The sequence below is a fragment of the Dactylosporangium sucinum genome, from assembly GCF_014647515.1.
Lineage (GTDB): Bacteria > Actinomycetota > Actinomycetes > Mycobacteriales > Micromonosporaceae > Dactylosporangium > Dactylosporangium sucinum.
The window spans coordinates 21582-62065 of the sequence record NZ_BMPI01000053.1 but is presented as its reverse complement, the minus strand read 5'-3'; the positions used below and the strand labels follow the sequence as shown (position 1 = coordinate 62065).

At 71.8% G+C, this 40484-nt stretch carries 43 protein-coding genes; 25 read left to right on the top strand and 18 right to left on the bottom strand.

What is annotated here, in order from left to right; genetic code table 11:
• The 4 genes from qcrB to ctaE all read right to left on the bottom strand — a co-directional run.
• A partial coding sequence (qcrB, locus tag IEZ31_RS57205; RefSeq protein WP_229836343.1) for a cytochrome bc1 complex cytochrome b subunit occupies positions 1 to 968 on the bottom strand: 968 nt, incomplete at its 3' end.
• Positions 965 to 2062 carry a cytochrome bc1 complex Rieske iron-sulfur subunit gene (gene qcrA / locus IEZ31_RS39735; RefSeq protein WP_190255271.1) on the bottom strand — a complete coding sequence of 366 codons (1098 nt, stop codon included), beginning with the start codon at positions 2060 to 2062 and terminating at the stop codon, positions 965 to 967. The genes qcrA and qcrB, both read right to left, overlap by 4 nt.
• Positions 2059 to 2925, bottom strand: a complete 867-nt coding sequence (gene qcrC / locus IEZ31_RS39730; protein ID WP_190255270.1) for a cytochrome bc1 complex diheme cytochrome c subunit — start codon at positions 2923 to 2925, stop codon at positions 2059 to 2061. The genes qcrA and qcrC overlap by 4 nt, the downstream gene beginning before the upstream one ends.
• Before the next feature lie 76 nt (positions 2926 to 3001).
• Entirely contained in the window at positions 3002 to 3601 is a 600-nt protein-coding gene (gene ctaE, locus IEZ31_RS39725; protein WP_190255269.1) for an aa3-type cytochrome oxidase subunit III, read from the bottom strand.
• A gap of 128 nt (positions 3602 to 3729) precedes the next feature.
• Here ctaE and IEZ31_RS39720 point away from each other — a divergent pair, with 128 nt between their 5' ends.
• The 6 genes from IEZ31_RS39720 (at position 3730) to IEZ31_RS39695 (ending at position 8151) form a co-directional block, all read left to right on the top strand.
• Positions 3730 to 4656 (top strand): cytochrome c oxidase assembly protein, encoded by a 927-nt coding sequence (locus IEZ31_RS39720; protein ID WP_373294758.1) that lies wholly within the window; start codon positions 3730 to 3732, stop codon positions 4654 to 4656.
• Positions 4653 to 5048 carry a response regulator gene (locus IEZ31_RS39715; protein WP_190255267.1) on the top strand — a complete coding sequence of 132 codons (396 nt, stop codon included), beginning with the start codon at positions 4653 to 4655 and terminating at the stop codon, positions 5046 to 5048. The genes IEZ31_RS39720 and IEZ31_RS39715 overlap by 4 nt, the downstream gene beginning before the upstream one ends.
• An 18-nt stretch (positions 5049 to 5066) precedes the next feature.
• On the top strand, positions 5067 to 6116 hold the full coding sequence (gene trpD, locus IEZ31_RS39710; protein ID WP_190255266.1) for an anthranilate phosphoribosyltransferase: 1050 nt from the start codon (positions 5067 to 5069) through the stop codon (positions 6114 to 6116).
• Between the two features lie 404 nt (positions 6117 to 6520).
• Entirely contained in the window at positions 6521 to 7267 is a 747-nt protein-coding gene (locus tag IEZ31_RS39705; RefSeq protein WP_190255265.1) for a hypothetical protein, read from the top strand.
• 57 nt (positions 7268 to 7324) lie between these two features.
• Positions 7325 to 7507 (top strand): hypothetical protein, encoded by a 183-nt coding sequence (locus tag IEZ31_RS39700; protein WP_190255264.1) that lies wholly within the window; start codon positions 7325 to 7327, stop codon positions 7505 to 7507.
• A 110-nt stretch (positions 7508 to 7617) separates the two neighbouring features.
• The gene (locus IEZ31_RS39695) at positions 7618 to 8151 is read left to right on the top strand and encodes a phospholipase (RefSeq protein WP_190255263.1); all 534 of its coding nucleotides are present in this window, start codon (positions 7618 to 7620) and stop codon (positions 8149 to 8151) included.
• A 164-nt stretch (positions 8152 to 8315) separates the two neighbouring features.
• Here the strand turns inward: IEZ31_RS39695 and IEZ31_RS39690 are convergent, their stop codons facing one another.
• Together IEZ31_RS39690 and ctaC are read right to left on the bottom strand one after the other, a co-directional pair.
• Positions 8316 to 8759: a cytochrome c oxidase subunit 4 gene (locus IEZ31_RS39690; RefSeq protein ID WP_190255262.1), complete on the bottom strand. Its 444-nt coding sequence runs from the start codon at positions 8757 to 8759 to the stop codon at positions 8316 to 8318.
• 16 nt (positions 8760 to 8775) lie between these two features.
• The gene (gene ctaC, locus IEZ31_RS39685) at positions 8776 to 9648 is read right to left on the bottom strand and encodes an aa3-type cytochrome oxidase subunit II (protein WP_373294756.1); all 873 of its coding nucleotides are present in this window, start codon (positions 9646 to 9648) and stop codon (positions 8776 to 8778) included.
• Between the two features lie 68 nt (positions 9649 to 9716).
• Between ctaC and IEZ31_RS39680 the strand changes: the two genes are divergently transcribed.
• Positions 9717 to 10862 (top strand): cysteine desulfurase family protein, encoded by a 1146-nt coding sequence (locus IEZ31_RS39680; RefSeq protein ID WP_190255261.1) that lies wholly within the window; start codon positions 9717 to 9719, stop codon positions 10860 to 10862.
• On the top strand, positions 10859 to 11071 hold the full coding sequence (locus IEZ31_RS39675; RefSeq protein WP_268241732.1) for a sulfurtransferase TusA family protein: 213 nt from the start codon (positions 10859 to 10861) through the stop codon (positions 11069 to 11071). The genes IEZ31_RS39680 and IEZ31_RS39675 overlap by 4 nt, the downstream gene beginning before the upstream one ends.
• Here the strand turns inward: IEZ31_RS39675 and IEZ31_RS39670 are convergent.
• From IEZ31_RS39670 to IEZ31_RS39650, 5 genes are all read right to left on the bottom strand, one after another.
• Entirely contained in the window at positions 11068 to 11478 is a 411-nt protein-coding gene (locus IEZ31_RS39670; RefSeq protein WP_190255260.1) for a DUF4395 domain-containing protein, read from the bottom strand. The genes IEZ31_RS39675 and IEZ31_RS39670 overlap by 4 nt on opposite strands.
• Positions 11475 to 11873: a TlpA family protein disulfide reductase gene (locus tag IEZ31_RS39665; protein WP_229836340.1), complete on the bottom strand. Its 399-nt coding sequence runs from the start codon at positions 11871 to 11873 to the stop codon at positions 11475 to 11477. The genes IEZ31_RS39670 and IEZ31_RS39665 overlap by 4 nt, the downstream gene beginning before the upstream one ends.
• Before the next feature lie 43 nt (positions 11874 to 11916).
• On the bottom strand, positions 11917 to 12897 hold the full coding sequence (locus tag IEZ31_RS39660; protein WP_190255259.1) for a carbohydrate kinase family protein: 981 nt from the start codon (positions 12895 to 12897) through the stop codon (positions 11917 to 11919).
• Between the two features lie 117 nt (positions 12898 to 13014).
• The gene (locus tag IEZ31_RS39655) at positions 13015 to 13383 is read right to left on the bottom strand and encodes a HesB/IscA family protein (protein ID WP_190255258.1); all 369 of its coding nucleotides are present in this window, start codon (positions 13381 to 13383) and stop codon (positions 13015 to 13017) included.
• A gap of 94 nt (positions 13384 to 13477) precedes the next feature.
• Positions 13478 to 14596 (bottom strand): glycerate kinase family protein, encoded by a 1119-nt coding sequence (locus IEZ31_RS39650; RefSeq protein ID WP_190255257.1) that lies wholly within the window; start codon positions 14594 to 14596, stop codon positions 13478 to 13480.
• Positions 14597 to 14652: 56 nt separating this feature from the next.
• Here IEZ31_RS39650 and nadA point away from each other — a divergent pair, with 56 nt between their 5' ends.
• The 5 genes from nadA (at position 14653) to IEZ31_RS39625 (ending at position 21894) form a co-directional block, all read left to right on the top strand.
• The gene (gene nadA, locus IEZ31_RS39645; RefSeq protein WP_190255256.1) at positions 14653 to 15816 is read left to right on the top strand and encodes a quinolinate synthase NadA; all 1164 of its coding nucleotides are present in this window, start codon (positions 14653 to 14655) and stop codon (positions 15814 to 15816) included.
• A gap of 90 nt (positions 15817 to 15906) precedes the next feature.
• Positions 15907 to 17349, top strand: a complete 1443-nt coding sequence (gene murA, locus IEZ31_RS39640; RefSeq protein ID WP_190255287.1) for a UDP-N-acetylglucosamine 1-carboxyvinyltransferase — start codon at positions 15907 to 15909, stop codon at positions 17347 to 17349.
• An 86-nt stretch (positions 17350 to 17435) separates the two neighbouring features.
• Positions 17436 to 18062 (top strand): DUF3043 domain-containing protein, encoded by a 627-nt coding sequence (locus tag IEZ31_RS39635; protein ID WP_190255255.1) that lies wholly within the window; start codon positions 17436 to 17438, stop codon positions 18060 to 18062.
• Between the two features lie 264 nt (positions 18063 to 18326).
• On the top strand, positions 18327 to 20846 hold the full coding sequence (locus IEZ31_RS39630; RefSeq protein ID WP_229836339.1) for a WG repeat-containing protein: 2520 nt from the start codon (positions 18327 to 18329) through the stop codon (positions 20844 to 20846).
• Positions 20847 to 20895: 49 nt separating this feature from the next.
• On the top strand, positions 20896 to 21894 hold the full coding sequence (locus IEZ31_RS39625; protein ID WP_190255254.1) for an aldo/keto reductase family protein: 999 nt from the start codon (positions 20896 to 20898) through the stop codon (positions 21892 to 21894).
• Positions 21895 to 21946: 52 nt separating this feature from the next.
• Here the strand turns inward: IEZ31_RS39625 and IEZ31_RS39620 are convergent, their stop codons facing one another.
• On the bottom strand, positions 21947 to 22738 hold the full coding sequence (locus IEZ31_RS39620) for a site-2 protease family protein (protein WP_190255253.1): 792 nt from the start codon (positions 22736 to 22738) through the stop codon (positions 21947 to 21949).
• A 3-nt stretch (positions 22739 to 22741) separates the two neighbouring features.
• On the bottom strand, positions 22742 to 22942 hold the full coding sequence (locus IEZ31_RS39615) for a hypothetical protein (protein ID WP_190255252.1): 201 nt from the start codon (positions 22940 to 22942) through the stop codon (positions 22742 to 22744).
• 105 nt (positions 22943 to 23047) lie between these two features.
• Between IEZ31_RS39615 and IEZ31_RS39610 the strand changes: the two genes are divergently transcribed.
• Both IEZ31_RS39610 and cobS read left to right on the top strand, forming a co-directional pair.
• A complete protein-coding gene (locus IEZ31_RS39610; protein ID WP_190255251.1) occupies positions 23048 to 24811 on the top strand; it encodes a bifunctional adenosylcobinamide kinase/adenosylcobinamide-phosphate guanylyltransferase in 1764 nt (587 codons plus the stop codon).
• Entirely contained in the window at positions 24799 to 25545 is a 747-nt protein-coding gene (gene cobS, locus IEZ31_RS39605) for an adenosylcobinamide-GDP ribazoletransferase (RefSeq protein ID WP_190255250.1), read from the top strand. The genes IEZ31_RS39610 and cobS overlap by 13 nt, the downstream gene beginning before the upstream one ends.
• A gap of 34 nt (positions 25546 to 25579) precedes the next feature.
• Here the strand turns inward: cobS and gcvT are convergent, their stop codons facing one another.
• Positions 25580 to 26671, bottom strand: a complete 1092-nt coding sequence (gcvT, locus tag IEZ31_RS39600) for a glycine cleavage system aminomethyltransferase GcvT (RefSeq protein WP_190255249.1) — start codon at positions 26669 to 26671, stop codon at positions 25580 to 25582.
• A gap of 106 nt (positions 26672 to 26777) precedes the next feature.
• On the opposite strand from gcvT, the gene IEZ31_RS39595 reads away from it, so the two are divergent.
• Entirely contained in the window at positions 26778 to 28337 is a 1560-nt protein-coding gene (locus IEZ31_RS39595) for a leucyl aminopeptidase (protein WP_190255248.1), read from the top strand.
• A 42-nt stretch (positions 28338 to 28379) separates the two neighbouring features.
• On the opposite strand, the gene IEZ31_RS39590 is transcribed toward IEZ31_RS39595, so the two are convergent.
• Positions 28380 to 28691, bottom strand: coding sequence for a hypothetical protein (locus IEZ31_RS39590; RefSeq protein WP_190255247.1), 312 nt, complete (start codon positions 28689 to 28691; stop codon positions 28380 to 28382).
• A 203-nt stretch (positions 28692 to 28894) separates the two neighbouring features.
• Between IEZ31_RS39590 and lpdA the strand changes: the two genes are divergently transcribed.
• The 3 genes from lpdA to IEZ31_RS39575 all read left to right on the top strand — a co-directional run bounded on the left by lpdA (position 28895) and on the right by IEZ31_RS39575 (position 33023).
• The gene (lpdA, locus tag IEZ31_RS39585; RefSeq protein WP_190255246.1) at positions 28895 to 30277 is read left to right on the top strand and encodes a dihydrolipoyl dehydrogenase; all 1383 of its coding nucleotides are present in this window, start codon (positions 28895 to 28897) and stop codon (positions 30275 to 30277) included.
• Positions 30278 to 30298: 21 nt separating this feature from the next.
• On the top strand, positions 30299 to 32056 hold the full coding sequence (gene sucB / locus IEZ31_RS39580; protein WP_190255245.1) for a 2-oxoglutarate dehydrogenase, E2 component, dihydrolipoamide succinyltransferase: 1758 nt from the start codon (positions 30299 to 30301) through the stop codon (positions 32054 to 32056).
• A gap of 76 nt (positions 32057 to 32132) precedes the next feature.
• Positions 32133 to 33023: a TIGR01777 family oxidoreductase gene (locus tag IEZ31_RS39575; protein WP_190255244.1), complete on the top strand. Its 891-nt coding sequence runs from the start codon at positions 32133 to 32135 to the stop codon at positions 33021 to 33023.
• A 93-nt stretch (positions 33024 to 33116) separates the two neighbouring features.
• Here IEZ31_RS39575 and IEZ31_RS39570 read toward each other — a convergent pair whose 3' ends face one another.
• A complete protein-coding gene (locus IEZ31_RS39570; RefSeq protein ID WP_190255243.1) occupies positions 33117 to 34337 on the bottom strand; it encodes an extracellular catalytic domain type 1 short-chain-length polyhydroxyalkanoate depolymerase in 1221 nt (406 codons plus the stop codon).
• Positions 34338 to 34472: 135 nt separating this feature from the next.
• Between IEZ31_RS39570 and lipB the strand changes: the two genes are divergently transcribed.
• Complete coding sequence (lipB, locus tag IEZ31_RS39565) at positions 34473 to 35105, top strand: lipoyl(octanoyl) transferase LipB (RefSeq protein ID WP_190255242.1); 633 nt, start codon at positions 34473 to 34475, stop codon at positions 35103 to 35105.
• On the opposite strand, the gene IEZ31_RS39560 is transcribed toward lipB, so the two are convergent.
• Positions 35089 to 35661, bottom strand: coding sequence for a DUF6928 family protein (locus tag IEZ31_RS39560; protein WP_190255241.1), 573 nt, complete (start codon positions 35659 to 35661; stop codon positions 35089 to 35091). The genes lipB and IEZ31_RS39560 overlap by 17 nt on opposite strands.
• Before the next feature lie 101 nt (positions 35662 to 35762).
• Between IEZ31_RS39560 and lipA the strand changes: the two genes are divergently transcribed.
• Both lipA and IEZ31_RS39550 read left to right on the top strand, forming a co-directional pair.
• Positions 35763 to 36698, top strand: a complete 936-nt coding sequence (lipA, locus tag IEZ31_RS39555; RefSeq protein ID WP_190255240.1) for a lipoyl synthase — start codon at positions 35763 to 35765, stop codon at positions 36696 to 36698.
• Positions 36699 to 36722: 24 nt separating this feature from the next.
• A complete protein-coding gene (locus tag IEZ31_RS39550) occupies positions 36723 to 37424 on the top strand; it encodes a DUF4191 domain-containing protein (protein ID WP_190255239.1) in 702 nt (233 codons plus the stop codon).
• Here IEZ31_RS39550 and IEZ31_RS39545 read toward each other — a convergent pair.
• Positions 37421 to 37771 carry an RDD family protein gene (locus IEZ31_RS39545; protein ID WP_190255238.1) on the bottom strand — a complete coding sequence of 117 codons (351 nt, stop codon included), beginning with the start codon at positions 37769 to 37771 and terminating at the stop codon, positions 37421 to 37423. The genes IEZ31_RS39550 and IEZ31_RS39545 overlap by 4 nt on opposite strands.
• A 190-nt stretch (positions 37772 to 37961) precedes the next feature.
• On the opposite strand from IEZ31_RS39545, the gene glnA reads away from it, so the two are divergent.
• The 3 genes from glnA to IEZ31_RS59535 form a co-directional block, all read left to right on the top strand.
• A complete protein-coding gene (glnA, locus tag IEZ31_RS39540) occupies positions 37962 to 39386 on the top strand; it encodes a type I glutamate--ammonia ligase (protein ID WP_190255237.1) in 1425 nt (474 codons plus the stop codon).
• A gap of 167 nt (positions 39387 to 39553) precedes the next feature.
• Positions 39554 to 40240, top strand: a complete 687-nt coding sequence (locus tag IEZ31_RS39535) for a DUF433 domain-containing protein (protein WP_190255236.1) — start codon at positions 39554 to 39556, stop codon at positions 40238 to 40240.
• On the top strand, positions 40158 to 40484 hold a 327-nt coding region (locus IEZ31_RS59535), incomplete at its 3' end, for a PIN-like domain-containing protein (protein WP_373294757.1). The genes IEZ31_RS39535 and IEZ31_RS59535, both read left to right, overlap by 83 nt.

Here is a 40484-nt window from a genome sequence, read left to right as displayed (position 1 = left end):
CGGATCTCCCAGGCCGGGAAGAGGCGGGTCGAGCCGTCGAGGAACATGACATACCAGTCGGGCTGGCTCGCCGCCGACACGACCGCGGCCTTGTAGGGGCCGAACAGCCAGATCGGGTTGATCTGGAAGAGGCCCGCGAGGGCGGCGATCATGGCGAACACGATCATGAAGAAGCCGCCGGCCTTGGCTGCGAAGCCCGGGAACATGCGCACGCCGACCACGTTGGTGTTGGTCCGGCCGGGGCCGGGCCACTGCGTGTGCTTCTGCTTCACCAGCAGGCCCATGTGGATGCTGATGAGCGCGAGCAGCGCACCGGGGACGAGCAGCACGTGCACGATGTACAGCCGGTCGAGGATGACCTCACCCGGGAACTCGCCACCGAACAGCGAGGTGGTCACCCAGGTGCCGACGATCGGGATCGACAGCATGATGGCGCTGGCGATGCGCAGGCCGGTGCCGGACAGCGCGTCGTCGGGCAGCGAGTAGCCGCCGAAGCCCTCGAGGAAGCCCATCCAGAAGAGCAGGACGCCGACGATCCAGTTGGCCTCACGCGGCTTGCGGAACGCGCCGGTGAAGAAGACCCGGAACATGTGCACCACGATCGCGGCCATGAACAGCAGCGCCGCCCAGTGGTGCATCTGCCGCATGAACAGGCCGCCGCGCACGTCGAAGGACAGCTGCAGCGCCGTGTTGTAGGCGTTGGACATCTCCACGCCACGCAGCGGCGTGTAGCTGCCCTGATACACCGTCTCCTTGAGCGACGGGTCGAAGAACAGCGCCAGGAAGATACCGCTCAGCAGCAGGACGACGAACGAGTAGAGCGCGATCTCGCCCAGCAGGAACGACCAGTGGTCGGGGAAGACCTTGTTGAAGAGGCGGCGCAGCGGCGTGGCCGCCTGGAACCGCTCGTCGAGGGCCTTGGCCGAGTTCGCCGGCAGTGCCCTGACATCGATCTTGCGCCGTTTCATGGCCGCTCCCAAAATGCCGGTCCGACGGCAACCTTGTAGTCCGACGTCGCCACGAAGTAGCCCTCATCGTCCACCGTGATGGGCAGCTGCGGCAACGCCCGGCTCGCCGGGCCGAAGATCGGCCGCGCGTTGTCGGTGATCTGGAACTGCGACTGGTGACAGGGGCACAGCAGGCGGTTGGTCTGCTGCTCGTAGAGGCTGGCGGGGCAGCCGGCGTGGGTGCAGATCTTCGAGTAGGCCACGTAGTTCTGCCACTGCGAACCCTTGTTGATCTCCTTGACGTTCTTCAACGTCTCGGTGGCGTCCCCCTCGCGGAGGTGGATCAGCAGGGTCGGCGAGTCGGCCCACTTGTTGGTGGCGCCGCCCGGGATGCCGGGGAAGACGGTGATCTGGCCGCCGACGCTGACGTCGGCCGGGCGGATCGGGGTGCCGTCCTCGTGGGTCAGCCGCACCGGCTTGCCGTCGTTGTGCTTCGGGTCCCAGCCGGTGGTGAAGAAGATGTTCTCACCGTTCTGCGTCGGCGCCTTGATCAGCGAGCCGACCAGCACCGCGCCGGCGACCGCGCCCAGCGGGGCGGCGCCCGCCAGGAACGCCATGCCGACGAACTTGCGCCGCTTGAGGCCCAGCTCGTCGCCCATGTTGAGGATCGTCGCCGAGGTGAGCCGCTGCTCGACCGAGTCGGACGGCCCGTCGTGGCGCTCCTGGACCGAGACCTCCTCGGGGAGGAGCTTCTTCGACCAGGTGATGATGCCCACGCCGAGGGTCAGTAGGGCCAGGCCGAGCGTGGCGCCCAGCACGGGGTTGTAGTACGGGTACAGCGCCCGGTAGGTCGAGTCGCCGTGGCCGTACTTCCACGGCCAGGCGATGTAGGCGACCACGAACGCGGTGCCCATCAGGCCGGTGAGGAAGAACAGGAAGGCCAGCGTCCGCTCGATGCGCTTCTCGGCCCGGGTGCCCGGCACCGGGAACCGCGGCGCGTAGTGGGCGATCTCCACGCCGTCCCGGCGCGCGCCCTCGCGGACGAGGTCGAACCGGGTCAGCTCCGGGTCGGCGGCGTCGAACTCTTCTTCGACGGTCGAGTGGTGGGTGGTCATGACTTCCCTGCAATCCACAGCGTGGCGAACACGAGCGCCGCGATACCGACGAGGAAGATGACGAGTCCCTCGGGGACCGGGCCGTAGCGGCCGAGGTTCCAGCCGCCGGGGTCGGTCGACGCGTTCTTGTTCAGGTCCTGGATGTACGCGATGATCGCGGCCTTGTCGTCCGGGCTCAGCTGGTTGTTGCCGAACACCGGCATGTTCTGCGGACCGGTCAGCATCGCCGCGTAGATGTCACGGTTGGTCGAGTGCTCCAGCGACGGGGCGAACTTGCCCGACGAGAGCGCGCCGCCGCCCGTGGAGAAGGCGTGGCAGGACGAGCAGTTGACCCGGTAGAGCTCGCCGCCGTGGGCGAGCGTCTTGCTGTCCGCGGTGGCCTTGCGGACCTCCTCGTCCAGGCTCTCCGCCGACGGCAGCTGCGGTCCGCCGCCCAGCTCCTGGATGTAGGCGCCGAGGTCGGCCGCCTGCTGCTCGGTCAGCTGCGGCTGCTTGCGCTCGGCCTGCGCCTCCTGGCGGGCCAGCGGCATGCGGCCGGTGTTGACCTGGAACTCGACCGCGGCGGAGCCGACGCCGATCAGGCTCGGCCCGCGGTCCTCGACACCCTGCGCGTTGCGGCCGTGGCAGGTGATGCAGCTCTGCTCGTAGATCGCCTTGCCACGCTGGGCCGCGGCCGAGAGGGTGGGGGTCTCCTCGGCCCGGCCGACGCCGGGTGCGTATGCGCTGTAGAGGCCGCCGACCAGCGTGAGGGCCGCGACCAGGCGCACCGCTGCCGACAGCCGCCGGCGAAGCTTGCTGCGCGCCGCGCGCTTCCCGCCCGGCACCAGCCGGGCAAGCGGCCGCCTGCTCTGCTCAGAAGTCATGGCCTCACCTTTGTCGTCATCACCTATGTCGTCTCAGAAGTGGTGGTCCCGGAAGCGTGACGCGCGGCCGGAGCGGCTACTGCAGGAAGTAGATCATCGCGAACAGCGCGATCCAGACCACGTCGACGAAGTGCCAGTAGTACGACACGACGATCGCCGCGGTCGCCTGGGCGGGGGTAAAGCGGCCCATGGTCGTGCGGATGAGGTAGATGATGAAGGCGATCAGACCGCCCGTGACGTGCAGGCCGTGGAAGCCGGTCGTCAGGTAGAACATCGAACCGTACCCATCGCCGTTGATCTTCACGCCCTCGTGCACCAGGGTCCGGTACTCGTTGACCTGGCCGAGGACGAAGATCAGGCCCATGACGAAGGTCAGGGCGAACCAGCGCCGCAGGCCGTGGACGTCACCGCGCTCGGCGCGGAACACGCCGATCTGGCAGGTGATCGAGGACGCCACGAGGACCAGCGTGAACGTCAGGGCGTAGGGGATGTTCAGCACCTCGGTGTGCTTCTCCCACAGCTCCGGCGCGGCGGCGCGGATGGAGAAGTACATCGCGAAGAGTGCCGCGAAGAACATCAGTTCGCTGGAGAGCCACACGATCGTCCCGACACTGACCATGTTGGGCCTGGTCAGTGAGTGGATCTGGCTCTTGGCAATCGCTGGGGCCGCAGTCACGGGGTCATTATTGCCCCCGATCATCACCGGCTTTTCACGGGGTCCACCAGACACGGACGATTCGTGCGTCGGCATAGTCTGGGGACGTGCTCCACGCTGCTGATCCAGGTCCTCCGTCGGCCGCGACGATCCTCGGGTCGTTCCACGTCTCGTGGCTGACGCTGCTGCTGCTGGCCGCCGCCGGCCTGTACCTCGCCGGCGTCGTCAAGCTGCGCAAACGTGGTGACAGCTGGCCGATCGCGCGCACCGCGCTGTTCCTCGTGCCGGGGCTGGGCTCGATCGCCGCGGTCACCATGACCGGGGTCGAGGCCTACGACACGGCACTGCTGTCCGTCCACATGGTGCAGCACATGATGCTGTCCATGATCGCGCCGATCTTCCTGGCCCTCGGCGCGCCGGTGACGCTCGCGCTGCGCACCCTGCCGGCCGGCGGGCGGCGGATCCTGCTGGCGGTCGTGCACTCGCGGGCCGCCCGCATCCTGGCATTCCCGCTGGTGGCGTTCGGCTTCTTCGTCGTGACGCCGTTCGTGCTCTATTTCACGCAGCTGTACGAGCTGACGATGCGCCACGCGTGGGTCCACGAGCTCACGCACGCGCACTTCATCGCCGTGGGCTGCCTGTTCTTCTGGCCGCTGCTGGGCCTCGATCCGCTGCCCGGCCGCTGGCCCTACCCGGCCCGGGCCCTGCTGATGTTCCTGTCCACGCCGTTCCACACGGTGCTCGGGCTGACCATCATGCAGAGCAAGGACCTGCTCGGCGGCGACTGGTACCCGTCGCTGCACCTCCCCTGGGCCGACCCCGCCGGCGACCAGGTCGTGGCCGGCGGCATCCTCTGGGCCGGCGGCGAGATCGTCTCGGTGACCATGCTCGCCGTCCTGGTCGTGCAGTGGATGCGGCAGTCCGACCGCGAGGCGAAGCGGGTCGACCGGCAGCTCGACCGCGAGGAGCAGCAGCGGCGCGAGGAGGCGGAGTGGTCCGCCCGCACCGGCATCGCGATTACGGCGGACGGTACGATCCCGGAGGCACCCGCCACACGAGGAGCAGCACGCACATGAGCGAGCACACCGTCCTGCTGTACAGCGACGACCCCGAGGTCCGCGACCGCATGCGGCTGGCCATCGGCAACCGCCCCGCGGCCGACCTGCAGGTGCGCTTCGTCGACGCCTCGACCTACGCCGAGGTGGTGAAGCTCGTCGACGACACCGACGTCGACCTGCTGGTCCTCGACGGCGAAGCCACCCCCGGCGGCGGCCTGGGCATCGCCCGCCAGCTCAAGGACGAGGTCGTCGACGCGCCGCCGGTCGTGCTGGCGATCGCCCGCGCCGCGGACCGCTGGCTGGCGTCCTACGCCCGCGTCGAGGGCACGATCATGTATCCGCTGGACCCCGTGACCACCGGCGAGACCGTCGCCGGCCTGCTCCGCGCATACCCCGCCATCCGCCAGTAACCCCTCCTGGAGGCCGCCATGGGCGACCGCACCTGGCCACAGCTGCTCAGCTCGCTGCTCCGCGGCGAGGACCTCTCCACCGAGGACACCCGGTGGGCGATGGGCGAGATCATGGCCGGTGAGGCCACCCCCGTGCAGACGGCCGCGTTCGTGATCGCGCTGCGGGCCAAGGGCGAGACCCCCGCCGAGGTGGCCGGCTGCGCCGAGCTGATGCTGGCCACCGCGCCGAAAGTGCCGATCACCGACGAGCTGCGCAACGCCGCCGTCGACATCGTCGGCACCGGCGGCGACCGGGCCAACACGGTCAACATCTCGACAATGGCCGCCGTGGTGACCGCCGCCGCCGGCGTGCCGGTCGTCAAGCACGGCAACCGCGCCGCGTCGTCCTCGGCCGGCGCCGCCGACGTGCTCGAGGCCCTCGGGGTCACCATCGACCTGGGCCCGGAGGACGTCGCCCGGTGCGTCACCGAGGTCGGCATCGGCTTCTGCTTCGCCGCCCGCTTCCACCCGGGCATGCGCCACGCCGGCGTCCCGCGCCGCGAGATGGGCGTGCCGACGGTGTTCAACTTCCTGGGCCCGCTGACCAACCCGGCGCAGCCCACGGCGGCCACGATCGGCTGCTTCGACCAGCGGATGGCCCCGGTGGTGGCCGGCGTGCTGGCCGGCCGCGGCTTCTCGGTGCTCCTGGTGCGCGGCGAGGACGGCCTCGACGAGTTCACGACGGCCGCTCCCAGCCGCGTCTGGGTGGTCAGCGGCGGCACCGTGACGGAGACGCTGGTGGACTCGGTGGAGCTGGGCCTCGCCCGGTCCGCGCCGGGCGACCTGCGCGGCGGCGACGCGGCCCACAACGCCGACGCCGCCCGGCGGATGTTCGCCGGCGAGCCGGGCCCGGTCCGCGACGCCGTGCTGCTCAACGCGGCCGCGGCGCTCGCCGCCCGGGCCGGCGGGCTGACCGTCGACACGCTGCCGACGCAGCTCAAGGCCGGTCTCGACCGCGCGGCCGCCGCCGTCGACTCGGGCGCGGCGACGGCGCTGGTCGAGCGCTGGGCGTCCTTCAAGGCCTCCTGACCACCCGCACCACCCGCCCGCGCTGCCGAACCGCACCGCCTGCACCGCGCCGCCCACCCGCGCTGCCGCACCGCACCGCCTGCACCGCGCCGCCCGCGCTGCCCGCACCACACCGCACCGTCCGCACAGCTCTGCCCGCACGGCACACGCGCAGTGCCGCGATCTTGGAGTTGCGATCCCGTCTTTATCGCGCTATTTCCGACAAATCCGGGACCACAACTCCAAGATCGGCGGGCGAGCGGTCGGCGAGCGACCGGCAAGGCGCCGCCAAACGACCGGCGAGCGGCCGGCGAGGCCTGCCCAGCGGCCGGCGAGCGGCCGCCACGGCGACCGCGCAGCAACCGCGCGAACCGTGCGGCACCACCCCGCGCAACCCCGAGCCGCGCCGGACCGTTGGGTGGTACGTGTCCGAACTGCCGCGCAACAACCCGAAGAAGGCGCTGCTGGCCGCGATCGTCGCCGGCACGGTGACGCTCGGCTTCGCCGGCATGATGGCGCGCTCGTGCCAGGCGCCGCCCCAGCAGCAGTCCGAGCAGGCGAAGCAGGCGGCGGCCGCCGGCGCGGCGATCGAGCTCGTCGACTCGCTCGCCGCCCGGCTCGTGCTCGGCCTGGAGTCGGACGCCACACTGCAGTACGCGACCGCCTCCGGCGCCGTCGTCGTGGTGTCACAGTCGAACCCGCGCCGGGCGTACCGGGGCGGTAGCGTGACGTTCATCTCGACGCCCGACGGCACGTACCTCTGCCGCGCCCAGCCCGCCCCCTCCCCCAGCAAGGGCAGGAAGGCCGCCCAGCCCGCCGTGAGCTGCGCGGAAGGGCCGGGGGCGGACGCGATGTCGGCCGGCCAGGCCAAGGCGATCAGCGAGGCGTTCGGGGGCGACTTCCTGCCTCCCGAGGCGGCGCTGGGCCGGCTGGCGGCGATCGCCAAGGGCGACGGCGTTCGGACCGGTGTGTCGAAGCGCGGCGACGCGCAGTGCGTGTCGGTCACGGCCACCGGGATCCGCACCGAGACGGCCTGCGTGAACCCGGCCGGGCAACTCGCCTACTTCGAGGGCACCACCGACGCGGGAACGCCGGCCACGCTGACCCTGCAGTACGCCACCCCGAGCGTCTCCGGCGCGGCCTTCAAGCCCCCGGTCAGCACCAAACCGTGACCCGACACGCCGCCGGCAATGCGCGGCGCCGGCGCGCGGCGATGGCACGGTGGCGGCATGGAGCTCCACTGCGACACCTGTGCCAGGCTGCGGGTCTTCGAGAAGCCGGCGTGCACCGACCACCCCCGGTCGAGCTGCCCCGACTGGGCCTGCACCGCGTGCGGCGCCGCGATCGTGGTGGCCCCGGTGATCCTGCTGATGGACCGCCGCCCGCGCGTCCTGCTGCGCCGAGCGGCCTGAGCGTCCGTTCAGCTCCCGGCAAGTACCGCTTGGCGCAGCACCCGCCACCCGGCCATATCGACCCGGAACAATCTGTTGCACCCCGTTCCCGCACGAACAGAGGTGTGCAGATGAAGCTCCGGCGCCTCACCGTCACGCTGACGGCCGCGCTCCTGGGCCTGGGCCTGGCCGCCGGTCCGGCCGCAGCGGCCACGCCCGCCGAGAAGCTCGCCGTCATGTCAACCTGGTCACAGCCCACGCAGGGCAGCTACGACGCCTGGAACGCCGCCCGCCAGAACCAGGGCGCGTGGGCGAGCTACGGCTTCGACTGGTCGACCGACTACTGCTCGACCAGCCCCGACCAGCCGCTGGGATTCGACTTCCGGCTGTCGTGCCAGCGGCACGACTTCGGCTACCGCAACTACAAGGCGATGGGCCAGTTCCCGGCGAACAAGAGCCGCATCGACGACAGTTTCTACCGCGACCTCAAGGCCAAGTGCGCGACCTACAACAGCTTCGTCCGCCCGGCCTGCACCAGCCTGGCCTGGACGTACTACCAGGCCGTCGTCGCCTTCGGCAACGTCGTCCTGAGCGACGCCGCCCTCGAGCGCGCCGCCGACCTCAAGGAACGCGGCGAGCTCGCCCAGGCCAGGTCGCAACGCTGATACTCGAGTCCGCGCAACTGACGCCCGCCGCCCAGTTTGACCTTGGTGGTTTTCCGCCGCCCCGGCGACCGTGATCCACCAAGGTCAACTGCGCGAAATGGCGGACGCCGGACAACGCAGAAGGGCCCCGCCGACCGGCGGGGCCCTTCTGTGCGTCGCTGTCGTCAGTGCTCGGCGCCGCGGCGCGAACCCGTGTAGTACTCGAACATGAGGCCGCACGTCGCGAACAGCACCGACAGCAGGCCGACCGCCACCAGCCACCACTGGTCGAAGGCCAGGCCCAGGCTGGCGATCATCGCCGCGAAGGCCAGGCCGAACGGCCAGTAGCTGCCCGGGCTGAAGAAGCCCAGGTCGCCGGCGCCTTCGGCGATCTCCGCGTCCGGGCGGTCCTCCGGACGCGGCGCGATGCGGCGCGAGATGAGCCACAGCGCGCTGCCGACCATCGTGAGCAGCAGGCCCGAGAGGACCAGCGCGACCACGCCGATCCACTCGATCCCGCGGTGCCCGGCCTGCTCGTGCGGCGCGACATCGGTCCACCACGCGTAGAGCCCCGCCATCGCGAACACGAACAACGCGAGGACGAAGAAAAGACGTCCTTCTGACTTCATCGCCGTCCGCCTTTGCTCAGCTCGCCGACCGCTTGGTGCGGTCGGTGTCGAACGGGGTCGTCTTGGTCGCGTAGCCCGGCAGGCCCAGCTGCTCGAAGGCCTCCGGCGTGCTCTTTCCGGCGATTCGCAGGTCGAGATACTGCTGGTACTGCGCCTGCGAGACCACCCGCATCTCGAAGTTCATCATCGAGTGATACGTGCCGCACAGCTCGGCGCACCGGCCGACGTACGCACCCTCGGCGTTGTCCTTGAAATTGACCTCGAAGCGGTTCTCCACGCCCGGGATGACGTCCCGCTTGAACAGGATGTCGGGCACCCAGAACGAGTGGATGACGTCGTTCGAGGTCTCCTTGAACTGCACCGACTTGCCCGCCGGGACGACGAGGACCGGGATGTAGTTCTCGGCGCCGACCTCGTTGATCGGCTTGCCGTCCGGGCCCTTGCTGTCCGAGTAGACGAACTGCCAGTTCCACTTGGAGGCGATCACCTCGACGTTGACGTCCGGGTTCTTCGAGAGCCGGTCGACGTCGGTCTGGATGATCGCGGTGTAGAAGAACAACACGGCGATGACCACGAACGGCGCCACCGTGTAGAGAATCTCGAACGGCATGTTGTAGCGCGTCTGCGGCGGCAGCTCCTCGCCCCGCTTGCGGTAGCGCACCACGCACCAGAAAATCAGGCCCCAGACGAAGACACCGACCGCCAGCGCCGCGACGACCGACCCGATCCACAGGTCGTACATCCGGTCACCCTGCTCGGTGATGCCTTTCGGCCAGCCGAACCCGTTGAACGTGTCCTCGACGGAGCAACCGGCGAGCAGGGTCGTCGCCCCGACGGCCGAGACGGCGAGCCCAATGGCGCGCGCGGGGCTCAAACCTCTTGAGACCACCTGCTCCTGCCTCCTTAGCAGTGCCGCTGCGCGGCAAGCCTCTCCAACGCTGGCGAGCGTACTCGACCATGCTCGGTCCACCCGGCTTGGGGTCACCGTGTCCGGGTCGCGATAGCGTTGCCGGGGTGGGCGTCTACTTCGACTCGGCCACCGCCACCCCGCTCCATCCCGTTGCGCGGCAAGCGTTTCAGGCCGCCGCCGACGAGGGCTGGGCCGACCCGGGCAAGCTCTACGCGCAGGCCAGGCGGGCCCGGCAGCTGCTCGACGCGGCCCGCGCCTCGGCCGCCGAGATCCTGGGCGTGCGCCCCGACGAGCTGCACTTCACGGCCGGCGGCGCCGACGCGGTGCGCCAGGCCGTCGAGGGCGTCCGCCGCGCCCGGGGCCGCCGCGTCGTCGTCCACTCCGCCGTCGAGCACTCCGCGGTCGTCAAGGCCGCCGGGCCCGACGCGGTCGCCGTGCCCGTCTCGGCGACCGGCCGGGTCGACCTCGACGCGCTGGCGTCCGCGGTGAATTCCGCGGAAGTGGCCGTGGCGGCCGTCCAGAGCGCGAATCATGAGGTGGGAACCGTGCAGCCGGTCGCCACCGCGGCCGAGCTGTGCGCCGGGGCCGGGGTGCCGCTGCTGGTCGACGCCGCCCAGTCGATCGGCCGCGCCCCCCTGCCCACCGGCTGGTCCCTGCTGGCCGGCAGCGCCCGCAAGTGGGGCGGCCCGGCCGGCGTCGGCCTCCTGGCGGTCCGCAAGGGCACCCGGTGGGAGCGGCCCTGGGAGGCGGCCGACGACGTGCCGGCGATCGTCGCCGCGGCGGCGTCGCTGCGCGCGGTGCACGAGGCCGCGGCCGTGGAGTCGGCCCGGCAGCACGCCCTGGTCGACGAGATCCGGCGCACGGTGGCCGCGACGGTGCCCGACGTCGAGGTGGTCGGCGACCCCGTCGAACGACTGCCACACATCGTCACGTTCTCGTGCCTGTACGTCGACGGCGAGGTACTGCTGCAGGCCCTCGACCGGGCCGGCTTCGCCGTGTCGTCGGGCTCGGCCTGCACCGCCGACACGCTGCGCCCCTCGCACGTCCTGGCCGCCATGGGCGTGCTGACCCACGGCAACGTCCGGGTCTCGCTGCACCGGGACGTGTCCGAGGAGGACGTCCGCCGGTTCCTCGCCGCCCTCCCGCCCCTGGTGGCGGCCGCGCGGGCCGAGGCGGGGGTGGCGGGCCTGTGAGCCACGTCGTCGACGCCCGGGGCAAGCGCTGCCCGCTGCCCGTCATCATGCTGGCCAAGCTGGCCGCCAACCAGCCGCCCGGCACCCGGATCGAGGTGCTCGCCGACGACCCGGCGGCCGCGGTCGACATCCCGGCCTGGTGCCGCATGCGCGGCCACACGTTCGTCGCCGCCGCCGGCGACGCCTACACGGTGGAGCTGAAGGGCTAGGCCGGGGCGCGCAGGCGGCGGATCAGCAGGTACGCCTCGCAGCCCAGGCACAGGCCGAAGACGGCGTTGAGGAACGCCGCCAGCAGGGCGAACGACGCGCCGACCACGCCGGCGACGGTCGCGCCCGACAGGTAGCCGGCCACCGTCGCCAGGGCGAACACCAGGCCCACGGCCTGGGCGAAGCGGACCGGGGCGGCGTCCTCCCGCTCGGTGGGCGGGGTGAGGCGCGGGGCGACGGCGAAGCGGTACAGCAGGCCGTAGGGGGTCCGGCGGGGGTCCCAGGCGCCGATGGCGAAGATCACAGCCTGGGCCAGTGCCAGCCAGCCGCTGCCGGTGAGCAGGACGACCACGAAGACGACCGAGGTGAGGGCCGCGGCGAAGCGCGGGCCGCGCGGGTCGAGCGTCACGCCGCCAGCACCTCCGTCACGGCGGCGCGCAGGTCGTCGCGGGTCGGCACGCCGACCGTGCGGCTGGCCACCCGGCCGGCCCGGTCGACGACGAGCAGCGTCGGCAGGCGCCAGATGCCCAGCTCGCGGACGGCGTCGAGGTGCTCGTCGGCGTCGAGCTCGACGTGGCGCACCCCGGCGACGGTCCCGGCGACGTCGGCGCAGACCCGGCGCACCTGGCGGCAGGGCGCGCAGGTCGCCGAGGAGAAGTGCAGCAGGGTGACCGCGTCGCCGGCCGGCGTGAGCAGGCCCGACGGCAGGTCGCCCGGATGGGTGCGCAGACGACCGTAGCGGGCCCGGTACACGAGCCCGGCCACGGTCGCGAGGGCGAGCACCGCCAGGACCACGATCGTCACGGCGGCAACGATACTCCGATCCCTATCAAGCCGATAGGGATACTCAGGCCGGCAGGTGGACCCGGATCTCCTCGGCGGCGAGGTCGCCGTAGGACTCGGCGATGCGCTTGGTGAACTCGTCGGTCACGATCGCGTACTCCTGGGGACCGACCGTCTCCAGCACCAGCGCCGCGATCATCGAGCCGACCTGGGCGGCCCGCTCCAGGTCCAGGCCCCACGACAGGGCCGCGAAGAAGCCGGCCCGGAAGCCGTCGCCGACGCCGGTCGGGTCGATGGCCTGCACGCCCTTGACCACCGGCACGACGATCTCCTCGTCGAGCGCCCGCCCGCGGATGACCACACCGTCCTTACCGAGGGTGGTCACCAGGATGTCGACCTGGTCGAGCAGCGTCGCCGTGGTCAGGCCGGTCTTCGACTCGAGCAGCTCCTTCTCGTAGTCGTTGGTCAGCAGGTAGGCCGCGCCGTCGACGAGCTTGCGGATCTCACCGCCGGACATGCGGGCCAGCTGCTGGGAGCAGTCGGCGGCGAACGGGATGCCCAGCAACCGGGCCTCCTCGGTGTGCCGGACCATGGCGACCGGGTCGTTGGGGCTGACCAGGAGCAGGTCGAGGCCGCCCACCCGATGGTGGACCGGCTGCAGCTCGATGTTGCGGGCCTCCGACATGGCACCCGCGTAGAACGAGGCGATCTGGTTCATGTCGTCGTCGGTCGTGCAGACGAATCGGGCGGTGTGTGCGATCTCGCTCACGTACACCGAGTCGCAGTCGACCCCGTGCCGGGTCAGCCAGCTGCGGTAGTCGGTGAAGTCCGCGCCCACCGCGCCGACCAGGATCGGGCGCAGCCCGAGCAGGCCCATGCCGAAGGCGATGTTCGCCGCGATGCCACCCCGCCGGACCGTGAGGTCGTCCACCAGGAACGACAGCGACACCTTGTGCAGCTGATCGGCCAGGAGCTGCTCCGCGAAGCGGCCCGGGAAGTGCATCAGGTGATCGGTCGCGATCGAGCCGGTGACGACGATCTTCATGAAAACCTCTGGAGGTCGTGGCGACAGGAAGCACAGCCCGGACAGCCTACCGACTCCGAGGACGCGCGAAGGCCGCCTCCCGTTCACCGGGAAGCGGCCCGAAGTGCGAAAAGATCTCTAGTGGAACGAGTCGCCGCAGGCGCAGGAGCCCTGGGCGTTGGGGTTGTCGATGGTGAAGCCCTGCGCGTCGATGCGGTCGGCGAAGTCGATGGTCGCGCCGGTCAGGTAGGGCACGCTCATCCGGTCGACGACGACCTCGAAGCCGTCGTAGGTGCTGACCTTGTCCCCGTCGAGCGAGCGCTCGTCGAAGAACAGCTGGTAGCGCAGGCCCGAGCAACCACCGGGCTGCACCGCGACGCGCAGCCGGAGGTCGTCACGACCTTCCTGCTCGAGCAGGGCCTTCACCTTGAGAGCGGCATCCGCGGTGAGGCCGATGCCGGCCGGGTTGTCCGTCTGAACGGGCTCGGCAAGCTGCGAAGCGGTCACGATCAAAGCTCCCTGCGGTGATGTCTACAGTTCCACCAGAGCCAACGCCGCGGCTCACGATGGCATTCCCGTCCCATACTGACACGGAAATCGCCTATCGGCTCCACTGGCGAGCCAGGCGTTGTCCAAGCTCACGCAGCCCGTCCGCGGGCCGGGAGAGCGCTTCCTCGACGCTCTGGAAGTGCTCGACCAGGGAATGTGCCTCCGTGACGCCGATGCTGGCGGCCTCCCGGCGGCCGGCGGCCACCCGGCCGGCGACCACCACGCAGGGCACGCCACGGTCGCGTGCGGCGTTCGCCACACCGGCCACGACCTTCCCGCGCAGCGACTGCTCGTCGAACGAGCCCTCGCCGGTGACGACCAGCCCGGCCTCGTCGAGCTCGGCGTCGAGGCCGCACAGGCGCCGGACCAGGCCGATGCCCGACTCGACCCGCCCGCCGAGGGCGAGCAGCGCCGCGCCCAGCCCGCCCGCGGCCCCCGCGCCGGGCAGCTCGGCCAGGCCGGCGGGTGCGGTCGGCAGGGCGGCCAGGACCTGCGCGAACCGCTCCAGCGCGGCGTCGAGCAGGAACACGTCCTCCCGGGTCGCGCCCTTCTGCGGGCCGAACACGGCGGTGGCGCCGTGCAGGCCGAGCAGCGGGCTGTCGACGTCGGTCGCGGCGACCAGGGTGGCGTCGCGCAGGCGTGGGTGGCCGCCGAGCGACGCGCAGGCCGCCAGGGCGGCGCCGCCGTAGGGCAGCGCGTAGCCGGCGGCGTCGAGCGGGGCCGCGCCGAGGGCGGCGAGCAGGCCCGCACCCCCGTCGTTGGTGGCGCTCCCACCCAGCCCGACCACGACCGTCGTCGCGCCGGACTCCACCGCGGCGAGCAGCAGGGTGCCCAGGCCGAACGACGTGGCGACCTTCGGGTCGCGCTCCTCGGGAGCGAGCAGGTGCAGGCCGCAGGCCTCGGCGCTCTCCACGTAGGCGGTCTCCCCGTCGAGCAGCACGCGACCCTCGACGGGCCGGCCCAGCGGGTCGGTGGTGGGCACCGTGATCAGCTTCGCGCCGGGAAGGGCGGCGGCGAGGACGGCCACGAACCCGGGCCCGCCGTCCGACAGCGGACGCAGTACCACATCGTCGGCCGGCTGCGCCGCGCGCCAGCCCTCGGCGAAGGCCGTGGCGGCCTCGACGGCCGAGATCGTGCCGGCGAACTTGTCGGGGCAGACGAGGACGCGCATCCGGTCATTGTGCACGTCACAGTCGCCGGGGTGACGGCGCGTGGGACCATCGGAGGGTGACCTGGGCTGAACCGTCGTCAACCGCCACCGCACTGCTGCTGCTGGGCCGGGGCGCCGACCCGAACACCGAGAAGGGCGTCGAGTGTCCGGGCGACCTGCCCGCGCCGAGCGACCCCGACCTGGTCGAGCGGGCCGCCCGCGCCAAGGCCGCCCTCGGCGACCGCGTCTTCGTGCTGGGCCACCACTACCAGCGCGACGAGGTCATCCAGTTCGCCGACGTGACCGGCGACTCCTTCAAGCTCGCGCGGGAGGCCGCCGCCCGGCCCGCCGCCGAGTACATCGTGTTCTGCGGCGTGCACTTCATGGCCGAGAGCGCCGACATCCTCACCTCCGACCGCCAGCGGGTCGTGCTGCCCGACCTCGCCGCCGGCTGCTCGATGGCCGACATGGCCGCGCTCGTGCAGGTCGAGAAGGCCTGGGACCGGTTCACCGAGCTGGGCATCGCCGGCGAGGTCGTCCCCGTGACGTACATGAACTCCTCGGCCGACATCAAGGGCTTCGTCGGCCGCAACGACGGCGTGGTCTGCACCTCGTCGAACGCCGAGACCGCGCTGCGCTGGTCGTTCGAGCAGGGCACCAAGGTGTTCTTCCTGCCCGACCAGCACCTCGGGCGCAACACGGCGGTGCTGAAGCTGGGCCTGGAGCTGTCCGACTGCGTCCTCTACGACCCGCACAAGCCGAACGGCGGGCTGACCGACGAGCAGCTGCGTGCGGCGAAGATGATCCTCTGGCGGGGGCACTGCTCGGTGCACGGCCGGTTCACCCTCGACAGCGTCGACGACGTGCGCGAACGGGTGCCGGGGGTCAACGTGCTGGTGCACCCGGAGTGCCGCCACGAGGTGGTCACGGCCGCCGACCACGTGGGCTCCACGGAGTACATCATCAAGACGATCGAGGCCGCGCCCGCCGGCACCGCCTGGGCCGTCGGCACCGAGCTCAACCTGGTCCGCCGCCTGGCGCTGGCCCACCCGGACAAGCAGATCATGTTCCTGGACCGCAACGTCTGCTACTGCTCGACGATGAACCGCATCGACCTGCCGCACCTCGTGTGGGCGCTCGAGGAGCTCGTCGCCGGCCGGGTCCCGAACGAGATCGTCGTCGACGCCGACACGGCCCACTACGCGCGGGTCGCGCTCGACCGGATGCTGGCACTGCCGTAAGGAGACGGATCATCACCCTCTGTGGTGATCCCTGTCAGAGTCCCGTCTTCGTGCCAGGGGTGGCGTGCACGCGACTTCCCCATGCAGTACATGTGGATATGCTGCGCGGGCGATGCGGTGCGTCCGGTTCTCCGGCCTCACGCTGCGTCAGCGCCTGCTATCCACGTTCCTGCCTGCAGGAGGAGTTCCGTGACCAACTACGACGCCGGTGACGTCCTCACCGTGCACGGCGGTGCGCCGCTCAACGGCCAGCTGCGCGTGCGCGGTGCCAAGAACCTCGTCTCCAAGGCGATGGTGGCGGCCGTGCTCGGCGAGACCCCGAGCCGGCTCTTCGACGTCCCCGCGATCCGCGACGTCGAGGTGGTCACCGGCCTGCTGGAGCTGCACGGCGTCCGGGTCAGCCGGGGCGCCGCCGACGGCGAGCTGATCTTCGACCCGTCCAACGTGGAGTCGGCCAACGTCGACGAGATCAACGTCCACGCCGGGTCCAGCCGCATCCCGATCCTGTTCTGCGGCCCGCTGCTGCACCGCCTCGGCCACGCGTTCATCCCCGACCTGGGCGGCTGCAACATCGGCGGCCGGCCGATCGACTTCCACATCCAGGCCCTGCGCGAGTTCGGCGCCGTCGTCGACAAGTCCGAGAAGGGCATGGACATCACCGCGCCCGACGGGCTGCACGGCGCCAAGCTGCAGCTGCCCTACCCGAGCGTCGGCGCCACCGAGCAGATCCTGCTCACGGCGGTGCGCGCGGAGGGCGTGACCGAGCTGCGCAACGCCGCCGTCGAGCCGGAGATCATCGACCTCATCTGCGTGCTGCAGAAGATGGGCGCGATCATCAAGGTCCACACCGACCGGGTCATCGAGATCCAGGGTGTGCCGCGGCTGACCGGCTACTCGCACCGGCCGATCCCCGACCGGATCGAGGCGGCCAGCTGGGCCGCGGCGGCCCTCGCGACCCGCGGCGACGTGTTCGTCAAGGGCGCCCGCCAAGCCGACATGATGACCTTCCTCAACCTGTTCACCACCGTCGGCGGCGCGTTCGAGATCGACGACACCCCGGGCGAGGGCGGCATCCGCTTCTGGCACCCGGGCGGCGAGCTCAAGGCCGTCGCGATGGAGACCGACGTGCACCCGGGCTTCATGACCGACTGGCAGCAGCCGATGGTGGTCGCGCTGACCCAGGCGCGCGGGCTGTCGATCGTGCACGAGACGGTCTACGAGCGGCGGCTGGGCTACACCGCGGCGCTCAACCAGATGGGCGCCACCATCCAGACGTACCGTGAGTGCCTCGGCGGCACCCCCTGCCGCTTCGGCCGGCGCAACTTCATGCACTCGGCGGTCATCGCCGGGCCGTCGAAGCTGCACGCGGCCGACCTGGTGATCCCCGACCTCCGGGCCGGGTTCAGCCACCTGATCGCGGCCCTGGCGGCCGAGGGCACGTCCCGCGTCTACGGCGTCAAGCTCATCCAGCGCGGCTACGAGGACTTCGAGGCGAAGCTCAACGGCCTCGGCGCCCACGTCGAGCTCGGGTAGCGATTTCGGTTCGAACACGGTTCGAACACGGCCCGAAGGGCGGCCGGCGGTGCTGTTCATGCGCAGCGTCGGCTACCCTTCACGGCGTGCCGTCGCTGTTTCGCCGCAAGTCCGAGGACTCCGACTCGTCCGTCGCCGTCTCCGCCCCGGAGGCGGAGCCCGAGGCTGCCACCAAGGGCCACACCCCGTCGAAGCGGGAGCTGGGCAAGCAGACCCCCAAGCGGACCATCGCCGGCCGCCGGGTCGCCGAGCCGCCCGCGGCGAACCGGCGGGAGGCCGCCAAGCGCATGCGCGAGAAGATGCGCGCCGAGCGGCTGGAGGCCCGCGAGGGCATGGCCAACGGCGAGGAGCGCTACCTGCTGCCCCGCGACAAGGGCCCGGTTCGCCGCCTGGTGCGCGACATCGTCGACTCCCGGCGCACGATCGGCACCTGGTTCTTCGGCACCACGTTCCTCGTCATGATCGTCGGGTTCAACCGCAATCTCAACCCGTCGATCTACTTCGCGGCCAACGCGCTGTTCGGCCTGATGTTCCTGGCCACGGCGGTGGACAGCTTCTTCATCTCCCGCACCGTCAAGAAGATGGTCAAGCAGCGCTTCCCGGACTCGACCGAGAAGCTCGGCCGGCTCTACTTCTACGCGATCATGCGGGCCATCTCGTTCCGCTTCATCCGCAACCCGAAGCCCCAGGTCAAGGTCGGCGCGGCGATCTGAACCCCCGGCGCAGGTCAGGGTCACGCTGAGACACGATTCGGCGGCGGCTCGCCACGCGACGGTGGCGTAGAGAGGGCTCCAGGCCGTACCCTCCCATCGCGACCGGACCACGATTCACCGGGTAGGCGCGAAACGGGCGCCGGTGCATGATTGGTGCCGGCGTGGGGCGAGGAGAGCGAAGCTGTGAGCGACGAGTACCCGGGAGAAGAGCCGGGAACCGCCGCGCCCACCTGGGCGGCCGTGCCTACCATGCCGTGGAACCGGGTGCCTGAACAGCGTCGCGACGAGCCGGATCCGGCCGGCCGCCGCCCCCGCGTGCCACCCCAGGGCGAGCCGCCGCGCGGTCGGGGCTACGACGACCCCCGCGGCGGCTACGACGATCCTCGCGGCGGGCACGACGACCACCGCTCCGGCTACGGGCCGCAGGGCCATCCGCAGGGCGGGCAGCCGCGGCAGGGGCCGCCCGGGCAGTACGGGCCGCCCCCGGGGTATGGGCCACAGGGCTACCAGCAGCCGGGCGACCCGCGCGGCCGGCCGCCGGGGCAGGGTCACGGGCGGCCGCAGAGCCGGGCCTTCGACGGCCCGACCGACGAGGTGCCCCGCGTGCCGCGCGCCATGCGCAAGCCCGCCGGCGGCCCGCCTCCGCCGCCTCCGGCCCGGCCCTCGGGGCGCGCCTCGGTCGGCACCCCGCCGCCCGGCCGCGGCCCGGCGGTGTACGGCTCCCCGTCACCCCAGAACACCGGCAACGTCTACGGCGGCGCGCCGGCCGAGCGCGACAGCGGCAACGTCTACGGCGGCACCGCCGAGCGTGACACCGGCGGCTTCGGCGCGCCGGCCGAGCAGCAGCGCCAGGGCCGGACGTACGGCGGCCAGCCCCCGGCCGACGCTCCGATGAGCGCTCCACCGGCCGGCCGCGGGGCGTATCCCGACGCGCCCATGAGCGCGCCGCCCGCCTACCCGAACGCCCCCATGAGCGCTCCCCCGGCCGCGCCCATGAGCGCGCCGCCGGCCGGCCGGGGCGCCCACGTCGACGCGCCGATGAGCGCCCCGCCGAACGCCCCCATGAGCTCGCCGCCCGCCGGCTACCCCGACGCCCCGGTGTCCGCGGCGCCCGCGCCGTTGAGCGCCTGGGGCCCGGCCGACGCGCCCGCGGAGGCGCCCGTCTCCAGCGCGCCCGTCTCCAGCGCGCCAGTGTCCAGCGCTCCCGTCTCCAGCGCGCCCGTGAGCGCCGCCCCGGTCAGCGCGGCCCCGGCCGAGCCGCCCTCGGCGGAGCCGCCGGCCGTCCAGCAGGGCACCGCGATGGGTGGCTACCGGTCGGCACCGCTCACCGGGGCCGGGGTCGACGGCCTGCAGGCCACCGGGTACCTGCCGATCGTCCGGCCGGGCGCCGACGGGTTCCCGCCCGAGCTCGCCGCGATCGCACCGCAGTCGCCGCCCGGCCCGCGCGCCGAGCCGGCGCAGCCGAGCGCGCCGGATCCCGAACAGGTGCTGGCGTCGTTCGTGTGGCGGTTCGACCCGGACACGCTGCGCGAGCAGATCGAGGGCGACGAGGTCCAGCAGCTCACCGACATCCGCGACCAGCTCACGGCGAAGCTCAACGGCGTCGCCGACAACCCGACCCGGGCCCGGCTGCTCAGCCTGCGCGCGGTCGTGTCGCGGATCCTCGGCGACCTGCCCAAGGCGTTCGCCGACGGCAAGCTCGCCCTCGCCCACGCCGAGGCCACCGGCGAGCTGCGCCGCATCGCGATCGCGCAGGCCCGCCTGGCCCACGTGCTGCAGTGGCGGGAGGAGTTCGAGGAGGCCGACCGGCTGTTCACGCTGGCCAACTCGAGCGAGCTGCCCGACCGGCTGCGCGCCACGATGCACCAGCACGCCGGCAAGTGCGCCTACGACCAGGGCCGCTACATGGAGGCCTGCAACCACTTCGAGCGGGCGCTCGACCTGCGCAAGGAGGAGGACCCGGAGCTCATCGCGCAGACCGAGCTGGCGCTCGACGCGGTGTTCCGCCGGGTCGCGGAGAAGGGCTGGGGCCCGTATCCGCGCACGCGCGAGGAGACCCTGCAGATCCGCAAGCCGCCGTCGCCGGCGTTCGACGAGCAGACCCAGCGCTGGGGGTACGTCGACCCTCAGGGCAACTTCGTCATCGGCCCCGGGTACCTCGACGTGCAGCCGTTCCGCGACGGCGTGTCCTGGGTGCAGCGGCAGGGCTCGGAGAGCTGGGAGCTCATCGACGACACCGGCCGGGTGCTCATCGAGCCGACCGCGGGTTACCTCGGCGTGGGCAGCTTCTCCGACGGTGTCGCCTGGGTGTCGCGCGACGGCACCACCCGCTGGATCGCCATCGACAAGGCCAACACGGTGCTCATCTCGACCGGCTACGACGACGTGCGCCCGTTCCGGCGCGGGGTCGCGGCCGTGCGGCGGGGCCGGCACTGGGGCGCCGTCGACGGCGTCGGGCGGGTCGTGGTGTCGTTCCAGTACGACGGCTTCGCCACGGCGCTGCTCGACGGGCGGTACATCGACGGGTTCAGCGACGAGGGGCTCGCCGTCGTCTCGCTCGACGGGCGCAAGGGCGTGGTCGACCGGTCCGGGCGGGTGCTCGTGCCGCCGATCCACCACACGCTGATGATCCACCCGGTGGCGTTCCTCATCGCCGACGACGCGCAGCGCTGGGGCGCGCTCGACCGGCGCGGGCGGACCGTGATCGAGGCCACGTTCCCCAGCCGCACCGGCGTCACCGACGAGATCGACCGCCTGCTGGCCGACACCCGACCCGTGATGTGAACCGCGGACACCCGCCCGGGGTGTAAGGAGCGACCGATAGGGTCGGGGTATGGAGTTTCGACACCTCGGCCGTTCGGGATTGCTCGTCAGTGAGATCTCCTACGGCAACTGGATCACCCACGGCTCGCAGGTCGAGGCCGACCAGGCCACCGCCTGCGTGCACGCGGCCCTCGACCTCGGCATCACCACCTTCGACACCGCCGACGTCTACGCCGGCACCCGGGCGGAGGCCGTCCTGGGCGACGCGCTGAAGGGCCAGCGCCGCGAGGGCCTGGAGATCTTCACCAAGGTGTACTGGCCGACCGGGCCGGGCCGCAACGACCGGGGCCTGTCCCGCAAGCACATCCTGGAGTCGATCAACGGGTCGCTGCGCCGGTTGCAGACCGACTACGTCGACCTCTACCAGGCCCACCGCTACGACTACGCGACGCCGCTCGAGGAGACGATGCAGGCGTTCGCCGACGTCGTGCGCAGCGGCAAGGCGCTGTACATCGGCGTCTCGGAGTGGAAGGCGGAGGAGATCCGCGCCGCCCACGCCCTGGCCCGCGAGCTGAACGTCCAGCTGGTCTCGAACCAGCCGCAGTACTCGGCGCTCTACCGCGTCATCGAGGCGGAGGTCGTCCCGGCGTCGGAGGAGCTCGGCGTGGGGCAGATCGTCTGGTCTCCGCTCGGCCAGGGTGTACTGACGGGCAAGTACCTGCCGGGTCAGCCGCCGCCGGCGGGGTCGCGGGCGACGGACGAGAAGTCGGGCGCCAACTTCATCGCCCGGCTGCTCAAGGACGACGTGCTCGCGGCGGTACAGCAGCTCAAACCGCTGGCGGAGCAGGCCGGCCTGACGATGGCGCAGCTCGGTGTGGCGTGGGTGCTGCAGAACCCGAACGTGTCGTCCGCCATCGTCGGCGCGACCCGGCCGGAGCAGCTGCAGGACAACGTCAAGGCGTCGGGCGTGAAGCTCGACGCGGAGCTGCTCAAGCGGATCGACGAGGTGCTGGCCCCGGTCGTGGTCAGCGACCCGGCGCTCACCACGAGCCCGGCCGAGCGGCCGTAGCACGCGGAAGGGGGCCGGCCTCGGGCCGGCCCCCTCACGCTCGCACGGGACCTCAGAAGCTCCAGAACTTGAAGAGGTCGTAGCCGTCGCCGACGAGGAACGACGGCAGGCCGATCGCGTCGCCGATGGTGTAGACGACCTCGAAGAACCACCGGTTGATCACCGGGGACCACAGCAGGGCGATGAGCATCAGCATGCCGTAGGGAGCGACGTGGTTGAAGCCGCGCTGCCACTGCGGCGACAGCCACGGGAAGATCAGGTTGCCGCCGTCGACGCCCGGCATCGGCACGAAGTTCAGCACGCTGGCGGTGAGCTGCAGGAACGCCAGGAAGGCGAGCGCCGCCCAGAAGTCGGGGTGGCCGGTGTCGGCGAGCCCCAGGCCGAACGGCAGCACCATCACCACCGCGAGGACCAGGTTCGTCGCCGGGCCGGCGAAGCTGATCAGGCTGTCGACGAACCGGCTGCGCACCGCCGAGTGGTTGACCCACACCGCGCCGCCCGGCAGGCCGATGCCGCCGAGCAGCACGAACACCAGCGGCAGCACGATCGACAGCAGCGGGTGCGTGTACTTCAGCGGGTCGAGCGTCAGGTAGCCGCGGTGCGCGATGTCGTGGTCGCCACCCTTGTAGGCGACGACGGCGTGCGAATACTCGTGGAGGCAGAGCGAGATCGTCCACCCGGCCGCGACGAAGAGGAACACGTTGATGCGGACGTTGCCGAACCCGGCCCACGTCATCCAGCCGGTGATGAGGAACAGCGCCACCAGCCCGAGGAAGATCGGGCTCGGCCGGAACGCCTCGCGGGGCAGGCGCGCGACACGGTCGGTGTAGCGGCCGTACGACACCCGTCAGCCCCCCGCCGGCAGGAGGCTCATCCTGTACTCCGTGCGGTCATCCTCGCTCAGGGTCGCCGATGCGGCGCCCTTCGCCACCAGGTCGCGCCAGGTCTGGCCCAGCCACGACTCCGCGTCGGACTGGCTGGAAAACGCCTCGTTCGGGCCGTCGATCGGCCGGCGCTCAGCGTCTTCGAACCGCCACGTCCACGCCATGGTCACACTCCCGTCCCAGGTAGATGACATCGAGCGTATCGGCCCGGGCGCGCTGCGCCGACTCCGGCCACCGGAAAGTGCACAGCGGGCCATACAGTAGGCCGCATGCGGTTGCTGGTGCTCGGAGGAATCCGGTCCGGGAAGTCAGAAGTGGCGGAGGCGCTCGTCGCTGGGGCCGACAGGGTGCGCTACGTCGCGACGTCCCCCGAGACACCCGGCGGGACGCCGGACGCCGGCTGGTCGGCCCGGCTGGCCACGCACCGCGCCCGGCGACCGGAGAGCTGGCTGACCGAGGAGCTCGGCGCCGAGCCGGAGCGGCTGGCGGACCTGCTCACCGGCGCGAAGCCGGACGAGGTCGTCCTGGTGGACGACCTCGGCGGGTGGCTGACCGCGATCTACGACGGGGCCGGCGACTGGTCCGACCCGGCCACGGCCGACGCGCCGATCGGCGCCCTCGCCGACGCCGTGCGCGGCTGCCCGGCCGCGCTGCTGGTGCTCGTCGGGCCCGAGGTCGGCCTGGCGGTCCTGCCGGCGACCGACGCCGGCCGCACGTTCGCCGACGGCAGCGGCCTGCTCAACCAGCGGGTCGCCGCCGCCTGCGACGGCGTCGCCCTGGTCGTTGCCGGCGAGGTCAGCTGGCTGCGCGGCGGCGAGCTGGTCGGCAACGCGGGCAGCCGCGAGCAGACCGAGCCGCTCGCCGTGCCCGAGCCGCCCTTCGTCTTCGAGTCGGCCGGCGCCGGCTCCGTGCTGTCCACCGCCGACGGCGGCGACCTGCTGTCCTTCGCCCCCGGCCTGGAGCTGCCGCTGCCCGACGAGGCGGCCGCCGCGGAGGCCGCCGAGCGCCTGCTCACCCTGAAGCTCAACGGCGCCGGCCTGGGCGGCCTGGTGCCGGTCGTCCGGTTCGCCGGTGGCGTGCAGGGCCGGCCCGACCCGCGCCCGTTCCAGCAGCCCCGCGTCATCGTCCTGCGCGGCGACCGGTCCGGCGGGTTCGCGGCCGGCGACTCGGCCGGCGCCGCCGACCAGCGCCTCGATGACGTCGTGGAGGGCACCGGCACGATCGCGATGCTCGCCGCCACGGCCGGCGCGAGCGTGCAGGCGATCGACTGCCCGGAGGCCGGGCCGGCCGAGCTGCACGACGCGCTCGACGACGCGAGCGTCGACGCGGCGCTCACCCTCGGCTGGCGGCTCGCCGACGCCGCCGCCAACGAGGGCGTCGACCTGCTCGTGCTCGCCTCCTGCGGGGCCGGCTCCGACGCCGCCGCGGCGGCCGTCGTGGCGGTCCTCACCGGCGGCGAGCCGGCCGCGCTGCTCGGCCGGGTCACGAACGCGGCCGGGTTCGTCGACGACGCGGCCTGGATGCACAAGGTCGCCGCCGTCCGCGACGCCCGGCACCGCATCCGGGCCCGCAGCCGCGACCCGCACGCGATCCTGTCCATGCTCGGCGGCGGCGACCTCGCGGTCGCGGCCGGCCTGATCATCGGGGCCACGTCCCGCCGGCTGCCGGTCATGGTCGACGGCCCGGTCGGCATCGCCGCCGGGCTGGTCGCCCGCGACTACGGCGCGCAGACCCGGCACTGGCTGCTCATGCCCGACCACGGCGACAACCCGACCGTGAAGCTCGCCGCCGACGTGCTCGGCGTGACCCCGTTCCTGCAGCTCAAGCTCGGCCTGGGCGAGGGCGCGACGGCGCTGGCCGCGCTGCCGCTGGTGAACACCGCGCTGACCGTCGCCGCGGCCACCCCGGCCGCTCCCCCGCCGCCGCCCGACGAGCTCAGCGAGCAGGAGCGGATCGAGGCGGAGATCCAGCGGGTGGTGGCCGACTCGCCGACCGCGGAGATGCCGTACGTGAAACCCTCGTGGGAGGACTGAGGCTCGCCCTGACCCTGTTCACGGTCGCGCCCGTCCGGGCGGACCGGTTCGACCGCGCCACGGCCCGTGTGGCGATGGTCCTCGCCCCCGTGGTGGGTGGCCTGCTGGGCCTGGTCCTGGGCCTGCTGGGCTGGGCCCTGGCGACGCTGGGCGCGTCCCCCCTGCTGACGGCCGCGCTGCTGGTGGGGGCGGCGGTGCTGCTGACGCGGGCGCTGCACGTGGACGGCCTCGCGGACGTCGCGGACGGCCTGGGCTCCTACGCCCCGCCCGCCCGGGCGCTGGAGATCATGAAGAAGCCGGACATCGGGCCGTTCGGCGTGGCGGCGATCGTCCTCGTGCTCCTGGTGGACGCTGCCGCGCTCTCCGCCGTTGTTGCGGATACTTCCGATTTGTCGGTTGTTGCGCTCGTCGTGATCGCGTTCGCGGCGGGACGCCTCGCCGCGACCGTCGCCTGCCGGCGAGGGCTTCCGGCCGCGCGGCCCGAGGGACTGGGCGCGCTCGTCGCCGAGACCGTCCCGCTGCCCTTGGTGGTCGTTGCCGCGCTGGTCATCGCCGGGTTCGCCGTCCTCGCCGACCCGGTCCGCGGTCCGGTCGCGGTCGGCGTCGCCGTGATCGTCGCCTGGGGGCTCACCGCGCACGCCCGGCGGCGCTTCGGCGGGCTCACCGGAGACGTCGTCGGTGCGGCGGTCGAGCTCTCTACCATGGCCGCGCTCGTCGTGCTCGCGACGGGGTGAGGCCCCGCCGCCGGGGCGGGGCCTCAGCGGGGGGTCAGCGGACCGAGGACGGCACGAACGGGGGCTTCACCACGCGCACCTGGGAGCGGCGGCCGCGGACGTCCAGGGCGACCTCGTCGCCCTCGCCCACGCCCGACGCCGTGTCGATGAGCGCGAGCCCGATGCCGACCTTGCGGGTCGGCGAGAACGTGCCGCTCGTCACCTCCCCGATCGGGGTGTCCCCGGCGAGCACGGTCATGTGGGCCCGCGGGATGCCCCGGTCGAGGGCCTCGATCCCCCACAGCAGGCGCCGCGGCCCGGCCTCCTTCTCGGCGACGAGCGCCGCGCGGCCCCAGAACTCCGGCTTCTTCCAGCCCACCGCCCAGCCGGCGCGGGCCTGCACCGGGCTGATCTGCGCGGAGAGGTCCTGGCCGTGCAGCGGGTAGCCCATCTCGGTCCGCAGGGTGTCGCGGGCGGCCAGGCCGCACGGGCGGGCGCCGGCCTCGACGATCGCGTCCCACAGGGTGAGGGCGTCGTGCGACGGCACGACCAGCTCGTAGCCGTGCTCGCCGGTGTACCCGGTGCGGCAGACCACGACGTCGGTGCCCGCGTAGGCGGAGACGGTGAAGCTCATGTAGTCGTGGTCGGTCGGCAGGCCCAGCCCGCCGAGCAGCTCGGTCGAGCGGGGGCCCTGGACGGCCAGGACGGCGAACAGCTCGTGCTGGTCGACGACCGAGACGCCGTTCGGGGCGGCGGCGGTGAGCCGGCGGACCACCTCGGCGGTGTTGGCCGCGTTGGGGATGAGGAACACGTCGTCGTCGCCGAACCGGTACGCGATGAGGTCGTCCACCACGCCCCCGTCGTCGGCGAGGCACAGGGTGTACTGCGCCTGGCCCGCGGCGATGCGGTCGAGGTCGTTGCTGAGGCAGCGGTTCACGAACGCGGCGGCGCCCCGGCCGCGCACCCGGGCCTTGCCCAGGTGGGACACGTCGAACACGCCCACGTCCTCCCGGACGGCGCTGTGCTCCTTGAGCACGCCGCCCCCGGCGTATTCCAACGGCATCTCCCAGCCACCGAACGCCGCGAACTTGGCACCGAGCGCCGCATGACGGTGATACAACGCGGGGTGCCGCAAGGGTTGGGTCATGTCCGCAACCTATCGCGTTGGTTATCGTGTCCAGCACCCGATTCGGCGGCATGCTGAAGCTGCGGTGAACGCACCAAGACGACACCATCATTGATGTGGAGCCCGAGTGACCTCCCTGACCCTGGCCGACACCGACCCAGCCGAGCTCGCCGTCGACGCCGTCGTCATCGGCGTGTACGCCCACGAGGGCGGCGACGCCAAGCTGCTGCTCGCCCCCGGCGCCGAGCGCGTCGCCGCGGCGTTCAGCGACCGGCCGGGCGGCGGGCTGGCCGAGACCCTGCGCGTCCTCGGCGCGACCGGCGCCGTCGGCGAGGTGACGAAGCTCGCCGCGTTCGGCGCTGTCGCCGCGCCCGTGGTGGTGGCCGTCGGCCTCGGCCCGGAGCCGGCCGGTGCCGCCCCGGCGCCGGAGACGCTGCGGCGGGCGGCCGGCGCGGCGGCCCGGGCGCTGGCCGGGTCCGCCTCGGTCGCCCTGGTGCTGCCCGTGGCCGACCGGGACGGCGGGTCCGACGCCGGGGTGACCGCGGGCGTGCGTGCCGTGGCCGAGGGCGCGCTGCTGGGCGCGTACCGGTTCGCGGGGTACAAGACCAGGCCGGCCGCGGGACGCCGCGACCCGGTGCGCAAGGCCGTGGTGCACGTGCCCGACGCCGGCTCGAAGGCGGCGAAGGCGGCGCTCAAGCGCTCGGTGGCCGTGGCCGCGGCCGTGGCGCGCACCCGCGACTGGATCAACACCGCCCCCAACGAGCTGCGCCCGCCGCAGTTCGCCGACGCGGTGGCCGCGGCCGCCGGCGAGGCGTCGCTGTCGGTGTCCGTGCTCGACGAGAAGGCGCTCGCGAAGCAGGGGTACGGCGGCATCCTGGCCGTCGGCCTGGGGTCGGCCGCGGCGCCGCGGCTGGTGCGCATCGCCTACGAGCCGGCCGGCGCGACCCGGCGGGTGGCGCTCGTCGGCAAGGGCATCACGTTCGACACCGGCGGCGTGTCGATCAAGCCGGCGGCCGGCATGTGGGAGATGAAGTCCGACATGTCCGGTGCGGCGGCGGTCGCCGCGGCGATGATCGCGATCGCCCAGCTCAAGCCGAAGGTCGCCGTGGTCGGGTACGCCCCGATGGCCGAGAACATGGCGTCCGGGAGCGCCTACCGGCCGGGTGACGTCGTGTCGATGTACAACGGCAAGCAGGTCGAGGTGCTCAACACCGACGCCGAGGGGCGCATGATCCTGGGCGACGCCATCGCACGGGCCTGCGAGGACGAGCCCGACTACCTGTTCGAGGTGTCGACGCTCACCGGTGGCCAGGTCATCGCGCTCGGCAAGCGGATCTCCGGGGTCATGGGCACGCCCGAGCTGTGCGAGCGGGTCCGGGAGGCCGGCGAGCGCACCGGCGAGCCGATGTGGCCGATGCCGCTGCCCGAGGACGTCCGCAAGGGCATGGAGTCGGACGTGGCGGACATCTCACAGGTCAACGCGGGCATGGACCGGGCCGGTCACATGCTACAGGGCGGGGTCTTCCTGTCCGAGTTCGTGACCGAGGGCGTGCAGTGGACCCACATCGACATCGCCGGCCCCAGCTACCACGCCGGCGAGCCGTTCGGCTACTGGAGCAAGGGCGGCACCGGCGTGCCGGTGCGCACCCTGATCGACCTGGTCGAGGAGATCGCCGCCGAGCGGTAGCCTCAGGTACGGCCAGGAGCCGAAGGCCCCGGCCCAATGGAATCAGGTGGTGCGCTTGTTGCGCGCGTTGTAGTCGCGCATCCGCTGCGGATAGCCGACCAGCGCGGTGTCGTAGATGGGCATGCTCAGGCGGTGCGCGAACTGGCGCGCCGCCTGCGGGCTCTCCATGCGGCGACGGGTCCATTCGCCGTCATGGGCGATGAGCAGGAGTGTCGTCTCCGTCACGGTCGTGCGGGGCTCGATGAAGCCCTCGACGCCGCGGCGCGACCGCACGAACTCCTCGAGGTGAGCAAGATCCTCACGGCTCGCGGTGCGTCCACCGGCTGCCGGCCTGCGTCGGCGAAACCATGCCACGACCGCTCCTCCCCTACGAGTTGGCGACCAGCCTACGACGACGGCGCATGTTTGCAGTGTCCCAGTCGTCCGCCGTGGGGGCACCTACCGTCGCAGGCGGGCAGCGCAAGTGACAAGATGGCCAAGGATCGTCATGCGAAGGGCGAACCCCGCTATTCGCACCGCCACGGGTCACCGGGCCCGTGCATCACCTGGGAGAATTCGTGAGTGACCCACACGCCAACTCCTTCGACGTCCTGATCCTGGGCGGCGGCAGCGGCGGCTATGCGGCCGCGTTCCGCGCGGCGCAGCTCGGCCTCTCCGTCGCGCTGGTCGAGAAGGACAAGCTGGGCGGCACCTGCCTGCACCGCGGGTGCATCCCGACCAAGGCGCTCCTGCACGCCGGCGAGGTCGCCGACGCGGCGCGCGAGGCGGAGCAGTTCGGCATCCAGGCCAAGTTCAACGGCGTCGACATGAAGGCGGTCAACGCCTACAAGGACGGCGTGGTCACGAAGCTGTACAAGGGCCTGCAGGGCCTGGCCAAGGCGCGCAAGGTGCAGCTGATCGAGGGCGAGGGCCGCCTGGTGGCGCCCGGCGCCGTCGAGGTCGGCGGCACGCGGTATACGGCGAAGAACGTCGTGCTGGCCACCGGGTCGTATTCGAAGACCCTCCCGGGCCTGGTCGTCGACGGCGAGCGGGTCATCACCAGTGAGCACGCGCTGGGCCTCGACCACGTGCCGGCGTCGGCGGTGGTCCTCGGCGGCGGCGTCATCGGCTGCGAGTTCGCCAGCGCGTGGAAGTCGTTCGGCGTCGACGTGACGATCGTCGAGGCGCTCCCGCGGCTGCTTGCGGTCGAGGACGAGGCCAGCTCGAAGGCGCTGGAGCGGGCGTTCCGCAAGCGCGGCATCGCCTTCAAGGTGGGCAAGCCGTTCGAGGGCGTCGAGCGCACCGCGAACGGGGTCAAGGTCTCCATCCAGGGCGGCGAGACGATCGAGGCGGAGCTGCTGCTCGTCGCCGTCGGTCGCGGCCCGACGACCGCCAACCTCGGGTATGAGGAGCAGGGCATCAAGATGGAGCGCGGGTTCGTCCTCACCGACGAGCGGCTGCGCACCTCGGTGCCCGGCGTCTACGCCGTCGGCGACATCGTGCCGGGCGTCCAGCTCGCCCACCGCGGCTTCCAGCAGGGCATCTTCGTGGCCGAGGAGATCGCCGGCCAGCACCCGCAGCTGATCGACGAGGCGGGCATCCCCCGCGTGACGTATTCCGAGCCCGAGGTCGCCTCCGTCGGCCTCAACGAGTCGAAGGCCCGCGAGCTGCACGGCGACCAGGTCGAGACGGTGCAGTACGACCTCACCGGCAACGGCAAGAGCCAGATCCTCAAGACGGCCGGCTTCGTGAAGCTCATCCGGGTCAAGGACGGGCCGGTCGTCGGCGTCCACATGGTGGGTAGCCGGGTCAGCGAGCTCATCGGCGAGGCTCAGTTGATCTACAACTGGGAAGCGTTCCCGGGCGACGTCGCCCCGCTGGTGCACATGCACCCCACCCAGAACGAGGCTCTCGGTGAGGCGCACCTCGCGCTCGCCGGCAAGCCGCTCCACGTCCACTAAGAATCTTAGGAGTAGTTTCAGATGCCGGTATCGGTCACCATGCCCCGGCTGGGCGAGAGCGTCACCGAGGGCACCGTCACCCGCTGGTTGAAGCAGGAAGGCGACCAGGTCGAGGCCGACGAGCCGCTGCTCGAGGTCTCCACCGACAAGGTCGACACCGAGATCCCGTCGCCGGCGGCCGGCGTCCTCACCCGCATCGTGGTGCAGGAGGACGAGACCGCCGAGGTCGGCGCCGAGCTGGCCGTGATCGGCGACGGCGCGGAGGGCGGGGCCGGCGCGGCCGCGGCCACCGCACCGGCCGCCGAGGCGGAGCCGGAGCCCGCGCAGGAGCCGGAGCCCCAGGCCGCCCCCGAGCCCGAGCCGCAGGCCGCCGCGCCGCAGGCCACCGGTGGTGGCGAGGGCACCGCGGTGAAGATGCCGGCGCTCGGCGAGAGCGTCACCGAGGGCACCGTCACCCGCTGGTTGAAGCAGGTCGGCGACCAGGTCGAGGCCGACGAGCCGCTGCTCGAGGTCTCCACCGACAAGGTCGACACCGAGATCCCGTCGCCGGTCAGCGGCACGCTGCTGGAGATCAAGGTCCAGGAGGACGAGACCGTCGAGGTCGGCGCCGACCTGGCCGTGATCGGCGCCGCGGGTGGTGCCCCGGCCGCGGCCGCTCCCGCCAAGGCGGAGCCGAAGGCCGAGGCGCCCGCGCCGGCGCCGGCACCGGCACCCCAGCCGGCCGCCGCGCCGAAGGTCGCCGAGCCGCAGCCCGCGGCCACCGCCCCCGTCGAGACCGGCCCGGCGACCAACGTCACCGCGGGCGGCAACGGCAAGGTCGAGGGCGACGAGGCCGGCTACGTCACGCCGCTGGTCCGCAAGCTCGCCGCCGAGCACGGGGTCAACCTGGCCACGCTGTCCGGCACGGGCGTCGGCGGCCGCATCCGCAAGCAGGACGTCCTCGACGCCGCGGCCAAGGCCCAGGAGGCCGCGAAGGCCGCCGCGGCCCCGGCCGCCGCGCCCGCGGCTCCGGCGGCGGCCCCGAAGGCGCCGGCCCCCAAGGCGGCCCCGAGCCCGCTGCGCGGCCAGACCCAGAAGCTGACCCGCATGCGCGCGCTCATCGCCCGCCGCATGGTCGAGTCGCTGCAGATCTCGGCCCAGCTGACGACGGTCGTCGAGGTCGACGTCACCCGGGTCGCGAAGCTGCGGGAGCAGGCCAAGCAGCAGTTCCTCGCCACCCACGGCGTGAAGCTGTCGTTCCTGCCGTTCTTCGCCCTGGCGGCGGTCGAGGCCCTGCGGGTGCACCCGTCGGTGAACTCCTCGATCGACCTGGAGGCCGGCACCGTCACCTACCACGACGCCGAGCACCTGGGCATGGCGGTCGACACCGAGAAGGGCCTGATCGTCCCGGTCATCAAGCACGCGGGCGACCTCAACCTCGGCGGCCTGGCCAAGCGCATCGCCGACGTGGCCGACCGCACCCGCACCAACAGGCTCAACCCGGACGACATCACCGGCGGCACGTTCACGCTGACCAACACCGGCAGCCGCGGCGCGCTGTTCGACACGCCGATCATCAACCAGCCGCAGGTGGCCATCCTGGGCACCGGCGCGGTCGTGAAACGCGCGGTCGTCGTCAACGACCCCGAGCTCGGCGAGATCATCGCGCCGCGGTCGATGGTCTACCTCGCCCTGTCGTACGACCACCGCATCGTCGACGGCGCCGACGCCGCCCGCTTCCTCACCACGATGAAGGAGCGCCTGGAGGCCGGCAACTTCGAGGCCGACCTGGGCCTGTAGGGCCCCAACTCCCGATCGAGGGGACGTCCCGCCCGGTGCGGGGCGTCCCTTCGGCGTTTCCGGGAATGATGGAGCCATGCAGATCGTGATCGCGGGGGCGTCCGGGTTCCTCGGCAAGCGGCTGGTGCCGCACCTGCGCCGGGCCGGCCACGAGGTGACCCGGCTGGTCCGCCGGCCGCCGCGCGCCGCCGACGAGGCGCAGTGGGACCCGGTCGCCGAGGTCGTCGACGCAGCGCTGCTCGAGCGGGCCGACGCGGTGATCAACCTGGCCGGCGCCGGGGTCGGCGACCGCCGGTGGACCGCCGGGTACAAACGGGTCCTGGTCGACAGCCGGGTCGACAGCACGGGGACGCTCGCCCGGGCGATCGCGGCCGCCGAGCCGCGCCCGCGGGTGCTGCTCAACGCGTCGGGCGTCGGCTACTACGGCGACACCGGCGACCGCGCCGTGGACGAGCGCTCCCCCGGCGGCGACACGTTCCTCGCGGACCTGTGCAAGGTGTGGGAGGCCGCGACCGAGCCCGCCGAGGCGGCCGGGACGCGGGTCGCGGTGCTGCGCACGGGCCTGCCGCTGGCGCGGGACGGCGGATTGCTGCGCCCGTTGTACCTGCAGTTCCAGCTGTTCGGCGGCGGCCGGATGGGCAGCGGCCACCAGTACTGGCCGTGGATCTCCCTGCCGGACTGGCTGGAGGCCGTGGTGTTCCTGCTCGACCACGACGTCTCCGGGCCGGTCAACCTCACCGGCCCGGAGCCCGTCCGCAACGCGGAGTTCGCCGCCGCCCTCGCCGCCGAGTTGCACCGCCCGAACCTGCTCCCGGTGCCGGGCTTCGCGCTGCACGCGGTCGCGGGTGAGTTCGCGGGCGAGGCCCTGAGCAGCCAGCGGGTGCTCCCGGCGGTGCTCACCGAGCAGGGTTTCGTCTTCCGCCACCCGACGGTCCGCCAGGCCCTGGCGTGGGCGATCCGCGCCTGACCCCGTTCGCGCCGATCTTGCAGTTGTGGTGCCGTCAAACCCGGACATTCCCGGAGCGTCCTGGCACCACAACTGCAAGATCAACGCATTGTGTCAGCAGGTCGAGTCGGCGATCACCCAGTAGTTCGCGCCGGTCTGCTGCAGGCCGTGCGTGGTGAAGACGTTGTAGAGGCCCATGCTCTGGTTCGAGCCGTTGGCGTAGACGTAGCCGCCGGTCATGTGGGCCCGGCCGGCGGTGACGTGCGCGTAGTTCGAGGCGCGGACGCAAGGACCCGTGGTCGGGGTCGGGGACGCGGTCGGGGTCGGGGACGCCGTCGGCGAGGCCGTCGGGGACGCGGTGGGCGACGCCGTGCCGTTGTCGAGGCCCCAGTCCTTCGCCTGGTAGTACGAGGAGCAGATGGTGTCCTTGTAGTAGGTCCCGGCGGTGCCGCACTGCTCCGTCGCGCTGCCCGGGTCGACGGGCGTGGCGTGCGTCATGCCGGACACGAGGTACACCTTGACCTTGTCGCCGTAGTTGGACAGCGACGTGCCGCCGGGCAGCGACGCGGTCGAGGTCGGCGCCTGGGACACGCCGAGCACGTTGGTCCACTGGTCGCGCAGCTCGGTGGCGTTGGCCGGGGCGACCGTCGTGTCCGAGGTGCCGTGCCAGACGGCGACGGTCGGCCGGGCGCCGGAGTAGCCGGAGTACGCGGCCCGGACCAGGTCGCCCCACGCCGCCGGGGTCTTGTCGACGCCCGGGTTCATGCAGCTGTACGCGTTGAGCGTCGACGTCGCGCAGCGGTACGCGATCCCGGCCATGATGGCGCCGCCCGCGAAGACGTCGGGGTACGTGGCGAGCATCACGGCGGTCATCGCGCCGCCGGCGGAGAGGCCGGTGACGTAGACGCGGGAGGCGTCCACGCCGTAGTTGGCGACCGCGTAGTCGACCATCTGCTTGATCGACAGCGCCTCGCCCCCGCCGCGGGCGGTGTCGCCGGTCTCGAACCAGTTGAAGCAGCTCGTCGAGTTGTTGGCCGACTTCTGCTCGGGCAGGACCAGGGCGAACCTCCACAGGTCGGCGTACTTTCGCCAGCCCGCGTTCGTGAAGTAGTCGGTGGCGTTCTGGGTGCAGCCGTGCATCGCGACCACCAGCGGGGCGCCCGAGGGCATGCCGTCCGGCCGGTAGCTGTACATCGTGAGGTTGCCGGGGTTGGAGCCGAAGCTCGCGACGCTGGTCAGGCTGGCGGCGTAGGCGGGTGAGGCGGCGACGGAGAGTCCGGTCGCGGCCGCGACCACCGCGAGCAGCGGCAGGATCAGGCGCAACATCCGGGGCATGGCGGTGCCCTTTCCGAAGAGGGTGGAGTTGTGAGGAGCCCCACCGTAGGTGTGAACTTCGACGCATCGCTATGTCCGGAAGCCACACATTCCGGGCCTGGCCCATGAGCCCGCGGCCGGGGTTAGGCTGCTGGGGTGACCAGCACTCTTGGGCTACAGATCGTCAGGGCGGGGCTCGTCGACTACGAGGCCGCCCTTTCCGAGCAGCGGCGGATCCACGAGGCCGTCGCCGACGGCGCGCAATCCGACACGGTGCTGCTGCTGGAGCACCCCAGTGTCTACACGGCCGGCAAGCGGACGGAGCCGGCGGACCGGCCGTTCGACGGCACGCCGGTGGTCGACGTCGACCGCGGCGGCAAGATCACCTGGCACGGGCCGGGCCAGCTGGTGGGGTATCCGATCATCCGCCTCCCCGACCCGATCGACGTGGTCGCCTACGTGCGGCGGATGGAGCAGCTGCTCATCGACGTCTGCGCGGAGTTCGGGCTGGCGACGGTCCGGGTCGAGGGCCGCAGCGGCGTCTGGGTGCCGGCCGACGACCGCGGCCCCGACCGCAAGGTCGCCGCGATCGGGATCCGGGTGGCGCGCGGGGTGACCCTGCACGGGTTCGCGCTGAACGCCGACTGCGACCTCTCGCGGTACGACATCTTCGTCCCGTGCGGCATCCGGGACGCCGGCGTGACCTCGCTCTCCGCCGAGCTCGGCCGGGCCGTGCCGGTCGACGAGGTCCTGCCGGTCGTCGAGCGGCACCTCACGACGCTGTGCTGACCCGGTAGGCCACGACCGGGATGACCTCGGGGTCGACGTCGTCGAGCCGGTCCTCGTCCTCGTCGCAGCGGAAGCCGAACAGCGCGTGCATCGAGCGGCAGGTCAGGTCCTCGTCGCCGGCGTCCTCGAACGGCAGCGGCTCGCCCTCGTCCTCGCTCACCGCGGGGTCGGGGCAGACGCTGACCGCGCGCACGCGGGCGCCGTCGCGCCAGAGGCCGTAGCTACACCACCCGGCGTCGCCGTGCGCCGCGTGGAGGTACACGTTGCGCCGCTGCGTCGCCGACAGCACCACCGGGTCGAGCTCGGACGGCCGCCTCGGCGTCAGGTGCCAGCTGCAGACGAGGTCGAGGCCGGCGAAGCAGCCGACGTAGACCACGCCGGCCGGCGGGTTCAGCGCGTCGCGCAGCAGCTCGTCGCCGATCTCCTCGACGTCCGCCGCCGGGAACAGCCGCTCGGCGAGGGCTCTCGTGGCGGGCCTGTCCAGCACGGGACAGGCCCGGAGTACATCGATCGGGTTGCCGTCGGCGAAGACCACCAACGTGTCGTTCAGCGCCACAGCTGACGTGGTTACCGGACCGGAGTATTCAGAAACCTCGTGAACGTGACGTCAATCGCGTTCCCAGCGCTTGGGCAAGCACCCGGCGTAGTCTTCGTCAGGTGACCGCCGTTGTTCCCGAAGGTCGTCGTCTGCTGCGCATCGAGGCGCGAAACGCGGAGACGCCGATTGAGCGCAAGCCACCGTGGATCAAGGTCTCGGCGAAGATGGGACCCGAATACACGCATCTGCGGGGCCTCGTCCAGCGCGAGGGCCTCCACACGGTCTGCCAGGAAGCCGGCTGTCCCAACATCTACGAGTGCTGGGAAGACCGCGAGGCGACCTTCCTCATCGGCGGCGACCAATGCACGCGGCGTTGCGACTTCTGCCAGATCGACACCGGCAAGCCGGCCGAGTTCGACGCGGACGAGCCGCGCCGGGTGGCCGAGTCGGTGGCGACGATGGGGCTGAAGTACGCCACCGTGACCGGCGTCGCTCGCGACGACCTGCCCGACGGGGGCGCGTGGCTCTACGCGGAGACCGTCCGGCAGATCCACGGCCTGGTCGAGGGCTGCGGCGTCGAGCTGCTGATCCCCGACTTCAACGGCGACCCGAAGCTGCTCGCCGAGGTGTTCGCCGCCCGGCCCGAGGTGCTCGCGCACAACGTGGAGACGGTGCCGCGGATCTTCAAGCGGATCCGGCCCGCGTTCCGCTACGAGCGGTCCCTCGACGTGATCACGCAGGCCCGGGCCGCCGGGCTGGTCACCAAGTCGAACCTGATCCTCGGGCTCGGCGAGGAGCGCGACGAGGTCACCCAGGCGCTGCGGGACCTCCACGAGGCCGGGTGCGAGCTGGTGACGATCACGCAGTACCTCCGGCCGACGCCCCGCCACCACCCGGTCGAGCGGTGGGTGAAGCCCGAGGAGTTCGTCGAGCTTCGCGAGGAGGCCGAGCAGATCGGCTTCGCGGGCGTGCTCAGCGGGCCGCTGGTGCGCTCCTCCTACCGGGCCGGGCGGCTGTTCCGCCAGGCGCTGGACAGCCGGGCGCTGAAGGCTTGACCGCTTCCCACTAGACTCGGTGCTATGGCAAAGGCCCAGGAGCCGGAAAAGGTCGGGTTCTTCACCCGGCTGAAGCAGATCGGCATGGTGTTCTCGTTCACCGCGAAGCGCGACAAGCTCTTCCTGCCGCTGGTGATCACGGTGATCGCGGTGCCGCTCATCGTCGTCGGTGTCCTCTTCGGCATCGGCGTGCTGTCCTGGATCTGGCTGCCGATGGGCATCCTGCTGGCCCTGCTGGGCACGGTCATCGTGCTCAACCTCCGCTCGCAGAAGGCGATGATGAAGGAGGCCGAGGGCCAGCCCGGCGCGGCCGCCTCGATCATCGAGAACATGCGCGGCGACTGGCGGGTCACGCCCGCCGTGGCGTCCACGACGCAGTTCGACATGGTGCACCTGATCATCGGGCGCCCCGGCGTCATCCTCCTCGGCGAGGGCAACCCGAGCCGGGTCAAGGGCCTGATCAACCAGGAGCGCCGCCGGCTGGTCAAGGTGATCGGCAACGCCGACCTGCGCGACTTCATGATCGGCAACGAGGAGGGGCAGCTGCCCCTGGCCAAGCTGCGCAGCACGCTCGTCCGGCTGCCGCGCACGATCACCGGCAAGGACGTCAACGCCCTTGACAAGCGGCTCAAGGCCCTCTCGGCCCGCCCGCAGATGCCGCGCGGCGCGATGCCGAAGAACATGAAGCCGCCGAAGGGCGCCTTCAAGGCGATGCGCGGCCGCTAGGCCGTCACCACCACGGAGCCCGCGGCCTTGTCATGGAGGCCGCGCTGGTCCGCGTCCATGATCAGCGCGGTGACGAGCGGCAGCATCACGACGCCGCGCAGCAGCGCCCGCGGGACGCCCAGCGCGGTGCCTGTGGCCAGCGACACACAGCGGATCCGCATCAGCTTCATGCCGACGGTCTGCGTGAAGAAGCCGACGAACAGCGCGTACTCGACCACGAGGATGCCGGGGGCGAGCCACGGCTCGCGGACGGGGTCGGCGAAGGCGCCGGCGATGAGCAGGCACAGCAGCCAGTCGATGAGCAATGCGCCGAAGCGCCGCGTGAGCGGGGCCGGGGAGTGTTCCACGGCGGCTCAGCCTACCGAACAGACCGTCGTCGATGATCAGCCGAATGTCGGCCGACTCACCCCCTGTGAAACACAGCGGAAACAAATGGGACACGCATGGGCAATCGCACGGTTCTACGGTCGCGACCAACCAGCCAGCTTCACACTGAAGTGATCACCAGACTGGTTCTGCCTGCGACCTGGAGGACGAGTGTTCGCCAATTCTGACGAGCTGCTGCGATACGTGAAGGACGAGGGCGTCCGCTTCGTCGACGTTCGCTTCTGTGACCTGCCGGGTGTCATGCAGCACTTCAACGTCCCGGTGGAGTCGTTCGACGACAAGGTCTTCAGCGAGGGCCTCGCCTTCGACGGCTCGTCCATCCGTGGCTTCCAGGCGATCCACGAGTCGGACATGTTGCTGCTGCCGGACCCGACGTCGGCCTTCATCGACCCGTTCCGGGTCGAGAAGACCCTTGCGCTGAACTTCTTCATCCACGACCCGTTCACGCGCGAGGCCTACTCGCGTGACCCGCGCAACGTGGCGAAGAAGGCCGAGGCGTACCTCAAGTCGAGCGGCATCGCCGACACCGCCTACTTCGGCCCCGAGGCCGAGTTCTACATCTTCGACTCGATCCGCCACGAGACGTCGGCGAACCAGGCCTACTACTACATCGACTCGATCGAGGGCTGGTGGAACTCCGGCAAGGACGAGCCGGGCGGCAACCGGGGCTACAAGACTGCCTACAAGGGCGGCTACTTCCCGGTCCCGCCGGTCGACCACTACGCCGACCTGCGTGACCAGATCGTGCAGAAGCTGCTGGGCGCCGGCTTCGTCGTCGAGCGCTCGCACCACGAGGTCGGCACCGCCGGCCAGGCCGAGATCAACTACAAGTTCTCGACCCTGCTGCACTCCGGTGACCAGCTCCAGCTGTTCAAGTACATCGTGAAGAACACGGCGTGGGCCGCCGGCAAGACGGCGACCTTCATGCCGAAGCCGCTCTTCGGCGACAACGGCTCGGGCATGCACACGCACCAGTCGCTGTGGCTGGGTGGCGAGCCGCTGTTCTACGACGAGGCCGGCTACGGCGGCCTGTCGGACACGGCCCGCTGGTACATCGGCGGCCTGCTGCACCACGCCCCGTCGCTGCTCGCCTTCACCAACCCGACGGTCAACTCGTACCGCCGCCTGGTGCCGGGCTACGAGGCGCCGGTCAACCTGGTGTACTCGCAGCGCAACCGCTCCGCCTGCACCCGCATCCCGGTCACGGGCACCAACGCGAAGGCCAAGCGCGTCGAGTTCCGCGTCCCGGACCCGTCGGCGAACGTCTACCTCGCCTTCTCCGCGATGCTGATGGCCGGCCTGGACGGCATCAAGAACAAGATCGAGCCCCCGGCCCCGATCGACAAGGACCTGTACGACCTGCCGCCGGAGGAGGTCGCCAACGTCAAGCAGGTCCCCGGCTCGCTCGACGAGGTGCTGAACTCCCTGGAGGCCGACCACGGCTTCCTCCTGGAGGGCGGCGTGTTCACGCAGGACCTGGTGGACACGTGGGTCTCGTACAAGCGCGCCAACGAGGTCGACCCGGTGCGCCTGCGCCCGACCCCGCACGAGTTCGCGATGTACTACGACGTGTGACCTGCCCGGTCCCACAGGTACTGGCACGAGCGGCCCGCCCCGGCAACGGGGCGGGCCGCTCCGCGTTTCCAGCGTCGCAACTACGGTTCGTATCCCAAACCACTCGTCGAGTAATCGAGTGGAGGCGTCAATGCGGCGGATCGACGCTCCGCCGGTACGGTGTGACCATGGCTAGGAAGGCACGACCGGGCGTCATCGACGCCCGCTTCGAGCACGGCCTGCTCAACCTCGCGGAGGCAGGCCGCTACCTCGACGTGCCGCAGCGGACGTTCCACCGGTGGGCCCGTGGCTACGAGCGCGGCGAGCCGTTGCTGCACGTCCTGCCGGCCGATCGCGGCCCACTACCGGTCACGTTCATCGCCCTCGCCGAGGCCCACGTCCTCGACGCGCTCCGCGACGCCGGGGTCCGGCCGCACAAGATCCGTCCGGCCCTCGCCGCGCTGCAGAGCGAGTTCGGCCGCGACTACGTCCTGGTCGCCCCGGAGCTGGCGACCGACGGCATCGACGTGCTGTGGGACTTCGCGATGTCCGAGCCGGGTCAGGGCCTGATCGCCGGGGACACCGGCCAGCACGTGATCCGCGAGATCGTCGAGGACCAGATGTCGTACATCGCCTGGGACGACCGCGGATACCCCACCGAGTTGCAGCTGCGGCAGTGGCTGCCGGCGAAGGTGATCGTCAACGTGCACCGCTCGTTCGGCCAGCCGGTCTTCGCCGGCTCGGGCGCCCGGGTGTCGGACGTCGCGAGCATGACGAAGGCGGGCGAGAACGCTGAAACGGTCGCAGACGAGTTCGGCATCAGCATCAGCGACGTCCGGGCCGCCGCACGCATCCTCCTGGGCCGCGCCGCCTGAGTTCTACATCGACGAGAGCCTCGGCGGACGAACCGCGCTGCGGTACATCACCGGCCTCGGCTACCGCGTCCACAGCCCGGCCTCTGTGTTCGGCACCGACCGCCTGCAGCAGGGACTCGCCGACGAGCAGTGGTTGCCGGTGGTCGGCCGCAACGGCTGGACCGTTTTCGGACGTGACCAGCGCATTCTCGACCGCCCGCACGAGCTGGCGGCGTGGCTCGACGCGAAGATCCACATGTTCCTC

Coding starts and splice junctions, on each gene's coding strand:
- qcrA (WP_190255271.1), bottom strand. CDS start 2,062: ATGACCACCCACCACTCGACCGTCGAAGAAGAGTTCGACGCCGCCGAC.
- qcrC (WP_190255270.1), bottom strand. CDS start 2,925: ATGACTTCTGAGCAGAGCAGGCGGCCGCTTGCCCGGCTGGTGCCGGGC.
- IEZ31_RS39715 (WP_190255267.1), top strand. CDS start 4,653: ATGAGCGAGCACACCGTCCTGCTGTACAGCGACGACCCCGAGGTCCGC.
- trpD (WP_190255266.1), top strand. CDS start 5,067: ATGGGCGACCGCACCTGGCCACAGCTGCTCAGCTCGCTGCTCCGCGGC.
- IEZ31_RS39700 (WP_190255264.1), top strand. CDS start 7,325: ATGGAGCTCCACTGCGACACCTGTGCCAGGCTGCGGGTCTTCGAGAAG.
- IEZ31_RS39695 (WP_190255263.1), top strand. CDS start 7,618: ATGAAGCTCCGGCGCCTCACCGTCACGCTGACGGCCGCGCTCCTGGGC.
- IEZ31_RS39690 (WP_190255262.1), bottom strand. CDS start 8,759: ATGAAGTCAGAAGGACGTCTTTTCTTCGTCCTCGCGTTGTTCGTGTTC.
- IEZ31_RS39680 (WP_190255261.1), top strand. CDS start 9,717: ATGCTCGGTCCACCCGGCTTGGGGTCACCGTGTCCGGGTCGCGATAGC.
- IEZ31_RS39660 (WP_190255259.1), bottom strand. CDS start 12,897: ATGAAGATCGTCGTCACCGGCTCGATCGCGACCGATCACCTGATGCAC.
- IEZ31_RS39650 (WP_190255257.1), bottom strand. CDS start 14,596: ATGCGCGTCCTCGTCTGCCCCGACAAGTTCGCCGGCACGATCTCGGCC.
- murA (WP_190255287.1), top strand. CDS start 15,907: ATGTGGATATGCTGCGCGGGCGATGCGGTGCGTCCGGTTCTCCGGCCT.
- IEZ31_RS39625 (WP_190255254.1), top strand. CDS start 20,896: ATGGAGTTTCGACACCTCGGCCGTTCGGGATTGCTCGTCAGTGAGATC.
- IEZ31_RS39615 (WP_190255252.1), bottom strand. CDS start 22,942: ATGGCGTGGACGTGGCGGTTCGAAGACGCTGAGCGCCGGCCGATCGAC.
- IEZ31_RS39610 (WP_190255251.1), top strand. CDS start 23,048: ATGCGGTTGCTGGTGCTCGGAGGAATCCGGTCCGGGAAGTCAGAAGTG.
- gcvT (WP_190255249.1), bottom strand. CDS start 26,671: ATGACCCAACCCTTGCGGCACCCCGCGTTGTATCACCGTCATGCGGCG.
- sucB (WP_190255245.1), top strand. CDS start 30,299: ATGCCGGTATCGGTCACCATGCCCCGGCTGGGCGAGAGCGTCACCGAG.
- IEZ31_RS39575 (WP_190255244.1), top strand. CDS start 32,133: ATGCAGATCGTGATCGCGGGGGCGTCCGGGTTCCTCGGCAAGCGGCTG.
- IEZ31_RS39570 (WP_190255243.1), bottom strand. CDS start 34,337: ATGCCCCGGATGTTGCGCCTGATCCTGCCGCTGCTCGCGGTGGTCGCG.
- IEZ31_RS39550 (WP_190255239.1), top strand. CDS start 36,723: ATGGCAAAGGCCCAGGAGCCGGAAAAGGTCGGGTTCTTCACCCGGCTG.
- IEZ31_RS39535 (WP_190255236.1), top strand. CDS start 39,554: ATGGCTAGGAAGGCACGACCGGGCGTCATCGACGCCCGCTTCGAGCAC.